The 57671-nt window shown below is 69.7% G+C and carries 41 protein-coding genes and 3 rRNA genes (2 of these 44 running past the window's edge); 27 read left to right on the top strand and 17 right to left on the bottom strand.

What is annotated here, in order from left to right; genetic code table 11:
* Positions 1 to 550, bottom strand: the start of a protein-coding gene (locus tag E5671_RS20455) for an LCP family protein (RefSeq protein WP_160505409.1). It extends 791 nt beyond the left edge of the window; 550 of the gene's 1341 nt are visible here — the first part of the coding sequence; its start codon is at positions 548 to 550; the stop codon falls past the left edge of the window.
* Between the two features lie 129 nt (positions 551 to 679).
* Between E5671_RS20455 and E5671_RS20450 the strand changes: the two genes are divergently transcribed.
* The gene (locus E5671_RS20450; RefSeq protein WP_160505408.1) at positions 680 to 1228 is read left to right on the top strand and encodes an acyl-CoA thioesterase; all 549 of its coding nucleotides are present in this window, start codon (positions 680 to 682) and stop codon (positions 1226 to 1228) included.
* 64 nt (positions 1229 to 1292) lie between these two features.
* On the opposite strand, the gene E5671_RS20445 is transcribed toward E5671_RS20450, so the two are convergent.
* Positions 1293 to 2789 carry an LCP family protein gene (locus E5671_RS20445; protein ID WP_443032662.1) on the bottom strand — a complete coding sequence of 499 codons (1497 nt, stop codon included), beginning with the start codon at positions 2787 to 2789 and terminating at the stop codon, positions 1293 to 1295.
* 164 nt (positions 2790 to 2953) lie between these two features.
* Here E5671_RS20445 and E5671_RS20440 point away from each other — a divergent pair, with 164 nt between their 5' ends.
* Entirely contained in the window at positions 2954 to 3994 is a 1041-nt protein-coding gene (locus E5671_RS20440) for a glycosyltransferase family 2 protein (protein WP_160505406.1), read from the top strand.
* Between the two features lie 40 nt (positions 3995 to 4034).
* On the opposite strand, the gene E5671_RS20435 is transcribed toward E5671_RS20440, so the two are convergent.
* The 4 genes from E5671_RS20435 to E5671_RS20420 form a co-directional block, all read right to left on the bottom strand.
* Complete coding sequence (locus E5671_RS20435) at positions 4035 to 5693, bottom strand: LCP family protein (RefSeq protein WP_160505405.1); 1659 nt, start codon at positions 5691 to 5693, stop codon at positions 4035 to 4037.
* A gap of 74 nt (positions 5694 to 5767) precedes the next feature.
* Complete coding sequence (locus E5671_RS20430; RefSeq protein ID WP_160505404.1) at positions 5768 to 7498, bottom strand: LCP family glycopolymer transferase; 1731 nt, start codon at positions 7496 to 7498, stop codon at positions 5768 to 5770.
* Positions 7499 to 7725: 227 nt separating this feature from the next.
* The gene (locus tag E5671_RS20425) at positions 7726 to 8958 is read right to left on the bottom strand and encodes an LCP family protein (RefSeq protein WP_336605799.1); all 1233 of its coding nucleotides are present in this window, start codon (positions 8956 to 8958) and stop codon (positions 7726 to 7728) included.
* Between the two features lie 116 nt (positions 8959 to 9074).
* On the bottom strand, positions 9075 to 9830 hold the full coding sequence (locus E5671_RS20420; protein ID WP_160505403.1) for a TIGR03089 family protein: 756 nt from the start codon (positions 9828 to 9830) through the stop codon (positions 9075 to 9077).
* A gap of 138 nt (positions 9831 to 9968) precedes the next feature.
* Here E5671_RS20420 and E5671_RS20415 point away from each other — a divergent pair, with 138 nt between their 5' ends.
* From E5671_RS20415 to E5671_RS20405, 3 genes are all read left to right on the top strand, one after another.
* Positions 9969 to 11354: a peptidoglycan recognition protein family protein gene (locus tag E5671_RS20415; protein WP_237330202.1), complete on the top strand. Its 1386-nt coding sequence runs from the start codon at positions 9969 to 9971 to the stop codon at positions 11352 to 11354.
* Positions 11355 to 11484: 130 nt separating this feature from the next.
* The gene (locus E5671_RS20410; RefSeq protein WP_160505401.1) at positions 11485 to 12567 is read left to right on the top strand and encodes a sugar phosphate nucleotidyltransferase; all 1083 of its coding nucleotides are present in this window, start codon (positions 11485 to 11487) and stop codon (positions 12565 to 12567) included.
* A 129-nt stretch (positions 12568 to 12696) separates the two neighbouring features.
* Positions 12697 to 13719: a DNA-3-methyladenine glycosylase family protein gene (locus tag E5671_RS20405; RefSeq protein WP_160505400.1), complete on the top strand. Its 1023-nt coding sequence runs from the start codon at positions 12697 to 12699 to the stop codon at positions 13717 to 13719.
* Between the two features lie 123 nt (positions 13720 to 13842).
* Here E5671_RS20405 and E5671_RS20400 read toward each other — a convergent pair whose 3' ends face one another.
* The 3 genes from E5671_RS20400 to E5671_RS20390 are packed head-to-tail and all read right to left on the bottom strand — an operon-like array spanning position 13843 to position 16671.
* Positions 13843 to 15168 carry a coenzyme F420-0:L-glutamate ligase gene (locus tag E5671_RS20400; RefSeq protein WP_160505399.1) on the bottom strand — a complete coding sequence of 442 codons (1326 nt, stop codon included), beginning with the start codon at positions 15166 to 15168 and terminating at the stop codon, positions 13843 to 13845.
* Positions 15165 to 16121 carry a 2-phospho-L-lactate transferase gene (cofD, locus tag E5671_RS20395; RefSeq protein ID WP_160505398.1) on the bottom strand — a complete coding sequence of 319 codons (957 nt, stop codon included), beginning with the start codon at positions 16119 to 16121 and terminating at the stop codon, positions 15165 to 15167. The genes E5671_RS20400 and cofD overlap by 4 nt, the downstream gene beginning before the upstream one ends.
* Before the next feature lie 34 nt (positions 16122 to 16155).
* Complete coding sequence (locus E5671_RS20390) at positions 16156 to 16671, bottom strand: cysteine dioxygenase (protein ID WP_160505397.1); 516 nt, start codon at positions 16669 to 16671, stop codon at positions 16156 to 16158.
* A gap of 662 nt (positions 16672 to 17333) precedes the next feature.
* Here E5671_RS20390 and E5671_RS20380 point away from each other — a divergent pair.
* From E5671_RS20380 to E5671_RS20370, 3 genes are all read left to right on the top strand, one after another.
* Entirely contained in the window at positions 17334 to 17597 is a 264-nt protein-coding gene (locus E5671_RS20380; RefSeq protein ID WP_016642094.1) for a WhiB family transcriptional regulator, read from the top strand.
* Between the two features lie 191 nt (positions 17598 to 17788).
* Complete coding sequence (locus E5671_RS20375) at positions 17789 to 21463, top strand: glycosyltransferase family 2 protein (RefSeq protein WP_160505395.1); 3675 nt, start codon at positions 17789 to 17791, stop codon at positions 21461 to 21463.
* The gene (locus tag E5671_RS20370) at positions 21460 to 22959 is read left to right on the top strand and encodes a DUF5719 family protein (protein ID WP_160505394.1); all 1500 of its coding nucleotides are present in this window, start codon (positions 21460 to 21462) and stop codon (positions 22957 to 22959) included. The genes E5671_RS20375 and E5671_RS20370 overlap by 4 nt, the downstream gene beginning before the upstream one ends.
* Positions 22960 to 22994: 35 nt before the next feature.
* On the opposite strand, the gene E5671_RS20365 is transcribed toward E5671_RS20370, so the two are convergent.
* Positions 22995 to 23459: a metallopeptidase family protein gene (locus tag E5671_RS20365; RefSeq protein ID WP_160510303.1), complete on the bottom strand. Its 465-nt coding sequence runs from the start codon at positions 23457 to 23459 to the stop codon at positions 22995 to 22997.
* A 354-nt stretch (positions 23460 to 23813) separates the two neighbouring features.
* On the opposite strand from E5671_RS20365, the gene E5671_RS20360 reads away from it, so the two are divergent.
* The 7 genes from E5671_RS20360 to E5671_RS20330 all read left to right on the top strand — a co-directional run bounded on the left by E5671_RS20360 (position 23814) and on the right by E5671_RS20330 (position 31642).
* Complete coding sequence (locus E5671_RS20360; RefSeq protein WP_336605798.1) at positions 23814 to 24188, top strand: DUF3499 domain-containing protein; 375 nt, start codon at positions 23814 to 23816, stop codon at positions 24186 to 24188.
* A 200-nt stretch (positions 24189 to 24388) separates the two neighbouring features.
* Positions 24389 to 26005: a lactate permease LctP family transporter gene (locus E5671_RS20355; protein WP_160505392.1), complete on the top strand. Its 1617-nt coding sequence runs from the start codon at positions 24389 to 24391 to the stop codon at positions 26003 to 26005.
* A 134-nt stretch (positions 26006 to 26139) separates the two neighbouring features.
* Positions 26140 to 27504 carry a phosphomannomutase/phosphoglucomutase gene (locus tag E5671_RS20350; protein ID WP_160505391.1) on the top strand — a complete coding sequence of 455 codons (1365 nt, stop codon included), beginning with the start codon at positions 26140 to 26142 and terminating at the stop codon, positions 27502 to 27504.
* Between the two features lie 282 nt (positions 27505 to 27786).
* Positions 27787 to 27963 carry a Trm112 family protein gene (locus tag E5671_RS20345; protein ID WP_160505390.1) on the top strand — a complete coding sequence of 59 codons (177 nt, stop codon included), beginning with the start codon at positions 27787 to 27789 and terminating at the stop codon, positions 27961 to 27963.
* A 188-nt stretch (positions 27964 to 28151) separates the two neighbouring features.
* Positions 28152 to 29348: an SIS domain-containing protein gene (locus tag E5671_RS20340; RefSeq protein WP_160505389.1), complete on the top strand. Its 1197-nt coding sequence runs from the start codon at positions 28152 to 28154 to the stop codon at positions 29346 to 29348.
* A gap of 66 nt (positions 29349 to 29414) precedes the next feature.
* Positions 29415 to 30569 (top strand): mannose-6-phosphate isomerase, class I, encoded by a 1155-nt coding sequence (gene manA / locus E5671_RS20335; RefSeq protein WP_160505388.1) that lies wholly within the window; start codon positions 29415 to 29417, stop codon positions 30567 to 30569.
* 113 nt (positions 30570 to 30682) lie between these two features.
* Positions 30683 to 31642, top strand: coding sequence for a cation diffusion facilitator family transporter (locus E5671_RS20330; RefSeq protein WP_160505387.1), 960 nt, complete (start codon positions 30683 to 30685; stop codon positions 31640 to 31642).
* 79 nt (positions 31643 to 31721) lie between these two features.
* Here E5671_RS20330 and E5671_RS20325 read toward each other — a convergent pair whose 3' ends face one another.
* Positions 31722 to 33785, bottom strand: coding sequence for a fructose-specific PTS transporter subunit EIIC (locus E5671_RS20325; RefSeq protein ID WP_160505386.1), 2064 nt, complete (start codon positions 33783 to 33785; stop codon positions 31722 to 31724).
* A 386-nt stretch (positions 33786 to 34171) separates the two neighbouring features.
* Between E5671_RS20325 and ahcY the strand changes: the two genes are divergently transcribed.
* Positions 34172 to 35629, top strand: coding sequence for an adenosylhomocysteinase (gene ahcY / locus E5671_RS20320; RefSeq protein WP_160505385.1), 1458 nt, complete (start codon positions 34172 to 34174; stop codon positions 35627 to 35629).
* 593 nt (positions 35630 to 36222) lie between these two features.
* Positions 36223 to 36837, top strand: coding sequence for a hypothetical protein (locus tag E5671_RS20315; protein WP_160505384.1), 615 nt, complete (start codon positions 36223 to 36225; stop codon positions 36835 to 36837).
* A 14-nt stretch (positions 36838 to 36851) separates the two neighbouring features.
* On the opposite strand, the gene E5671_RS20310 is transcribed toward E5671_RS20315, so the two are convergent.
* Entirely contained in the window at positions 36852 to 37772 is a 921-nt protein-coding gene (locus E5671_RS20310; protein ID WP_160505383.1) for an RDD family protein, read from the bottom strand.
* 89 nt (positions 37773 to 37861) lie between these two features.
* Here E5671_RS20310 and E5671_RS20305 point away from each other — a divergent pair, with 89 nt between their 5' ends.
* From E5671_RS20305 to rrf, 4 genes are all read left to right on the top strand, one after another.
* Positions 37862 to 38869, top strand: a complete 1008-nt coding sequence (locus tag E5671_RS20305; RefSeq protein ID WP_160505382.1) for a stage II sporulation protein M — start codon at positions 37862 to 37864, stop codon at positions 38867 to 38869.
* Between the two features lie 588 nt (positions 38870 to 39457).
* A 16S ribosomal RNA gene (locus tag E5671_RS20300) occupies positions 39458 to 40983 on the top strand.
* A gap of 308 nt (positions 40984 to 41291) precedes the next feature.
* Positions 41292 to 44415, top strand: a 23S ribosomal RNA gene (locus tag E5671_RS20295).
* Positions 44416 to 44506: 91 nt separating this feature from the next.
* A 5S ribosomal RNA gene (gene rrf, locus E5671_RS20290) occupies positions 44507 to 44623 on the top strand.
* The 16S, 23S and 5S rRNA genes sit together here, the layout of an rRNA operon.
* A gap of 90 nt (positions 44624 to 44713) precedes the next feature.
* Here rrf and E5671_RS20285 read toward each other — a convergent pair.
* The 5 genes from E5671_RS20285 to E5671_RS20265 form a co-directional block, all read right to left on the bottom strand.
* The gene (locus E5671_RS20285; protein WP_160505381.1) at positions 44714 to 46024 is read right to left on the bottom strand and encodes a DUF58 domain-containing protein; all 1311 of its coding nucleotides are present in this window, start codon (positions 46022 to 46024) and stop codon (positions 44714 to 44716) included.
* Positions 46024 to 47004, bottom strand: coding sequence for an AAA family ATPase (locus tag E5671_RS20280; protein WP_202121192.1), 981 nt, complete (start codon positions 47002 to 47004; stop codon positions 46024 to 46026). The genes E5671_RS20285 and E5671_RS20280 overlap by 1 nt, the downstream gene beginning before the upstream one ends.
* Entirely contained in the window at positions 47004 to 48284 is a 1281-nt protein-coding gene (locus E5671_RS20275) for a DUF4350 domain-containing protein (RefSeq protein ID WP_160510302.1), read from the bottom strand. The genes E5671_RS20280 and E5671_RS20275 overlap by 1 nt, the downstream gene beginning before the upstream one ends.
* Positions 48285 to 48388: 104 nt before the next feature.
* Positions 48389 to 49081, bottom strand: a complete 693-nt coding sequence (locus E5671_RS20270) for a DUF4129 domain-containing protein (RefSeq protein WP_160505379.1) — start codon at positions 49079 to 49081, stop codon at positions 48389 to 48391.
* A gap of 4 nt (positions 49082 to 49085) precedes the next feature.
* A complete protein-coding gene (locus E5671_RS20265; protein WP_160505378.1) occupies positions 49086 to 50387 on the bottom strand; it encodes a proline-rich domain-containing protein in 1302 nt (433 codons plus the stop codon).
* 140 nt (positions 50388 to 50527) lie between these two features.
* On the opposite strand from E5671_RS20265, the gene mtnA reads away from it, so the two are divergent.
* From mtnA to hpf, 6 genes are all read left to right on the top strand, one after another.
* Positions 50528 to 51730 (top strand): S-methyl-5-thioribose-1-phosphate isomerase, encoded by a 1203-nt coding sequence (gene mtnA, locus E5671_RS20260; protein WP_160505377.1) that lies wholly within the window; start codon positions 50528 to 50530, stop codon positions 51728 to 51730.
* A gap of 4 nt (positions 51731 to 51734) precedes the next feature.
* Positions 51735 to 52424, top strand: coding sequence for a two-component system response regulator MtrA (gene mtrA, locus E5671_RS20255; protein ID WP_202121190.1), 690 nt, complete (start codon positions 51735 to 51737; stop codon positions 52422 to 52424).
* A 1-nt stretch (position 52425) separates the two neighbouring features.
* A complete protein-coding gene (mtrB, locus tag E5671_RS20250) occupies positions 52426 to 54546 on the top strand; it encodes an MtrAB system histidine kinase MtrB (RefSeq protein ID WP_160505375.1) in 2121 nt (706 codons plus the stop codon).
* A complete protein-coding gene (locus E5671_RS20245; protein ID WP_443032661.1) occupies positions 54536 to 56389 on the top strand; it encodes an LpqB family beta-propeller domain-containing protein in 1854 nt (617 codons plus the stop codon). The genes mtrB and E5671_RS20245 overlap by 11 nt, the downstream gene beginning before the upstream one ends.
* Positions 56390 to 56510: 121 nt before the next feature.
* Positions 56511 to 57296, top strand: a complete 786-nt coding sequence (locus E5671_RS20240) for a ComF family protein (protein WP_160505374.1) — start codon at positions 56511 to 56513, stop codon at positions 57294 to 57296.
* A gap of 315 nt (positions 57297 to 57611) precedes the next feature.
* Positions 57612 to 57671, top strand: partial view of a ribosome hibernation-promoting factor, HPF/YfiA family gene (gene hpf / locus E5671_RS20235; protein ID WP_443032660.1) — the 5' portion only. Its footprint extends 633 nt past the window's final position; only the first 60 of its 693 coding nucleotides appear in the window; its start codon is at positions 57612 to 57614; the stop codon falls past the right edge of the window.

Here is a 57671-nt window from a genome sequence, read left to right as displayed (position 1 = left end):
CCTCGCGGCTGTCGGAGCCGACGATCAGGTAGTTCGTGCCCGCGCCGCCCTCGGGCCGCTCGATGACCTTGGAGAGGTCGACCTCGCGCTTGAGCTTGGAGTCGGCCCAGAAGTACGTGCCGATCGAGACGGCGAGCAGCACGACGACGAGGGTGATCGAGCCGATCTTGAGGCGCCGGCGCCAGTTCGGGGCGGGACGGGGAGCGCGGGTGCCGTACCCGTCGTCGCCTTCGCCGCCCTGGCGGTAGCCGCCGCCCTGACCGCCGGCGTTCGGGGAGCCGTAGACCTGACCGGTGTTGTAGCCGCTGTCGTAGCCGTCCCGACGGGGGCTGCGGGGCTCGAACATGTCGTCGCGCGCGTCGCCGTACGGCTGGCCGTACCCGTCGTCGTACGACGGCTGCTGCGGGACGCCTCCCTGCTGCTGGCCCGGTCGGCCGGAGGGGCCGCCGCGCTGGACATGCCGCATCACGCGGGCACCCTCAGGCTGGGTGTTCCCGCTGCCACGGCCGTACGCGCGGCCGTTGCCCTGGTCGTCAGGCCAATCGCTCATGTGGCCCAGTGTGCCGTCTCTGCCTAGGCGCCTTACAGGGCAGGCGTGATTTCGGTTCAGGGCTGTTGCAGAGCTGATGCAAAGCGGCCGCGCGCGGCCGGGACATTCGTCCGACTTAGGGTAGAGCCCATGACAGACCTGGCCCCTGGCGCGGAATCGGAGATTCCGGGCAAGCCGACTTCGGCGTCCCGCACGACTCTCAGCCACATCATGACCCACAACGACACCAACCTCCTCGGGACGGTGCACGGCGGTGTGATCATGAAACTGGTGGACGACGCCGCGGGGGCGGTCGCGGGACGGCACTCGGGCGGGCCCGCGGTCACCGCGTCCATGGACGAGATGGTCTTCCTGGAGCCGGTGAGGGTCGGCGACCTCGTCCATGTGAAAGCGCAGGTGAACTGGACGGGACGCAGCTCCATGGAGGTCGGCGTCCGGGTCCTCGCCGAGCGGTGGAACGAGTCGACGCCCGCGCAGCAGGTGGGATCGGCGTACCTCGTCTTCGCCGCCGTCGACGCGGACGGCAAGCCGCGGGGCGTGCCGCCGGTGCTCCCGGAGACCGAGCGGGACCGCCGCCGCTATCAGGAGGCGCAGATCCGGCGTACGCACCGTCTCGCGCGGCGCCGTGCCATCAAGGAGCTGCGGCAGGCGCGGGCCGCGGAGGGTCTCGACGACTGAATTCCGGGAGGACGACTGAATTCCGGCAGGACGGGCGCGCACCCCTCCTACTGGCGCATCCCTCCTACTGGCACATCACCTGGTCACCGGTGACCGCCCCGAACTCGCCCTGGTAGGCGTCCTCCGCCCGCACCGGCCTGACCTGCTTGAAGTCCTGGCCCGCGAGCACCTTCAGGGTCGCGCCCTGCCCCTTCACCGCCCGCATCTGGCAGCCGGGCAGCGCCGTCGCCAGGGACTTCGCCGAGCGGTCCCAGCGCGGGTCGTACGCGACGATCGTGCGCTTCAGCGGCATGCCGGGCACATTGGCCGGCACGTTTCCGGGGGTCCGGGTCGTCCGGAAGCCGGTGGCCCGCAGACCGCTGTCGACCCGCTTGCCGAGACCCGGCACACCCGTGGCGTTGTCGACCTGCACCCGGATCTGCTGCGGTGACACGTCGACGATGGCCTTGCGCCCGAGGTTGTGCGGGGCGAGGGGACGGTCGTCGCGCAGCGCCTGGAAGAGCTTCGCGGACCTGACCGGGTCCCACTTCAGCGTCGACCCGATGCCAGGCACCAACACGCCCTTGCTGCGCAGCGGCACGGTGGTGAACTCCGACGACTTCGGCGAGAAGCCGCGCATCGCCCGGCCCAGGGCGAGCATCTCGTTCGTACCGAAGCCCTTGTCGGCCCGGACCGAGCCGAGCAGCGTCCTGGACACGTCACGGAACTTGAGCGGGTTGAGGAGCACCCCGCTGCTGGTCGCCTTGGAGATCAGCGCCGCGAGGAACCGCTGCTGGCGCTGCATCCGCCCCAGGTCCGACGATCCGTCGACGTGCCGCGTACGGACGTACTGCAGCGCGGCGCCGCCGTTCAGCCTGTGCGTGCCGACGGGCAGGTTGAGCCCGGTGTAGGAGTCCTTCAGCGGGCGGGTCGTGCAGATGTCGACGCCGCCGAGCACGTCCACGGTCTTCATGAAGCTCGTGAAGTCGACCTCCAGATAGTGGTCGATCTTGACCTTCGTCATGTTCTCGACGGTCCGCACGGTGAGGTTGGGGCCGCCCTCCGCGTATGCCGCGTTCAGCTTGACCGGATGCGCCTTGTGCCTGTCGCCGGAGTTCCGGTCGATGTGCTCGGGCATCTCGGCGTAACTGTCCCGGGGCAGGCTCACGACGCTGGCGCGGTTCCGGTCCTCCGAGATGTGCACGATCATGATCGTGTCGGTGCAGTGGCAGGGCGCTCCGCCGAGGCGGTACTTGTGCTTCTCCGCCTTGGTGATCTTGTCCCGGCCGTCGGTGCCGACGAGCAGGACGTTCATGCCGTTGCCCCCCTTGGGCCGGTTCTTCATGTCCTTGAAGGCGTCGACCCGTGCGATCTCGGTGTCGAGACTGGTGACGACGCCGTGCCCGATCCCGGCCGCCGCGAGCACCGTCACCGAGAACCCGGTCGCCACCCGCATGGCCCACCGCGGCCGCCTGCGCTGCTTGACCGGCCGCCCCGCGGCCTGCTGCACGGGCTGCCTCGCACGAGGGGGGCGCGGGCCACGCGGGGGCGGGGTGGGGGAGCGGCGGGGCGGTGTGGGCACGTGGGGGGACACCTCCGCGGTGACGGGCGGGCCTGGCCGGACGGGCAGGGGGACTCGTGGGGGGCCGGGGAATGCGAGAACCGTAGGCCCATACGATCTGCGACCCGGGGCAGCAGGCCGGGCGGCGCGCGCCCGTGTCCCCCATTCGCGGTAACGTGGCGCCGATGAACGCGACGCCCGACGAGCAGCTTCCTGCCGTATCCGTGATCATGCCGGTGCTCAACGAGGAACGGCATCTGCGTGCTGCCGTCACCGCGATCCTTGAGCAGGAGTACGACGGTGAGATGGAGGTCGTCGTCGCGCTTGGTCCCTCCACGGACCGCACGAACGAGATCGCCGCCGAACTGGTCGCCGAGACCGCGGGCCACCGCGCGAGGGTGCAGACCGTCCCGAACCCCACGGGACGCACGCCTGCCGCCCTGAACGCCGCGATCAAGGCCTCCAGTCACCCGATCGTGGTGCGCGTGGACGGCCACGGCATCCTGTCGCCCGGCTACATCGCGACAGCCGTACGCCTCCTGGAGGAGACCGGCGCGCAGAACGTCGGCGGCATCATGCACGCCGAGGGCGAGAACGACTGGGAGCACGCGGTCGCCGCCGCCATGACGTCGAAGATCGGCGTGGGCAACGCGGCCTTCCACACCGGCGGCGCCGCCCAGCAGGCGGAGACCGTCTACCTCGGTGTCTTCCGCCGCGAGGCCCTCGAACAGCAGGGCGGGTACAACGAAGAGTTCATCCGCGCGCAGGACTGGGAGCTGAACTTCCGCATCCGCGAGGCGGGCGGCCTCATCTGGTTCTCGCCCGAGCTGAAGGTGCAGTACCGCCCGCGGCCGAGCGTGAAGGCGCTCGCCAAGCAGTACAAGGACTACGGCCGCTGGCGGCACGTCGTCGCCCGGTATCACGAAGGCTCCATCAACCTGCGTTACCTCGCTCCGCCGACCGCGGTCTGCGCGATCGCGGCGGGCGTCATCGTGGGCGCCCTGGTCACGCCCTGGGGCTTCGTCGTCCCCGCCGGCTACCTCGCGGCGATCGCGGCGGGCTCACTGCCGGCGGGCAAGGGCCTGCCGCTGAAGGCGCGCCTCCAGATCCCGGTGGCCCTCGCGACCATGCACATGTCGTGGGGCTGGGGCTTTCTGACCAGCCCGCGCTCCCTCGCCAAGAGGGTCATCGCCTCCCGGCGTCCGGCCGTGCTCAGCGAGGCCTGAGCACAGCCGACGGGCCCGCGGCGTGCCGCGGGCCCGGGACTCACTTCCAGGTGAAATCCGGGTCCACGTGCATGCACGCCTTCTTGTCCGAGCCGTTGAGCGCCTCGGCCGAGTCCGGCGTCTTGTCGTCCTGCTTCGACTTGGGAGGTGCGTTCCCCTCCCGCCAGTCGGCGCCGACGACCAGGGTGACCCCGGAGACGTCCGTCGACTTCTTCACTGAACTCAGCTTCATGCCAAGGGACTTGGCGACCCGCTGGGCATCGCCCTCCAGGTCGGCGCTGGGGAACCTGATGACCGTCTTCTCCTGGGCGAGAACCGTCGCCGTGTCGGCCGCCGCCCTGGTGAAGCCCTTGCCGGCGAGAATCTGCGTGACCGCGTTCGCGCGCCCGCTGACCGGCGGTTCGACATCCGTGCGTGTGCCGTTCTGCACCTGCACGGCGATCTCGTCGTCCGCGGCCGCCGGGTCGTCCGAGACCTTCTCCTTGGCGGGCTTCTTCTTGCCCTTGCCGTCCAGCGGGATGTCGTCGCGTACGAGGCGGAAGAGCTGCTCGGCGTCGCCCGGCTTGGGAATGACGCGCGCGCCCACGTACTCGTACGGCATGGTCGTCATCGTCGTCCGCTCCGGCGAGACCTTCTTGAGCTCGTTGCTGAGGTCGTAGAGCTTCTTGACGCTGCCGAGGCCGTCGTCGACCTTGAGCGCGCTGGTGGCCGTCTCGGCGAGCCTGCGCAGCTTGTTGGGGCTGCTCAGGTTGGCGTTGTTCCGCAACTCGCGCACCAGCGAATTCATGTACATGTGCTGGGCCTTGGCGCGGCTGATGTCGGTGCCGCCGTCGAAGCCGTAGCGGGTGCGCAGCCACTGCAGGGCCTGCTCGCCCTTGACGGCGGTGGTGCCCTTCTCGAGCTTCAGGCCGGAGCCGTGGCCCTGGCTGTCGCGCGAGTGGATGTTGGCGTCCACGCAGACCGGTACGCCGCCGATGGCGTCGGCCATGGAGACCACACCCGCGAAGTCCACCTCCATGAAGTGGTTGATGTGGATGTTGGTGAGCTTCTCCCAGGTGGCGACCGTGCAGCCGGGGCCACCGCGGCCGAGCGTCTGGTTCGTCATCGTCCGCTGCGCGGAGGCCTCGTAGACCTTGCCGTCGTCCGGGTCGGTGCACTTGGGAATGGAGAGGAGCGTGTCGCGCGGCATGCTGATGACCGACATGTTCGTACGGTCGGCCGACAGGTGAAGCAGCATCTGGACGTCGGCGAGCGGAGTGCCCCCGAAGGTCTCCTTGGCGCCGCCGAGCTTCTGGTTCTCCTTGGAGTCCCGCGCGTCAGAACCGATCAGCAGGATGTTCAGCGGCGTCTGGCCCGCCGCGTTCGGCGTGGGCTCGGGGGCCCGGTGCTCGCCGAGGTTCAGGTCGTCTGTTTCCAGGTTGCTGTTCAGGTGGCGGTACCAGAGATATCCGGCGCCGGCCGTGCCGAGTATCAGCACCGAAAGGATCGTTGCCGACCAGCGGAGTATCCGCCGTTTCGGACGCGGCGCCCGGCCGTCACCGCCACTGCCCGCGCCACCGCCCCCACGGCCACGCCTGCGGTGCCCGCCGCTCGCCGAGGGCTCCCCTCCCTCGTGCGACGGGCCTCCTTCCAGGCCATGATCACTGGCGTGCGGGACGCGTTGTCGCGCCCCCTCCCCACGCACGCTGCTTCTCCCCATCCCCTGCCCCTCCCCGCGCTACCCCGAAATACGGCCATCCTGCGCCCAGTTAGACGCAGAATGGCCGCCTCAGGTCACTTGGCGCACACAGTCTTGTCCGCTTCGACCTTCTGAATGCCCTCCGGCGCCTTCGACGGGGTACTGATGGGCACCCCGGCCCCCTTGAAGTCGCTGCCGAGCGTCAGCTTGATGGCGGGAAGCCCCTGCGAGTTCTTCTCGCTCTTGCCGGGCTTCATCGCGGAGCCGGAGAGCCCCATGACGTCGGCGAGCCGCCGGGCCTGGTCGGCCTGGTCGGGTGCGTACTCCAGCGTCGTCTTCTTGAGGTCGGACGGCGCGTTGCCGAGCTGACTTGCCTTGGACATGCCCTCAGTGTTCTGCAAGTACGTGAGAGTTGCCTGAGCGGCGCCGGTCTTCCCGCTGCCGTTGTAGATGTTGACCCGTACCTCGGAGGCGTCGGACTTGCTGCCCTTGAGGCGGGCGGCGACCGCCGCCTTCTCCTTCTTCTCCTTCTTCTTCACCGCGGTCAGCGACTCGTCGGCGCGCATCATGGAGAACAGCGGGTCGGCCTTGGCCTCGTTCACGACGACCGTCGTGTGGACCTTCTCGGCCGGGTTGTCGATCACGGGCACGGTCGCGAAGCTGAGGTTCTTCATGTCGAGCTTGCCGAGCTCCATGCCCAGGTCACGGAGTTTCATTATGTCCGCGATCGTGGAGTCGACCGTGAGCGCCTTGGTGCCCGCTTCGGCCAGCTTTATCATCTTCGACGGGCTGGTCAGCGTGTCGTTGGACTTGAGCTTGCGCATCAGCGAGCTGAGGAACTGCTGTTGCAGCTCGATGCGGCTCAAGTCGCCGCCGGTGCCCACGGAGTGGCGCGTGCGGACGAACGCCAGCGCGTCCTCGCCCTCGATGGTGTGCTTGCCCGCGGGCAGCTTCAGATGCGAGTCCGGGTCGTCGATGTCCTTGGCCAGACAGACGTCGACGCCGCCGACCGCGCTGGAGAGCGTCTTGACCGCGTTGAAGTCGGCCACCATGAAGTGGTCGGGGACGATCCCGGTGATCTTCGTGACCGTACGCATGGTGCAGCTCGGCGTGCGTTCGCTCTGCCCGAGGCTCTCGTTGAAGCGGGCGCCCTTCGTACCCGGGATGGTCTTCTTGCTGCCGTCCTCCATCGTGGTCGGGCAGTCCGGAATGTCCGTGATCATGTCGCGCGGGATGCTCAACGCGGTGGCGTTGGTGCGGTCCTTGGAGACGTGCAGCAGGATCGTCGTGTCGGCGTGACCGACGCTTCCCTTGTCTCCGTACTTCTCGTTGCCCTTGCCGCTGCGCTTGTCCGTGCCCATCACCAGGATGTTGATGGCGCGGTCCTTGCTGAAGCCGCCGGTGCTCGCGCCGTCGTCGGCGATCGAGTTGATGTTGTCGTTGAGGTGCTGGTAGTAGAGGTACCCACTGACACCCGCCGCGACCAGGACGAAGGCGAGCGTGCCGCCGGTCCACATCAGGGCCTTCTTGCCCTTGGTCTTCTTCGGCTTCTGCTTGCGCCGCCCGCCCGCGGCCTCCGGCTGCGGAGCCCGGCGTCTGCGCTGCGGCGGCACATCGCGCTGCTCGTCACGGTGCTCGTCGCGTCGGCCATCGCGGCCGCGCGTTCCCTTGCGTGGCGTGGACCGCGGTGATCTGCGAGGTCCAGGCACTGTCGACTGCCCTGCGGAAGGGCTCAGTCGCAGTTCGTAATCGCCTGTGTTCGGGTTGAGCACCCACTGGTCTGCGGGGTCGATGTTCTCCGCCCGCCCACGGCCTTGCGCGTCCACGGTTAGCTGCGTCCTCCGTCGGGGCCACGCGGCGCCTTTCCCCCCTCAAGTAAGGCGCTCGGTCAGTCGTCCAGCGGTGCGCGGCCACGAAGGGCCCGGCGCACCGGATCGCTCACACTATCCGGCCAGTTCAGCGCCGAACGACGCCGGTGACAAATTCCACTCCCCTACAACTGGGCAATCCGCCCTATTTCTTTGTGCAGGCGGTCTTGCGCTTGAGGATGGCTTTACTCGCAGGTCGTTCCGGCGGCCGTGTTGCCGCGGAAAGTGGGAGCGGGGCTCGGCGTATGAGAAGGGTCGTCCGGCTTCTCGCCCTGGGCGGCGCTCTCGGGCTCCTCGCGCGTCACTTGGAGGGGTGCGTCCGTACGGAGCCGCGTGAAAAGTTCGTCCGCCGCGGGCTCCACGAGTTCATCCCGATTGGCGTCGTAGACATACGACCGCCGGGGCACCGTGAGGAACTGCACCTGTTCTGTGGGGATGTTGCGCATGCCGCGCACCAGTTCGTACAAACCACGCAAACTCGCAAGTCCCGGGTCCGTGGTCAGCGAAGAAGTGGCCGCGTCGAGAACGGGATAGAGCTTCGCCGGATTCAGCAGGACGTCATTGCTCTGCACCTTGTTGACGAGCGCCGCGAGGAACTGCTGCTGGCGGTCCATCCGGTCGGTGTCACTGCCGTTGCCGATGCTCTTGCGGGCCCGCACGTAGCCGAGCGCCTGCTCGCCGTTGAGGGTGTGCCGGCCCGCGGGGAGCTTCAGACGCGCGGCCCTGTCGTTGATCGGGGCCTTGAGACAGACCTGTACGCCGTCGACCGCGTCGACCATGTCCTTGAACCCCGCGAAGTCCACGACCATGTGGTGGTCGACGCGGATCTTCGTCATCTTCTCGACCGTACGAATGGTGCAGGCCGTCCCGCCGAACTGGAACGCCCAGTTGAACTGCGCGAACCGGGCCCGCGTCCGCGATCCGTCGGCGGTGCGGCAGCTGGGGATGTCCACCATCACGTCCCGCGGGATCGACACCGCGGTCGCGCTCTCCCGGTCGGCGGCGAGGTGCAGCAGGATCGTCGTGTCCGAGCGCTGGGTGCCCGGGTCGCGGCCGTACTTCTTGTTGCCCCGGCCGGAGCGGGTGTCGGAGCCGATCAGGAGGATGTTCTGCGCGTCGTGCACCAGCGGCGTCGGGCGCTCCTTCTCGTAGCGCGCGAGCTCCGCCGCGGCGTCGGTGTCCTTGGTGATGTTGCCGTCGAGCTTGTTGTAGACCGCCCATCCGGCGCCACCAGCGGCCAGCACGAGCCCGGCGGCCCCGATGGCCGTCCAGCGCAGCCAGCGCCGCCTGCGCCGGGCGACGCCCGCACCCGTGGGGCTCGAACCCGCGCCGGGTGCGTACGTGGCCGGTGGCTCAGGCGGGGCGCCGTCGGGACCCGGGCGCTCCGGTCCGGCGGGCATGCCTGCGGTGTCGGACACGTGTACGGCCACCCCTCGTAGCGACGTCGGTGCATGGTGCGCTCCTACGACCATGGACCGACGTGACGCCGGGGGCCTGCGGGCCAGGGGCTCGGGTGGGCCGAACGGGGGAGGGGCTACTTGGCGGTGGCGGTGACCCGCTCGTCCTCGATCCGCTTCGCCAGACCCGCATCGGCGAGCTGGTCGAGGTGGCGGCAGAGCACCACGGAGCCGCCCGCCGCCAGCGGGGCGTACAGACCGGAGCTCAGACCTTCCCAGGTGTCGTACGAAAGCCCCGAAAGGAGCCGGGAGCCGGGCGTGAGCCCCAGCGCGGCGGCGTCGGCCCGGGCCCGCTCCACCAGCTCCGCACCCGTCAGTTCGCCTGCCCCGCCGACGGCGACGGCGGGCTCGTCCGGATCCACGGGCACGTACGGCGCGAAGCGGTCGCCCTGGCTCGGCACCTCGACCGCGTAGTCCACGAAGCCCTCGGGGGTCTGCGGGAAGCGCCCGCCGAGCGGCCGGAGCGCGAGCGCGACCCGCTCCCCGGAGCAGGCACGCGCCGCGTCCAGCGTGTCGGGCCCGCTGACGACGAGGTCGGCACGTGCCGGGTCGCCGCCCACGTCCGCGACGACGCCGACGGACGAACAGGCGAGCAGCCAGACCGCCGTCTGCCAGTGCGCCGGCAGCAGCAGCGCGAGCCGGTCGCCGGGCTGGGCGGCGAGATCGTCCTGGAGCAGATTGGCGGTCTTGGCCACCCAATTGGCGAAGGTGGCCACGGACAATTCGACGCGCTCGCCCGTGGCGTCGTCGTAGAAGGTGATCAGCGGGCGGCCCGGGTCCGCGGCGAGCGCGGATCGCAGCAGGTCGGCAGGGGTGCGGTCGGTGGCGTTCACGGGCGCAAGGGTACGCGCGTGCTCTGTTGCCCCGGGGTGCGGCGGGGGAGCGCGGGCCACCGGTTCGGCGGACACGAACCGACGGCCCGTCAATTCCCCAATGGACAGAATTGTCCACCTATGCCAACTATCAGACGTATGCGTGGATTTCTAGCTTCCTCGATCGGCGTCACGTGCGCGGCCGCCCTGGCCCTTCCCCTCACCCTGCCGTCGCCCGGCGCCCGCGCCGCGACCCCGGCCGCGGAGTCGCCCGTGGGGCGATCCGCGGAATCCGTCCCAGGCAGCACCCAGTCACTCCCGCTCACCCCACTCGGCTCCGACCGCTCGGCAGGCGGCGAGGCCACCGACCAGGGCCTGCTCCAGCGCGAGGTCAGGCCCTTCTCCCTGGTAGGCGTCATCTGGGACGACCCGGACGACGAACTGCACGGCAGCGTCCAGGTCCGCACCCGTGCGAGCGGCACCGGCAACTGGTCCGGCTGGCAGCCCGTGGAGACGCACAACCACGAGCACGCCGCCGACCCGGACGACCCGGAGCGAGCCTCGGGCAAGGTCCGCGGCTCCACGGCACCGCTGTGGGTCGGCGACTCGGACGGGGTCGAGATCCGTGTACGGGGCGAGGCGGCGCGGCATCGCGGAGAGCACCGCGGCGGCACACAGCCCTCCGCGGAGCATGCCCTCCCGGCCGGCCTGCGTCTCGAACTCGTCGACCCCGGAGCCGAGCCGCCCCCGCAGGGCCCCTCACCCGAAGGCCCCCGCTCCCCGGTCCTGACCGCCGAGACCGCCGCGTCCTCCGCGGTCAACGCGGACCTCGCCCCGCTCGGCGCCTCCGTCATCCCCGCGCTCAGCAAGAAGGAGACGGAGTCCGACCTCATCGCCGCGCGCGGCGGCCCGGAGGACGCCGCGGGGAAGGCCAGGCCCTACGTGGGACCCCGGCCGCGCATCATCACGCGCAAGGGCTGGGGTGCGAACGAGAAGCTGCGTGAGAGGCAGTTCGGGTACTCGAAGACCGTGAAGGCCGCCTTCGTGCACCACAGCGCGTCCGGCAACAACTACCGCTGCTCACAGGCGGGCTCCGTCCTGCGCAGCATCTACCGCTACCACGTCAAGAGCAGCGGCTGGCGTGACTTCGGCTACAACTTCGCGGTCGACAAGTGCGGAAACATCTACGAAGGACGTGCCGGAGGTGTGGCCAAGCCCGTCCTCGGGGCCCACACTCTCGGTTTCAACAGCAACAGCATGGGCATCGCCGTCCTCGGCAGCTTCGGGTCATCGAGCCCGCCTGCGGCCGCCGTGAACGCCGTCGCCCGGCTGACCGCCTGGAAGCTCGGCCTGTACGGCGCGAATCCGCGTGGAAAGACATACCTGAAGTCCGCGGGAGGGAATCTGTACAAGAAAGGCAGCAACGTCCGGCTCAATGTGATCTCCGGGCACCGCGACGGATTCGCCACGGAATGCCCCGGCATCCGCCTCTACAAGAAGCTGGGCAGCGCCCGGTCCGCGTCGGCCCGCTACCAGGGCCGCTGAGGCCGGACCCCTACCACGAAGCACACCGCACGACCCGCACAGCGCACTGCACGACCTGCAAAGCCATCTGCATACACTGGCCGGCCGCGACTCAAGTTCGGCCGGCCCCAGCAGGAAGCAGAGACGACAGGTGACAGAAGCGATCCTCCTGGTCGGCGGCAAGGGCACCCGGCTCCGTCCGCTCACGGTGCACACCCCCAAGCCGATGGTTCCGGCGGCGGGCGTCCCGTTCCTCACCCACCAGCTGGCGCGGGCCCGCGCGGCAGGCGTGGAGCACATCGTCCTGGCGACCTCCTACCTCGCCGAGGTCTTCGAGCCGTACTTCGGGGACGGCTCGGCGCTCGGCCTCCACATCGAGTACGTCACGGAGACCGAGCCCCTCGGCACGGGCGGCGCGATCCGCAACGTGGCATCGCGCCTGAGCTCAGGACCCGACGAGCCGGTCCTGATCTTCAACGGCGACATCCTCACGGGCCTGGACATCCGCGCCCTGGTCACGACGCACGAGGAGTCGGGAGCGGACGTCTCCCTGCACCTCACGAAGGTCGACGACCCCCGCGCGTACGGCCTCGTGCCGACCGACGCGACGGGCAGGGTGCAGGCCTTCCTGGAGAAGCCGCAGACCCCCGAGGAGATCGTCACCGACCAGATCAACGCGGGCGCGTACGTGTTCCGCCGCTCGGTCATCGACACGATCCCGACAGGCCGCCCGGTCTCGGTCGAACGCGAGACGTTCCCCGACCTCCTGGCCTCCGGAGCCCACCTCCAGGGCATGGTCGACTCGACGTACTGGCTGGACCTGGGCACGCCCCAGGCCTTCGTACGCGGCTCGGCGGACCTGGTCCTGGGCCGCGCCCCGTCCCCCGCTGTCCCCGGCCGCTGCGGCGACAGCCTGGTCCTGCGGACCGCCATGGTCGCCCCGGACGCGAAGCTCACCGGCGGCACGGTGGTCGGCGAGCACGCGGTGGTCGGCGAGGGCGCACGGGTGGACGGCAGCACGGTCCTCGCGGGCGCGGTCATCGAACCGAACGCGGTCATCACGGACTCGCTGATCGGCGCGGGCGCGAGGGTGGGCGCACGCACGATCCTCGCGGGCGCGGTGATCGGCGACGGCGCGGACGTCGGCGCCGACAACGAGCTCCGGGACGGGGTACGGGTGTGGTGCGGGGCGGGACTGCCGGCGGGGGCGGTGCGGTTCTCGTCGGACCAGTGATTGTCAGCCGGTCCGGCGTTTGAGGACGAACTCGGCGGAGCCGGTGATCGACGGCACGCAAGGCCCCCGCGCAGCGGGTTTTCGGGAAGGGGCGGGGTTGGGGAAATAAAAGCCCCTACCCTCATACAGATGTCATCCCGTTTCGCCCCCCGCTCCACCCCCACCCGCACCACAGTGCGCGGCGGCGAAACGGCGATCCCCCAGGCTGCGAGCCAGGGCATACCCCGCCAGGCCACGGCAGGCCAGACCCGCACCTGGACCCCGCCCTATCCCCTGAACCTGGGCCTGACGACAGGCCCCCTGCGCAGGGGCCCCGCGGACCCCACGTTCCGTACGACGCCGGCCGGCGAGGCCTGGCGGGCAAGCCGCACCCCGCAGGGCCCCGGCACGCTCAGGGTGGCCCTGCGCGGCGACACCGTGGAGGCCGAGGCGTGGGGCCAGGGCGCGACCTGGCTCCTGGATCAACTCCCGCAGCTGCTTGGCGAGTCGGACGCCCCGGAGGACTTCACCCCCCGCCACCGCCTCCTCGCGGCGACAGCGCACCGCAGACCCGGCCTCCGCCTGATCCGCACGGGACTGGTCCTGGAGTCCCTGATCCCGTCGATCCTGGAACAGAAGGTCACGACGGACGAGGCGTACCGCGCATGGCGCCTCCTGGTCCGCAAGTACGGCGAACCGGCCCCAGGGCCGGTCCCCGCCCAGCTCCGCATGCACGTCATGCCGGACCCGAGGACCTGGACCCTGATCCCGTCCTGGGAGTGGCACAAGGCAGGCGTGGACAACAAGCGCGCGTCGACGATCCTGCGAGCGGCACGCGTGGCAGCGCGCCTGGAGGAGGCGGCGGGGATGGAGCCCCTCAAGGCCCAGGCCCGCCTGGAACTGATCCCGGGCATCGGCCCGTGGACGTCGGCGGAGACGATCCAGCGCAGCAACGGCGCCCCGGACGCGGTCACGGTGGGCGACCTCCACCTGCCGGGCATCGTCGGCTACGCGCTGGCCGGCGACCGCACGGCGGACGACGAGGAGATGCTGCGGCTCCTGGAGCCCTACGCGGGCCAACGCCACAGGGCGGCCCGCCTGATCCTCCTGAGCGGCCACACACCGTCGCGCAGAAAGCCGGGCATGCCAAAGTTCGACATAGCCAAGATCTAAGGGGCTGCGGGGAACGGCGAGGGGCCCCGCAAGGGGCGCGGGGAACTGCGCGACAAGCCCCCGCAGCCCCGCAGTCGAAAACAGCCCGGCAGCCGCCCCGGCCCAACGCCAGGGCGAGCCACATCACAGGACCCGGACGAAGTCCCCCGCATCCCGCCCAGCCCGAGCCGCAGGCTCAACCGCCGCATGCCCCACAGCCACCGCCCCCATCGGATCCCACGACCCCGGAAGCCCGAGAACGCCCCGTACGACATCCCGGCAGAACATAGTCGAGGAGACCCACGCGGACCCAAGGCGCTCCCCGGCCAGCGCGACGAGGAAGTTCTGCACCCCGGCCCCGGCCGCGACCACGAACATCTCCCGCTCGGCCGCGTCCCGCCGGGCATCCCCATACGTATGGGAGCCGTCCATCACCAGACAAGGCACCACCAAGTAGGGCGCCCTGCGCAGCACATCCCCCCGACGGACCCGCTTGGCGATGGACTCCGAAGACTTCCCGTCCCGCTCAAGGTCCGCGACCCACGCGTCCCGCATCGCGTCGAGCAGCCGCACCCGCGCGTCCTCGGACTCGAGCAGGACGAACCGCCACGGCGTCGTGTGATGCGGCGCGGGCGCGGTCACCGCGGCCGCCACGGCCCGCCGCACCGCCCCGGGGTCCACCGGTTCGTCCGTGAACTCCCGCACGGTCCGCCGCTGCGTCACCGCTTCCCGCACGGCCTCGGACGTCCCGAGCCGGAACATGTCGTCACGGGAGTCGCGCACCATGACCCGGGCCCCTTCACCCGGCCCACCGCTCCCCCCGACGACGTGCGAAAGACCTCGGACCACCGCGACAGGCAGCCCTCCGGCCTTCCCCTTGACCAGATCGCCCGCGGCGGCCAGCTCGTCCGCGGTGGCGACGACCGTCGCGCTCAGCGGATTGCCGTACGCGTCGACGCCGCCCCGCAGATCGTCGAGGACCCGCACGCCCGCCGCCCCGATGGCGACGTCCGTCAGGCCGTTGCGCCAGGGCCGCCCGAAGGTGTCCGTGATCACGATGCCGACGTCCACGCCCAGCGCGTCCCGCAGCCCGTCCCGGATCGCACGCGCCGAGGCGTCGGCGTCCTCGGGCAGCAACAGCACGGTCCCGGCAGGCGTGTTGGATGCGTCGACACCGGCGGCGGCCATCACAAGGCCCTGCCGGTTCTCGACGATGCGGAGGGTCCCGCGCCGCGCCACGACCCGCACGCTCTCCGCGTCGATGGCCGCTTCGCGGTCGCTCGCCTCGACGATCCGCCCCTCGGCCTTGCTGACGATCTTCGAGGTGACGAGGAGTACGTCCCCGTCGGCGAGCCCCGGCTCCGCCGCCGCGATCAGCTTCGCGAGGTCGTCGCCCTGCCGCACCTCGGGCAGTCCGGGCACGGCCCAGACACGGAACGACGGCGAAGGACCTTCCCCGGAAGAGCTCACGCCCGCACCTCCTCCGCGAGAGCGAGCGCCGCACGCGCCATCTCGGCGGTCGCGTCGATGTCGCTCATCATCAGCGGAATCGCCCGGCACCGGATCCCCGCCGACTCGACCCCCTCCACGACCCCGGCGTCCACGGTGTCGACGAGCCATCCGTCGAGCAGCCCGCTTCCGTAGTGCTCGGCGACCGCGGCGGCCGTCGACTCCACGCCCACCGCGGCGAGCACCTTGTCGGCCATGCCCCGCACGGGCGCGTCCCCGACGATGGGGGAGAGCCCGACGACGGGCACGCCCGCGTCGGCGATGGCCTCGCGGATCCCCGGCACGGCGAGGATCGTCCCGACGCTCACCACGGGGTTGGACGGCGGGAAGAGCACGACGTCCGCATCAGCGATCGCCTCCAGGACGCCGGGCGCGGGCTTGGCCTGGTCCGCGCCGACCGGCACGACGGCGTGCGCGTCCACGGACGCCCGCAGCCGCACCCAGTACTCCTGGAAGTGCACGGCTTTCTGCTCACCGTCGACCGTGACGGCGACATGCGTCTCGACGCGGTCGTCCGACATCGGGATGAGCCGCACGCCCGGCTGCCAGCGCTCGCACAGCGCTTCCGTCACCGCGCTGAGCGGGAATCCGGCGGTCAGCATCTGCGTCCGCACGATGTGCGTGGCGAAGTCCCGGTCGCCGAGCCCGAACCACTCGGGCCCGACGCCGTACGCCGCGAGTTCTTCCTTGACCTTGAACGTCTCGTCCGTACGTCCCCAGCCCTGCTCTTCGTTGATGCCGCCGCCGAGTGTGTACATCACGGTGTCGAGGTCGGGGCAGACCTTGAGCCCGAACAGGTGGATGTCGTCACCGGTGTTGCCGATGACGGTGATGTCCGCGTCAGGCGCGGCTTTCTTGAGCCCGCGGAGGAAACGGGCGCCGCCGATACCGCCGGCCAGGACCACAATGCGCATGGGGCCAAGCATGTCAGGCAGGTACGACAACGCGTCAGGCGGTTACGACATCTCCGGCCGCCGGAACGGTGGCCCGCAGGCCGCACTGCGCCGCGTGCATCGGCATCTCGGTCAGGCCGGGGTAGTAGATGTGCAGGCTGACGGCCGGTTCCAGGGCGTCGTTGACGACGTCGTGGACGTACCCGGGCGCGAACACGCGCTGGGCCCCGGCGCCGAGCGCGCGCTCCCCGCGCTCCGTACGCTCCGTCAGTTCGCCCTCCAGGACGGTCAGTACGCCGGAGGAGCGGCCGTGGTCGTGCGTCCCGCTGCCCTGTCCGGGCACCCAGGAGAGCAGCCACACCTCGTATCCGGGCCCGGTGCGCAGGCGGTGGTACCACCGGCTCGTCGCGTCGTACTCGACGAGGTGGGCCCACTGCGCGCGGTCGGCCGCGATGGTGCGGGCCAGGCCGACGAACTCGGCCACGGTGGCCGGGTGCTCGCGGGCGGGCTGCAGGAGGTGCGTGACTTCGAGGATGTCGCCGGCGATCTGGAGGTCGCTGTCGCTGTTCATGGTGCGGTGGTTCCTCAACGTGAGTGCTGGGGTGTCGCGAGGGAGGGTGAAGCGGCTCGGGCGATGAAGTGCCGGAGCGGGCTCAACAGCTGGAAGCGGGTTCGCTCAACAGCTGGAGCAGGAACAGCGACAGCGCGCGTGGACAGCACCGAGGAGCCCGCTGGTGCGGGTCGTCGAGAGTGCCAAGTTTGCGAGCATGCCCACTAGAACAGCGGCTCACACCTTCCCTGTCAACTCTATGTCCGCTATGCGAGATATGTTTCACCTCATCCGGTTGTTCTCCGCGGTGAAAGGTTTGTGCACCGGGCGCACCGGACACATGGCGCATCAACCGGCGCGTAAACCCCGGCGTGCTCCCGTGACCCGAATGTGATCCCCTTCGCTTCGGTGGACCGGTCGCAACGGGATCGATCTCCGCGACGTCCTTCCCTGATGAGGGCGGCCGCGGGGCGCCTCGGGATGGGTCACTGGCGAGTGTCAGGGTTTATGCCGATTTGAACACTTTCCGCATTACCTTGGTTCCGCAGGGTGAATAAGGGACCCAATAGCAGATCTCGGCTTGACTGGCCCGGATCGGCACACTTGTAATTTCACTCGTGTCGTTCAGCCGAAATCGGTAACGGCAAGCACGACGGGGACGCACAGACAGACGAGGGGCGCACATGACCGAGCTGGTTCAGGAACTGCTGGTCGAGGACGCGGACGAGGAACTCGGCTGGCAGGAGCGCGCCCTGTGCGCCCAGACCGACCCCGAGTCCTTCTTCCCCGAGAAGGGCGGCTCCACGCGAGAGGCCAAGAAGGTCTGCCTCGCCTGTGAGGTTCGCTCGGAATGCCTTGAGTACGCACTGGCGAACGACGAGCGGTTCGGTATCTGGGGCGGTCTTTCGGAGCGGGAACGCCGCCGACTGAAGAAGGCCGCCGTCTGAACACCAGCTGGTTCGCCCGACCAAACGCCACACACCCCTACGTAAGGAACAGCCCGTCGCCCGTGGGTTATCCACAGGCGGCGGGCTGTTGTGATGCCAGCCGTTAGTGTGGGGCCCCGTCCGAGACGCCCCGGCGCCCCCATGAAGCGCAGGCGTCCACCGCAGTCCATCGAACCGGGGCCCGTACCTCGATGTCCGTGCACAGCCATTCGGCAGCCAGTCACCACGACGCCGCTGCCGCCCCTGAGTTCCCGCGGCACGTCGTCACCGCCGTGATCGTCTCCCACGACGGCGCCCGCTGGCTGCCCGACGCCCTCGCCGGCCTGCTCGGCCAGGAGCGCCCGGTGCAGAACGCCGTGGCCGCGGACACCGGCAGCGCGGACGACTCCGCCCGCCTGGTCACCGAGGCACTCGGCCCCGACCGCGTCCTGCACCTGGCCCGGCGCTCCGGCTTCGGCACCGCCGTGGACGAGGCGAACCGCACCGCCGGCGTGCTGACCCCGGAAGAGCTGCCGTATCTGAAACGCCCCAGCGGCTGGGACCCGGTCAGCAGGACCTGGCGCGACGACGCCTACGACCTCCCCGAACTGCCCCACGGCGAGCCCGAACAGTGGCTCTGGCTGCTGCACGACGACTGCGCGCCCGAGCCCGGCGCCCTCGCCGAACTGCTCCGCGTCGTGGAGAACGAACGCGAGGTCGGCAAGGACGTCGCGATCGTCGGCCCCAAGCTGCGCGGCTGGTACGACCGCCGCCAGCTCCTGGAGGTCGGCGTCTCCATCGCCAACAGCGGCCGCCGCTGGACCGGTATCGACCGTCGCGAACAGGACCAGGGCCAGTACGACCACGTACGGCCCGTCCTCTCGGTCTCCACCGCGGGCATGCTGATCCGGCGTGACGTCTTCGACGAACTCGGCGGGTTCGACCGGCGCCTTCCGCTCATGCGGGACGACGTCGACCTGTGCTGGCGCGCCCAGAACGCGGGCCACCGCGTCCTCATCGCCCCCGAAGCCGTCGTGCGGCACGCCGAGGCCTCCTCGCGCGAGCGCCGCACCGTCGACTGCGTCGGGCGTACGTCGACGTCGCCGCACCGCGTGGACAAGGCGGGCGCCGCCTACACCCTGCTCGTCAACGCCCGTACGGCCGTGCTGCCCTGGGTGCTCTTCCGCCTCGTCTTCGGCACCCTCCTGCGCACGGTCGCGTATCTGGTCGGCAAGGTCCCGGGCCAGGCGGTCGACGAGGTCGCCGGTCTCCTCGGCACGCTGCTGCGGCCCGGACGGATCGTCAGCGCCCGCAAGCAGCGCGGCAAGCCGGCGCTCGAAGCCGCCGAGATGCGGCCGCTCTTCCCGCCGCCGGGTGCCACCGTGCGCGCCACCGTCGAACAGGTCGCCGGCAGCGTCGTCGGCCGCTCCGACCCCGAGGCCGTCACCGGCGCGGGGCGGCACGGAGCCGTCGAGTCCGGCCCCGGCGGAGACGACGCGGACTTCCTCCAGGTCGAGCAGTTCGCACGGCTGAAGCGCCTGGCCCGCAAGCCGGGGCCGATGCTCTTCGTAGTGCTGCTCTTCGCCTCGCTCATCGCCTGCCGCGAACTCCTCGGCAGCGGTGCGCTCGCGGGCGGCGCGCTGCTGCCCGCCCCCGGCGACTCCTCTGGCCTCTGGGCGCGCTATCTCGACGCCTGGCACCCGATCGGTACCGGCGGCACGCAGTCGGCGCCGCCCTACCTCGCGCTCGTCGCGGGGCTCAGCAGCCTGCTGTTCGGGTCCACCGGCCTCGCGGTCACGGTGCTCCTCGTCGGTTCGGTGCCACTGGCCGGCTTCGCCGCCTACTTCGCCTCACGGCCACTGGTCGAGTCGCGCCTCCTGCGTGCCTGGGCCTCGGTCGCGTACGCCTTCCTGCCGGCCGCCACGGGCGCGCTCGCGGGCGGGCGCATCGGCACCGCCGTCCTCGCGATCCTGCTGCCGCTCATGGCACGCGCGGGCATCGCGGCGAGCGGCCTCACCCTGCCGGAGGGCACGCGCGGGAGCTGGCGCGCCAGCTGGGCGTTCGCCCTGCTCCTGACGATCACCACCGCCTTCACGCCGATCGTGTGGCCCATCGCCCTGGTGCTCGGCCTCGCGCTCCTCGTGGTGCGCAGGGGCGACATCATGGCGTACGGCCTTCGCTTCCTCGCCGCGCTCGGCACCCCGCTCCTGATCCTCGCGCCCTGGTCGCTCTCGCTGCTGCCCTTCGGCTTCTTCGGTGAGGCGGGCCTTGAGTTCGGCACCGGATCCGCGACCGGGCTCGACCTGCTCGGGGGCAGCCCCGGCGGCCCCGGGACCGTGGACGGGCTGCTGCTCAGCGGCATCGTGCTCGCCGCACTGGCCGCGCTGCTCCGCACCGAGCGGCAGCTCGCCGTCCGCACCGCCTGGATCGTCGCTCTCGTCTCGCTGGTCTTCGCCGCGCTCTCGAACGGCTCGGCATGGGCTGGCCCCGCCACCCTCGGCTACGGCATCGCGCTCCTGGCCGCCGCCGCGCTCGGTGCCGACGGGGCACGCACGCGTGTCGCCGAGCAGAGCTTCGGCTGGCGCCAGCCGGTCGCCGTCCTCATCGCCTTCGCGGCGGCCGCCGGGCCGCTGCTCGTCGCCGCCGGATGGATGATCCGCGGCGCCGACGGTCCCCTGGAGCGGCGTGACCCGGTGCAGGTGCCCGCGTTCGTCGCCGAGGAGAGCGGCACGCAGGACCAGGCACGCACGCTCGTCCTGGACAGCGAGTCGGCCGCTCAGGTGTCGTACACGCTCGTCCGCGGATCGGGCGCCCGGCTCGGTGACGCCGAGCTCGCCGACGCGGGCGGCTCGAACAAGAGCCTCGACAAGATCGTGGCCCGGCTCCTCGCGGGCTCCGGCGCCGACCAGGCCGACCAGCTCGGTGGCTTCGCCGTGCGCTACGTCCTCGTACGCGACGGCGCGCCCCGCCAGATGAGCCGCACCCTGGACTCCACCCCCGGCCTCACCCGGCTCAGCCAGGAGGACGGCAGCGCCCTGTGGCGCGTGGACCGGCAGGTCGCGCGCGCCGCGATCGTGCCCGAGTCCGGCGACCCCCTGCCGGTCGCCGCGGGCCCCGTGGAGCTGCACACGAACATCCCGGCGGGCGGCGAGGGCCGCACCCTGCGGCTCGCCGACGCCGCCGACGAGGGCTGGACGGCGACCCTGGACGGCCGCCCGCTGACCAGGACCACGCTGGACGGCTGGGCGCAGGGCTTCGACCTGCCCGCGTCGGGCGGCCGCCTGGACGTCACCTACGACGCGCCCGCGAGCCACACGGGATGGCTGTGGGCCCAGGGCGCGCTCGCCGTGGTCCTGGTGGTCATGGCCCTGCCCGGACGCCGCCGTGACGTGGACGACGACCTCCCCGACGAGCCCGTCATCCCCGCGCAGCCCGTCGAGGGCGAGGGCCGCAGGGCCCGCAGGCTGCGGGCCGCGCAGGCCGAGCAGGAGGCCGCGCAGGCAGGCGCCGGGCAGGACGACGCCGGCACTCCGCCTCCTCCTCCGGAGGAGGAAGGGGCGTACGTGGCGGTGCCCCAGCAGCAGTCGCAGTCGTACGGCGAGTGGGAAGCCCCCGCCCACCAGGGCGCCGAGTACGGCACCCATCAGGGCGAGCAGCAGTACCAGGACGCGCAGTACGGGGCGGGCTCCTACGACCAGACCGCGTATCAGGACCCCTACCAGGGCGGCCAGTACGACCCGTACGCCTACGGAGGAGCACAGGGCGGCGGCGAGCAGTACGGGCAGTCGTACGACGCCACGTACGGGCAGCAGCCCCCCATGCCGCCCCAGCCCCCGCAGCCGCCGCACAGCCCCGACAGTGAGCGCCCCGACGGGAGCCAGCAGTGAACCGCACGACCCAGTCCCTGATCGCCGCCGCGGCCGCGCTCGCCGCCGTCACCGGGTTCGCCGTGGCCAACACGCCCGACGGCAGCGGCGACGACGGCGCGAAGGCGGCCGCGCGGCTGCCCGTCGAGCGCACCAGCCTGCTCTGCCCGGTGCCCAGCGCCTCCGACCTCGCCGAGACCTCGTACACGGCATTCACGCCCAAGGGCGAGGCCTCAGGCGCGACGGGCAAGGCGGAACTGCTGCCTGCCACCAGGGCGTTGAAGGTCACACCGGAGGACGCCCCCAGGGAAAAGAAGAAGGACGACAAGCCCTTCCTGGCCTCGAAGACACCGGGCAAGCCCGTCACCGGCGAGGAGTCCGGAGGGGAGTCACCCGCGCTCCTCGGCACCGCCGACGGCAAGCTGGCCCCCGGCTGGACCGTCCAGCAGACCACCAAGTACGCCGTGGGCAGCGGGCGCGGCATCCAGGGCGCCAACTGCACCGCGCCCGACACGGACTTCTGGTTCCCGGGCGCGAGCACCGCCAAGGACCGCAGCGACTACGTCCACCTGACCAACCCGGACGACTCTGCGGCCGTCGTCGACGTCGAGCTGTACGGCAAGGACGGCGCACTCAAGACCGAGGTGGGGGAGGCGATCCAGGTCCAGCCGCACTCCAGCGTCCCGGTCCTGCTGTCCACGCTCTCGCCCAAGGAGCAGACCAACCTCACGATGCACGTGACCGCGCGCAGCGGCCGGGTCGCTGCCGCCGTGCAGTCATCGGACGACAAGCTCGGCGGCGACTGGCTGCCCGCGTCGGCCGACCCCGCGAGCCGCGTGGTCCTGCCCGGCATCCCCAAGGACGCCACGTCCGTACGCCTGGTCGCCTTCGCGCCCGGCGCAGACGACGCCGACCTGAAGGTCCAACTGGCCGCGCCCAGCGGCTCGATCAGCCCGGCCGGACACGCGAACCTGCACGTCAAGTCCGGCATGACGACCGCCGTCGACCTCGGCGACGTCACCAAGGGCGAGGCGGGCTCGCTGATCCTGACGCCGACCGAAGACGCGGCACCCGTGGTGGCGGCCCTGCGCGTCACCCGCGGCAAGGGCGCCGACCAGGAGACGGCGTTCATCCCCGCCACGAACACGATCGGCACGCGCGCGACGGTGGCCGACAACCGGGCCAAGGGCTCCACGCTGTCCCTGGTGGCCCCCGGCAAGACCGGGAAGGTGAAGGTCACGGCGTCGGAGGGCAGCGAGGGCGGCTCGTCGACGAGCAAGACGTACACCGTCAAGGGCGGCACGACCCTGGGCGTCAAGGCCCCCGTCCCGACCGGCCTCAAGGGCACGTACGCGCTCACGGTGGAACCGGTGTCGGGGGGCGAGGTCCATGCCTCGCGCATGCTGGAGGACCCGGAGGACGGCGTCCCGATGTTCACGATCCAGACCCTGCCGGACGACAGGGGCACGGTGTCGGTGCCGGAGGCGGAACAGGATCTGAAGGTGCTGCAGAAGTAGGCCTCAGAGGCCCGCAGGCCGGGGCGGGGGAGCCCTCAGGAGTCTTCCCCGTACCGCGGGTCCACCGACTCGGGCGACAGCCCGAGGAGCTCGGCGACCTGCTCGACCACCACCTCGTGGACGAGCGCGGCGCGCTCGTCCCGCCCCTTGGTCCGGATCTCCACCGGACGCCGGTAGATGACCACCCGGGCGGGACGGTCGTCGGAAGCCTCGATCGTGCCCCCCAGCGGCACGACGTCATCGCTCCAGTCGTCCTCGCCGGCGCCCCCGCCCCGCCCAAGGGCGGGCACCTCGAGGACCAGGAATTCGATCTCGCTCAGCTGCGGCCACCGCCGCTCGAGGCGCTCCACGGAGTCCTGCACCAGGTCGGTGAAGACCTCGGCGCGGCTGGCGGACAGCGGCACCTGGGGAGGCGCCACGGGGCCGCGCATGCCCCTGCCGTGGCGGTCGCGGCGGCGGGGCCTCGGGTCTGCGGTGCGGGGCTGTACGGGGTCGTCCATCACTGACGAAGAGTAGTCCTCGAGATCGCCGTTTCCGCACAGCTTCCGCCGGGCTTCCGTACTGCTTCTGTACGGCTTCCGTCCGGCGCGCGGCATGTCGCCCGATGACCATTCCGGCCAGGGTTGGGCCCGATTCCGTATCTCTCCAGGACCGTCGATCTCGCGATGAATGACGGGATTTGCGCCAAGTGGTGACCGGATTCAACACCACTGGTCACCCAGGCCCCTTGTGTCACCGCAGGTCAGCGAGGCGCGGTGGGAGCGCGCCGTGGCGGGGATCACAGGCCGACACGGTGGGGTGACCTCGCGGAGAGTCGTCGCGGCCCGCTCAAGAGTGCGGTACCGTCCAACATCGTGAGCCCTGTACGTCGCTGTTCGCGCACCGCTTGCGGCCGTCCCGCCGTCGCGACGCTGACGTACGTCTACGCCGACTCGACCGCGGTCCTCGGCCCCCTCGCCACGTACGCCGAACCCCACTGCTACGACCTGTGCGCCGAGCACTCCGAGCGCCTCACCGCGCCCCGCGGCTGGGAGGTCGTCCGCCTCGCCGACGCCTCCGGTCCCACCCGCCCCAGCGGTGACGACCTCGAAGCGCTCGCCAACGCGGTGCGTGAGGCGGCCCGCCCGCAGGAGCGCGCGGCGGAGGCGGGCGGTGGCGCCCGCAGGGCGGACCCGATGGAGGTCGCGCGCCGCGGCCATCTGCGAGTGCTGCGCTCACCGGATTCCTGAACCGCCGCTCGCGGTTCCTTGAACCGTCCCTCTCCGGATTCCTGAACCGCCCCTCTCCGGAGACCCCTGTCGTTCATCGCTGAACAAGTTCTCCCGCACGCCCCATTGACGTGCGCATGTCGGCGAGATGACCATTCCCCCACCCGTGAGAGATCACGTTCCGCATCGCGGAATACGCAAACGGAACCGGGGAGTCGCCCGTGTACGTCCAGCAGCTGGAGCCCGTGGCCGATTCGCTCGGCCTGTCCGCCCTGATCGCGACCCTGCCCCTCCTCACCGTTCTCGTCCTGCTCGGCGCCGTCCGCATGAAGGCACACCACGCGGGCCTCATCGGCCTCGCAGTCGCCGTCCTGGTCGCCTGGATCGCGTACGGGATGCCGCTCGGCCAGACAGCGTCCGGCGCAGCGCAAGGCGCCCTCTTCGGGCTCTTCCCCATCCTGTGGATCGTCGTCAACGCCCTGTGGGTGTACCGGATGACGGTCCGCACCCGGCACTTCGACATCCTGCGCCGCTCCTTCGGACGGCTCTCGGACGACCCGCGCATCCAGGCACTCGTCGTGGCCTTCTGCTTCGGCGCGCTCCTCGAGGCGCTCGCCGGCTTCGGGGCGCCCGTCGCGATCTCCGCGGTGATGCTGGTGGCGCTCGGCTTCGACCCCGTCAAAGCCGCGATCGTCGCCCTCGTCGCCAACACAGCGCCCGTCGCCTTCGGCGCCATGGGCACCCCCGTGGTGACGCTCGCGCAGGTCACCGGGCTTCCGCTCGACACCGTCGCCACGGTCGTCGGCCGCCAGACGCCGCTGCTCGCCCTGGTGGTGCCGCTGCTCCTGGTCTTCCTGGTGGACGGGCGGCGCGGTCTGCGCGAGACCTGGGTGCCCGCCCTGGTGTGCGGATTCGCCTTCGCCGCCGCACAGTTCGCCGCGTCCAACTACGTCTCCGCCCAGCTCGCCGACATCGGGGCGGCGCTGGCCGGCGCGGGCGCGCTGATGGCGGTGCCCAGCGCGCGCAAACCCGCCGCTGAGCCCGTACGCGTCGCCGTCCTCACCGGCGTACGCAGCGAAGACCTGGACCAGGACGACCCGCGCCCCGAGATCCTGCGCGCCTACGCCCCGTACGCCCTGATCGTCGCCATCTTCTCGGTCGCCCAAATCCCGCCGGTCAAGGACCTGTTGGCCAAGGCGACGCAGACCTTCGACTGGCCCTTCCTGAACGTCGCCGCTCCCGACGGTGAGCCGGTGGGCGGCAACCTCTTCTCGCTGCCGCTCGTGGCGACGGGCGGGACGCTCGTGCTGCTCGCCGGGGTCGGAACGGCCGCCGTCATCGGGGTGCACGCGCGCGTGGCGGTCAAGGAATGGCTGGCGACCGTGCACGAACTGCGGTTCGCGATCCTCACCGTGACCTCCGTGCTCGCCCTCGCGTACGTGATGAACCTGTCCGGGCAGGCCGCCACCATCGGCCACTTCGTGGCGGCGGCGGGCGCGGGGCTCGCCTTCCTTTCGCCGGTGCTCGGCTGGTTCGGCGTCGCGGTCTCCGGCTCGGACACCTCGGCCAACGCGCTCTTCGGCGCCCTCCAGGTGACGGCGGCTCAACAATCCGGGCTCTCGCCCGAACTGCTCGCGGCCGCCAACAGTTCGGGCGGCGTGCTCGGCAAGATGATCTCCCCGCAGAATCTGACGATCGCGTGCGCGGCGGTCGGACTCGCGGGCAAGGAGGGCGATCTGCTGCGCAAGGTGCTGCCCTGGAGCCTCGGCCTGCTGCTGGTGATGTGCCTGATCGTGGTCGGGCAGAGCACGGTGGTGCTGGGCTGGATGCTGCCGTGACGAGAGCCTGAGGTGCCTACTCGAGGCTCACAGCTGGTTGTCATTCGTTGCGGGTAGTTTGGGGTGACCGACGAGCACTCGCCGAGTGTTCCTGGAAACCGCTGAACTCGCAGAACCTGCAGAGAGGGTTGGCCGTGACTGCTGATCTGTCCCAGATCGTGAAGGCGTACGACGTGCGCGGGGTGGTCCCGGACCAGTGGGACGAGACGCTGGCGGAGCTGTTCGGCGCGGCCTTCGCGAAGGTGACGGGCGCGGAGGCGATCGTGACCGGGCACGACATGCGGCCGTCGTCGCCCGGCCTCTCCCGCGCCTTCGCGCGCGGGGCGGCGGCGCTCGGCGTCGACGTCACGGAGATCGGCCTCTGCTCGACGGACCAGCTCTACTACGCGTCGGGTGCGCTGAACCTGCCGGGCGCGATGTTCACGGCCTCGCACAACCCCGCGCAGTACAACGGCATCAAGATGTGCCGCGCGGGCGCCGCTCCGGTCGGCCAGGACACCGGCCTCGCCGAGATCCGCTCTCTCGTGGAGGGCTGGTCGCGGACCGGCGCCCCGGAGCCGGCGGCCACGCCCGGCACGCTCACCGAGCGCGACACCCTCAAGGACTACGCGGCTCACCTGCGCGGCCTGGTGGACCTGACCTCCATCCGCCCCCTGAAGGTCGTCGTCGACGCGGGCAACGGCATGGGCGGGCACACCGTCCCGACGGTCTTCGACGGCCTGCCGCTCACGCTCGTACCGATGTACTTCGAGCTGGACGGCACGTTCCCGAACCACGAGGCCAACCCCCTCGACCCGAAGAACATCGTGGACCTGCAGAAGCGGGTGCGCGAGGAGGGCGCCGACCTCGGCATCGCCTTCGACGGCGACGCGGACCGCTGCTTCGTCGTCGACCAGAACGGCGACCCGGTCTCCCCCTCGGGGATCACCGCCCTGGTCGCCGCGCGCGAGCTCGCCCGGAACGGCGGCAAGGGCACGGTCATCCACAACCTCATCACCTCCTGGTCGGTCCCCGAGGTCGTCCGGGAGAACGGCGGCACGCCGGTCCGCACCCGCGTGGGCCACTCCTTCATCAAGGAGGAGATGGCCAAGACGGGGGCGATCTTCGGCGGCGAGCACTCGGCGCACTACTACTTCCGCGACTTCTGGAACGCGGACACGGGCATGCTGGCCGCGCTCCACGTCCTCGCGGCACTCGGCGGCCAGGACGGCCCGCTGTCGGCCCTCGTCGCGCAGTACGACCGCTATGCGGGCTCCGGCGAGATCAACTCCACGGTCGACGACCAGACGGCCCGCCTCGCGGCGATCAAGACGCGGTACGCCGACCAGGAGGGCGTCACCCTCGACGAACTGGACGGCCTCACGGTGACGTCCACGGACTGGTGGTTCAACGTCCGAGCCTCCAACACGGAACCGCTCCTGCGCCTGAACGTGGAGGCAAGGGACGAGGCCACGATGAAGAGGACGAGGGACGAGGCCCTGGCCATCATCAGGGGCTGACACAAGGCCCCTGGCTCGCGTTTGTGGGCAGGCGTTCCGCAGGGCGGAACGGGTGGGCACAAACGCCCACCGGGCCGCAGATACCCAACGGCCGGCACCCCACCCGGGGATCCGGGGCGAAGCCCCGGTCTGTCCAGCCTCCGGGTGGGGACGAAGCCCCGGCCCGCCCCACCCAGAGGCCCTGGGGCGAAGCCCCGGCCGTACATCCGCCCAAGGCCCAGGGGCCAGCGGTAGGCTGACCAGGCCACATCCCGCACCCACCCGCTCGAAGGGACCCACCCCATGCCGCTCGAAGCCGGCCTCCTGGAGATCCTCGCCTGCCCGGCCTGCCACGCCCCCCTCAAGGAGGCGGACACGGAGCTGGTCTGCACGGCAGCCGCGAAGGACTGCGGCCTCGCCTACCCCGTCCGCGACGGCATCCCCGTACTCCTCGTCGACGAGGCCCGCCGCCCCGCGTAAGGCCGCCGCAAGAGGAGGCCCGCCGCCCCGCGTAAGGCCGCCCGCAAGGCCCCGCAGGCCAGGCGTAAAGCCTGCCCAGGCCGCCCAGGCCGCCCAGGCCGGCGCAGCGCCAGCGCCCCGCGAAACGACAAGAAGTGTGACCGGCGGCGCCCCGCCCCGCCGCCCGGCGAATCGGAGGCCCGACCCCAATGCTGGACGAATCGCTCCTTGACGCCCCCGAGGCCCTCGCCGTGGCCGACCGCCGCGGCCTCCTCCGCGGCGCAGCGGAGGCAGGCGCCCGCGTCCGCACAGCGGTGCGGCACGCCACGGAGGCCGGGCTCACGCAGCTCAAGCCTGACGGCCGCCCCCGGGCCATCCTGATCGCGGGCCCCGGCACGGCCGCCACCTGCGTGGCGGATCTGCTCGGCACCCTCGCGGGGGGAGGCTGCCCCGTGATCCGCCTCGCCCCCACCGGCGTGGCCCCCGCGGCAGGCGCCCTGCGCTGGGCGCTCCCCGGCTGGGCGGGCCCCCTGGACCTGCTGCTCATCGCCACCCCGGACGGCACGGAACCGGGCCTCGAACTCCTCGCGGAACAGGCCTACCGCCGCGGCTGCACGGTCGTGGCCGTCGCCCCCGCCCGCTCCCCGCTGGCCGAGGGCGTCGAAGGCTCGCACGGCCTCACGGTCGCGATGGCCACATCGCCGTACGGGGAGTACGAAGCCCCGCACGACGGAGAGCGCGCCTCCGAGTCGTACGAGGCGCGCCGCCTGGACGACGAGGCCGCCGCGTCCGCCCCCGCCACCCTCTGGGCCCTGCTCACCCCGCTCCTCATCCTCCTGGACCGCACCGGCCTGATCACCGCACCGGCCGAGACCCTGGAGAAGATCGCCGACCGCCTCGACCACGTCGCGGAACGCTGCGGGCCCGTCGTCGCGACGTACAGCAACCCCGCCAAGACGCTCGCCGCCGAACTCGCCGAGGCCCTCCCGGTGATCTGGACCGAGGGCCGGTTCGCGGGCCCCGCGGGCCGCCGTTTCGCCGCCACGCTCGCCGAGCTCGCAGGCCACCCCGCGGTCGCGGGCGAGCTGCCCGAGTCACTGCCCGCGCACGGCGCCCTGCTCGCGGGCAACCTCGCCCCGAGCGAGGACGACGACGACTTCTTCCGTGACCGCGTCGAGGACGCACAGCACCTGCGCGCCCGCGTCGTCCTGCTCCGCGACCGCCCGGTGGACGCCGGAGGCCTCAGCGCCGCGCCCGCGGCCCGCGAGCTCGCCCACGGCCACGACATCGCGATCAGCGAGCTCGAGCCTGAGGACGGCGACGACCTGGAGACCCTCGCGGAGCTGATCGCCATCACGGATTTCGCCGCCGTTTACCTGGCGCTCGCCCCGAGGGACCGATCATGACCACTGCCCGGTCATGACAAGAGACCCCGCAGCGCATCGCGTACGTACGTAAGGGAGAACCCCTCCGTGGACCGCCTCACCAACACCATCCGCCCCTACGCCTGGGGTTCCACCACCGCCATCGCGGAGCTCATCGGCGTCGAGCCGACCGGTGAACCGCAGGCCGAGATGTGGATGGGCGCCCACCCCGGCGCGCCATCGCGCACCGAGCGCGGCCCGCTCGACGAGGTGATCGACGAGGACCCGGGGCACGAGCTCGGCAGGGCGGCCGTCGCCAAGTTCGGCCCGCGCCTGCCCTTCCTCCTCAAGATCCTCGCCGCGGGCGCCCCGCTCTCCCTCCAGGTGCACCCCGACCTGGAGCAGGCGAGGGAGGGCTACGAGGACGAGGAGAGCCGGGGCGTCCCGATCGACGCCCCGAACCGCAACTACAAGGACGCCAACCACAAGCCCGAACTGATCTGCGCGCTCACGGAGTTCGACGGCCTCTGCGGCTTCCGCGACCCCGTCGAGACCGCGGACCTGCTGGCCGGGCTCGGCGTCGACTCCTTGAAGCCGTACGTCGATCTGCTGCACGCCAAGCCCGAAGAGGGCGCCCTGCGCGAGGTCCTGACGGCCGTACTGACCGCGGACCCCGAGGAGATGGCGGCGACCGTCACCGAAGTCACCGACGCCGCCGAGCGACTTGGCGGCGCCTACACCCCGTACGCGGGCATCGCGCACCACTACCCCGGCGACCCCGGCGTCATCGCGGCGATGCTCCTCAACCACGTCCGACTGCAGCCCGGCGAGGCGCTGTTCCTCGGCGCCGGAGTCCCGCACGCCTACCTCGACGGCCTCGGCGTGGAGATCATGGCGAACTCGGACAACGTCCTGCGCTGCGGCCTGACCCCCAAGCACGTCGACGTACCCGAACTCCTGCGCATCGTCCGCTTCGAGGCCACCGACCCCGGTGTCCTGCGCCCGGAGGCCACTTCTGACGGCGAAGAGGTCTACGACACCCCGATCGACGAGTTCCGCCTCTCCCGCTTCGTCCTGGCCGATGGCGCGGCCCCGCACGACCTCACCGCCGCCACCCCGCAGATCCTGCTCTGCACGGCGGGCTCCGTCCGCGTGGGCGACGCCGGGCAACTCACGCCCGGCCAGTCCGTGTTCGTCCCCGCGGACGAAAAGACCGAAGTATCCGGAGTCGGCACTCTCTTCCGTGCCACTGTGGTGGCCTGACTCACCACCAGCGCCTCGTGCTGCAACAATGACCCACCGCAAAGGGCGGGCAAAGCGCCGTCCGGCAAGCGGTGGACGATGAACGTACGCAGTCGAAGGGACAACGGGCACACATGAGCGCGTCAGGCGGAACAAAGGCGATTGTCGCGGCACTCGTCGCGAACCTCGCGATCGCGGTGGCGAAGTTCGTCGCGTTCCTCTTCAGTGGCTCCTCGTCGATGCTCGCCGAGAGCGTGCACTCGCTCGCGGACTCGGGCAACCAGGGGCTGCTGCTCCTCGGCGGCAAGAAGGCGCAGCGCGAGGCGACCCCGCAACACCCGTTCGGGTACGGGCGCGAGCGCTACATCTACGCCTTCCTGGTCTCCATCGTGCTCTTCTCGGTCGGCGGCATGTTCGCGATCTACGAGGGCTACGAAAAGATCAAGCACCCGCACGAGATCGAGGCCTGGTACTGGCCGGTCGGAGTCCTGGTCTTCGCGATCATCGCCGAGACCTTCTCCTTCCGTACGGCCATCAAGGAGTCGAACCTCACGCGCGGCAAGCTCACGTGGACGCAGTTCGTCCGCCGCGCGAAGGCTCCCGAGCTGCCGGTCGTGCTCCTGGAGGACCTGGGCGCGCTCGTCGGTCTGATCCTGGCCCTGGCCGGCGTCAGCCTCGCGCTCGCGACGGGCGACGGCGTCTGGGACGGCATCGGCACGCTCTGCATCGGCATCCTGCTGATCCTCATCGCGATCATCCTGGCCGCGGAGACCAAGTCCCTGCTCCTGGGTGAGGCCGCGGGCACGGACGAGGTCGAGAAGATCGAGAAGGCCCTGGTCGACGGCGACACGGTCACCCGCGTCATCCACATGCGCACGCTGCACCTCGGCCCCGAGGAGCTCCTCGTCGCCGCCAAGATCGCCGTCCACCAGAACGAAACCGCCGCCCAGGTGGCCGCCGCCATAAACGCCGCCGAGGAGCGCATCCGAGCCGCGGTCCCGATCGCCCGCGTGATCTACCTGGAGCCGGACATCTACGACGAGACGGCGGCTGCCGAGGGCACGAACCCGGCGAAGTCGCCGGGCAGCAACTGACCTTCGGATCTTCCGAGTACGTCGATGGGGCCCCGCACCGTGCAGGTGCGGGGCCCCATCGACGTACAGGCAGCTGCCGCTACTGAACCTCGCGCAGTACTTCGAGGACCGCCCGCTCGTCGGGCGCCGCCTCGAGCCGCTCCCGGAAGCCGGTGTCCATGAGCTTGCGCGACAGGAGCGCGAGAATCCGCAGGTGCTCGTCGCCCGCGGCCGCCTCCGGTACGGAGATCATGAAGATGAGCTTGGCCTTCGTACCGTCGAGCGCACCCCACTCGATGCCCTCGGCGGACCGCGCGAACCCGACGACCGGCGAGGTCACCGCATCGGTCTTGGCGTGCGGGATGGCGATCTCCTCGCCGAGCCCCGTGGTGCCCTGGGCCTCGCGGCGCAGCGCGGTCCGCACGAGCTCCTCGACGTCGTCGACCTTGCCGGTGGACGCAAGGAGGTTCGCCATCTCGCGGATCGCGGAGTCCTTGTCGGCGGAGTCCAGCTGGACCTTCACGGTCTGTTCGGTGAGATAGCCGGAGAGGACCTCGTCCTCCTCGGGGGCGGCCGGCGCCGCGGGGGCGGGCGCGGGGGCCTTCTGCGGGGTGCTTGTACCGCCTGCGGCGACGGCTCCGGCGCCCACACCGGCGAGCACCGGCTCGGGACCGCCCGGGACATCGACGACCGGCTGCCCGCGCCGCTTGCGCTCGCTGATGTCGACCAGGGTGACCGTGGTGATGGCCGTGACCACGGTGCCGATGGCGATGGCGAGGAAGAACATCGGTACGCCCCCGACGGCGCCGAGAACCGCCACGATCGGTCCGCCGTGCGGCACCGCGTCCTTCACGCTCGCGAGACCCGCGATCGCACCGGCGACGGCGCCGCCGAGCATGTTCGCCGGGATGACCTGCGCCGGCCGTGCGGCCGCGAAGGGGATCGCACCCTCCGAGATGCCGAACAAGCCCATGAACAGTGCGGCCATGCCGGTCTCGCGCTCCTGCTCGGAGTAAAGACGGCGCCTGATCAGCGTGGCCAGACCCTGACCGAGCGGCATGACCGGGATCGCCGCGGCGCACATGCCCATGACGGTCTGGTTGCCGGTCGCGATGAGGCCCGTACCGAACAGGAAGGCGGTCTTGTTGACCGGGCCGCCCATGTCGAACGCGATCATCAGCCCGAGAATCGCGCCGAGCAGGATCGCGCTGGTCCCGGTCATCCCGCTGAGCCAGTCGGTCAGATGCTCGAAGATCCACGAGATCGGCTTGCCGATGACGTAGATGAAGAAGAGGCCGAGTGCCGTCGTCGCGACGATGGGGATCACGATGATCGGCATGATCGGCTGGGCGAACTTCGGGACCTTGACCTTCTTGATCCACAGCACCAGATAACCGGCGAGGAAGCCGGTCACGATGGCCCCGATGAAGCCGGCGCCCGCCTTGGAGTCGTACAGCTCGCCGGTGTTGGCGATCCAGCCGCCGATCATGCCGGGCACGAGCGCGGGCCGGTCGCCGATCGCATAGGCGATGTAGCCGGAGAGGATCGGCACCATCAGCGTGAAGCCGATGACTCCGATGGCGTTGACGTGCGCCCAGAAGGTGCCCTCGGGGATCACATAGCCCTTGGCGGTCGCGTCGCCGCCGAGCGCGAGCGAGATCGCGATCAGCAGACCACCGACCACGACGAACGGAATCATGTACGAGACGCCGTTCATCAGCGCCTTGTACGCGAGACTCCGCTCCTTGCCGCCTCCGCCTCCGGATGCGGCCGCTTCGGCGGACCCGCCGCCACCGCCTCCGCCGTGCACGGGCGCGCTCTGCACCTGCTCGATCAGCTGTTCAGGGCGGCTGATGCCCTCGGACACCCCGACGGACAGCACGCGCTTGCCCACGAAACGGCCGCGGTCGACGTCCTTGTCGGCCGCGATGATGATGCCGTCGGCGTCCCTGACATCGTTGTCAGTCAAGACGTTCTCGGCCCCGATGGAGCCCTGCGTCTCCACCTTCATGTCGATGCCGAGGCTCTCCGCCGCCTGCGAGAGCTTCTCCGCCGCCATGTACGTGTGGGCGATACCGGTCGGACAGGCGGTCACGGCGAGCAGCTTGAGCTTCTTCTGCTCGCCGCTGCTCCCGCCTATGGGGGGATCGGCCGGATGGGTCACGTGGATCTCCTAACACCTTCGTCAAACAAGATCGCGCAAATGTTCCCGATCTCAAGGCATCCTGCAACACGCGAGCGCAGGTTCAAAAGCGCAAAGGTCCCGAATGACCGGGCCTGTCGCCCCGTCCACGGCCCTGCAAGCGACTGCCCGCCCGCCCCGGCCCCCGGGGAGGCGGGCTGGGGCTCGCTGGGCCAATCGGTGTAGCTTTGTGACCGAGCCAGACGTCGCTGCTGATGGCGGTCGGGCGGTGCCTGTACGGGCGCCGGCCGAGGGAGAGAGGGCCTCCGACGGACTGCGCTGCTGCGCGCCGGCGCTCTTCTGTGCCGTTGTCGCAGGTCAGCCATGTCCACCCACCCTCGATCAACCCCACGAGGAGCAGCTCACCAATGTCGACTCTCATCAACGGCAAGGACTTCAAGGTCGCCGATCTCTCCCTGGCCGAGTTCGGCCGCAAGGAGATCACCCTCGCCGAGCACGAGATGCCCGGCCTGATGTCGATCCGCAAGGAATTCGCCGCCTCCCAGCCGCTGGCCGGCGCCCGCATCATGGGCTCGCTGCACATGACCGTGCAGACCGCCGTCCTCATCGAGACCCTGGTCGCCCTGGGCGCCGAGGTCCGCTGGGTCTCCTGCAACATCTTCTCGACCCAGGACCACGCGGCCGCGGCCATCGCCGTCGGCCCGAACGGCACCCCTGACAACCCCCAGGGCATCCCGGTCTTCGCCTGGAAGGGCGAGACCCTGGAGGAGTACTGGTGGTGCACGGAGCAGGCGCTGACCTGGCCGAACACCCCCACCGGCGGCCCGAACATGATCCTGGACGACGGCGGCGACGCCACCATGCTCGTCCACAAGGGCGTCGAGTACGAGAAGGCCGGCAAGGTCCCGTCCGAGGACACCGCCGAGTCGGACGAGCACCGCGTCGTCCTGCAGGTCCTCAACCGCACCATCACCGAGGGCTCGCAGAAGTGGACCCAGCTCGCTTCTGAGATCCGTGGTGTGACGGAGGAGACCACGACGGGTGTCCACCGTCTGTACGAGATGCACCGCGACGGCACGCTGCTGTTCCCGGCGATCAACGTGAACGACGCGGTGACGAAGTCGAAGTTCGACAACAAGTACGGCTGCCGCCACTCGCTGATCGACGGCATCAACCGTGCCACGGACGTCCTGATCGGCGGCAAGACCGCCCTCGTCTGCGGCTACGGCGACGTCGGCAAGGGCTGCGCCGAGTCCCTGCGCGGCCAGGGCGCGCGGGTGATCATCACCGAGGTCGACCCGATCTGCGCCCTTCAGGCGGCGATGGACGGCTACCAGGTCGCGACGCTCGACGACGTCGTAGACCAGGTCGACATCTTCGTGACGACGACCGGCAACAAGGACATCATCATGGCCTCGGACATGGCCAAGATGAAGCACCAGGCGATCGTGGGGAACATCGGTCACTTCGACAACGAGATCGACATGGCCGGTCTGGCGAAGATCCCCGGGATCGTCAAGGACGAGGTCAAGCCGCAGGTCCACACCTGGACGTTCCCCGACGGCAAGGTCCTGATCGTCCTGTCCGAGGGCCGCCTGCTGAACCTGGGCAACGCGACCGGCCACCCCTCCTTCGTGATGTCCAACTCCTTCGCGGACCAGACGCTGGCCCAGATCGAGCTGTTCACCAAGCAGGAGGAGTACCCCACCGACGTCTACGTCCTCCCGAAGCACCTGGACGAGAAGGTCGCCCGGCTCCACCTGGACGCGCTCGGCGTCAAGCTCACCACGCTGCGCCCGGAGCAGGCCTCGTACATCGGCGTAGAGGTAGAGGGCCCGTACAAGCCCGACCACTACCGCTACTGAGCCACCCGGGCCGCAGCCACTTCACCGCCCGGCCCACGCTCACCGCAGGCCCTCGCCCACCCGGGCGGGGGCCTGCGCCCGTGCGTACGGCTCTGCTCTGCACCAACGGCCTCGCTTTGCTGGGGGCGCGGCGAGGCTCTGCCCGGCACCAACGGCCTCGCTTTGCCGCAGGGACGGGCTGGCGGAACTGGCCCCAGCTACCCGCCGGGCACTGCTGATCCGGCAGCGAGCGGCGCAGTCTGCGCAGGCTCGCGCCCGTGGGTTCCGGGGCCCGAGGCGCCACATGCGCGGCCGCGGGCTCTGGTCCGAGGGCGCGCGCCGAAGTCTCGCCTTGCCGGGGGCTCCGGGGGCCCGAGCTCGGTCGGCCGGACCCGGCCCCGGCTCCCCACCCGGCGCCGCTGGCTTGGCCGGGACGCAGCAGGCTCGCACCCGTAGGACCCCGGCCCCGAAGCGTCACAGCATCACGGCTGGCCTACCTTGGGCTCCGGGACGGACCGAGCAGCCCCTCCCTACAGCGGGCCCCGGCCCACCTACGACCGGCAGCCTGCCCCGGCCCCCGGACGAGAATCCGCCCCCTACAAGGACCGAGCCCCATGCCCCGCGGCCACTATTCGCTTCACGATCCGCACGACCACACCCCCCTCGGTGAAGAGCACTTCCACTGCGCCCCCGGACCCTCCGGCTGGCGCTACGTCTCGCAGCGGACCGCGCCCTCAGGCGAGCCCACCGGCTCCGTCGACCTCGCCCTCGACGAACTCGGCCGCCCCATCCGCCTCGAACTCCACGCGGGGGACTGGCAGATCCGCGCCGCGGCGATCAAAGGCGTCACGTGGGTTCGCACCGACCCCACCGGCACCCACGCCACCGAAGACAACGCTCCCGCCCACGCCTTCACCGGCACATCCCCCGCTTTCCTCGTCGCGACCACACGCCTCCTCCGCCTTGCTCCCGCTTCCCCCGCGACCCGCGTCCGCCTCGTCGCCTTCACCGACCCGGTCCTCGCCCCCCGTACTCTCGACCAGTCTTGGGCCCTGCTGAAAAGCGAAGCACACGCCACTGACAACGGCCCGCTGATCGTGGACGAATACCAGGTCACAGCCCTGGACACCGGCGAGCAGCACACCATCCACATCGCCGGCGACGTCGTACTCTCCGCCCCCGGCATGGAGCTCGAGAACCTCGAATCCCCACCCTCGACGTTCGCCTGAGCGGGACCCCAGCCCTACGCGGGCGGCACGAACCCGGTGCCGGGAGACGCGGCTTCCGCATCGTCCCGCCGCACGGCCGACGGCACATCACGCGGCTCCCGCACGGGGGCTGGGGGAGGCGGCGCCGCGTACGCAGCCCCGGCGACAGGAACCGAACCGCCACCGCCACTCCCACCACCGCCACTCCCACTACCGAACGCCCGCCGAGCGTCCCGCGCCTGCCGCTCCTGCACGACCGCGGCCAGGTACGCCGCCGGCGGAACCCCCTCCGGAGCCGGAGCCCCCGTACGTTCCGCGAGATCCCCGGCAAGCCGCTCCGCCATCGTCCAGCCCACCTGCGGATCCAACTGCCCCATCCGCGTCAGGTACTGCCTGATCGCGAGCCACAGCCCGTCAGGCACCCCGGAAAGATCGAGCCCGGAGAACCGCCCCGCCAGCCAAGGCGGCGGCGGAGGAATGAAAGCCGTATGCGCGGCGGGCACCCGTTCCCGCACGACAAGCGTCCCCGCGAACACATCCCCGAGCCTCCGCCCCCGAGCCGACACCAGCGAAGCAATGCACGCGACGACCCCGAACGTCAGCAGAATCTCGACGACCCCCACGGCACCCCGCACCAACGCGTGCCGGAAACGAATCGGCCCCCCGTCGTCCCGCACCACCCGCAGCCCGCACGCCATCTTGCCCAGCGACCGCCCATGGCTGAGCGTCTCCACCGCGATCGGCCCACCGACCAGGACCAGCACAAAGCTGGCGACGGCGACCGCCGCAACCGCCGCGTCGTCCAACGAAGACGTAGAGGCCACGATCGCCACGGTCACCCCCAGGTAGACCGCCCAGGCCACCACCAAGTCGATCAGTACGGCGAGCCCACGACTCGGCAGCTTCGCCGGGCGCAGCTCGAGCGCCACCGCCTCGCCCGTCACAAGCTCACTCACGCCAGCCGCCCTTCCCTGCCCTGCCCTCGGAACGGCCAGTCTGCCAAGCTGAGGCAGCATCGCGCCGCAGTACGAGGAGCAGCCACCTGATGGACCTCGACGTCTTCGTGTCCGCCCACCGAGCAGAGTGGGACCGACTCGACGCCCTGCTGCGCCGCCAGCGCCGCCTCGACGGAGCCGAGGCCGACGAACTCGTCGCGCTCTACCAACGCACTGCCACCCACCTCTCGCTCATCCAGTCCAGCGCCCCGGACCCGCAGCTCACCGGCCGCCTCACCCACCTCGTGGCACGCGCGCGTAGTGCCGTGACAGGCACCCGCCGAGCTTCCTGGCGCGACGCCACACACTTCCTGAGCCACGGTTTCCCAGCAGCGGTCTACCGCTCACGCCACTGGTGGGTCCCAACCGCCCTCCTCTCGACGGTCCTCGCGGCCATCATCGGCTGGTGGATCGCCACGCACCCCGAGGTCCAGTCCTCCATCGCGGCCCCCAGCGAACTGCGCGAGCTCACCCGCCCAGGCGGCGAGTACGAGACGTACTACTCCAGCCACCCAGCAGCATCGTTCGCCGCCCAGGTCTGGACGAACAACGCCCAGGCAGCGGCCATGTGCCTGGTCCTGGGCGCCTTCCTCTGCTTCCCCGTCATCTGGATCCTCTTCCAGAACATGCTGAACCTGGGCGTAGGCATCGGCCTGATGTCCGACGCAGGCCGCCTCGACACCTTCCTCGGCCTGGTCCTCCCACACGGCCTCCTGGAACTCACCGCGGTCTTCGTAGCCGCAGGCACAGGCCTGCGGCTCGGCTGGACCGTCATCGACCCCGGCCCACGCTCACGCCGCACCGCCCTCGCCGAAGAAGGCAGAGCCGCCCTCGGCATGGCGGTAGGCCTGGCCCTGGTCCTGTTCATCTCCGGCGCCATCGAAGGCTTCGTCACCCCCTCCGGCCTGCCGACCTGGGCCCGCATCGGCATCGGAATCGCCGCTGAACTGGCCTTCCTCGTGTACGTCTACGTCCTGGGCGGCAGAGCGGCACGAGCCGGAGCCACAGGCGACGTCGACCCCGCGGAACGCAGCGCCACGGTTCCCACCGCAGCGTGATGTGCGTACGCCCCTGCTGACCTGCTAGTGTCCTCGACGCCCCAGAAAAACCGTTGACACGGAAGGACTGGGGAGGTAGATTCGAACAGTTGCCTAGAGCTGGACAAGTCCAGCGGCGACAGTTAACATCTGCCTGCTTCTTGAATCTCATAAGCCAAGAAGCCGCACCCGATAAATCGGAACCTCTAGGCCGGTAAGACCAGCCGAAAACTTCTGATAAAGTCGGAGCCGCCGGAAAGGGAAACGCGAAAGCCGAAAGGCCGGAGCGGGAACCGGAAAGGCACCGAGGAAATCGGACACGAAAGAGTCTGATAGAGTCGGAAACGCAAGAACGAAGAATAAAAAGAAACACCGAAGGGAAGCGCCCGGAGGAAAGCCCGAGAGGGTGAGTACAAAGGAAGCGTCCGTTCCTTGAGAACTCAACAGCGTGCCAAAAGTCAACGCCAGATATGTTGATACCCCGTCTCCGGCCGTCATGGTCGGGACGAGGTTCCTTTGAAGAACATCAGCGAGGACGCTGTGAACCGGAAGATTATTCCTCTTCCTGGTTCCGCTCAACGCGGATGCGATCCCGATTACGGGAAAACATTCACGGAGAGTTTGATCCTGGCTCAGGACGAACGCTGGCGGCGTGCTTAACACATGCAAGTCGAACGATGAAGCCCTTCGGGGTGGATTAGTGGCGAACGGGTGAGTAACACGTGGGCAATCTGCCCTGCACTCTGGGACAAGCCCTGGAAACGGGGTCTAATACCGGATGATATCCCCTCTCGCATGGGAGGGGGTTGAAAGCTCCGGCGGTGCAGGATGAGCCCGCGGCCTATCAGCTAGTTGGTGAGGTAGAAGCTCACCAAGGCGACGACGGGTAGCCGGCCTGAGAGGGCGACCGGCCACACTGGGACTGAGACACGGCCCAGACTCCTACGGGAGGCAGCAGTGGGGAATATTGCACAATGGGCGAAAGCCTGATGCAGCGACGCCGCGTGAGGGATGACGGCCTTCGGGTTGTAAACCTCTTTCAGCAGGGAAGAAGCGAAAGTGACGGTACCTGCAGAAGAAGCGCCGGCTAACTACGTGCCAGCAGCCGCGGTAATACGTAGGGCGCAAGCGTTGTCCGGAATTATTGGGCGTAAAGAGCTCGTAGGCGGCTTGTCACGTCGGTTGTGAAAGCCCGGGGCTTAACCCCGGGTCTGCAGTCGATACGGGCAGGCTAGAGTGTGGTAGGGGAGATCGGAATTCCTGGTGTAGCGGTGAAATGCGCAGATATCAGGAGGAACACCGGTGGCGAAGGCGGATCTCTGGGCCATTACTGACGCTGAGGAGCGAAAGCGTGGGGAGCGAACAGGATTAGATACCCTGGTAGTCCACGCCGTAAACGGTGGGAACTAGGTGTTGGCGACATTCCACGTCGTCGGTGCCGCAGCTAACGCATTAAGTTCCCCGCCTGGGGAGTACGGCCGCAAGGCTAAAACTCAAAGGAATTGACGGGGGCCCGCACAAGCAGCGGAGCATGTGGCTTAATTCGACGCAACGCGAAGAACCTTACCAAGGCTTGACATCGCCCGGAAAGCCGTAGAGATACGGCCCCCCTTGTGGTCGGGTGACAGGTGGTGCATGGCTGTCGTCAGCTCGTGTCGTGAGATGTTGGGTTAAGTCCCGCAACGAGCGCAACCCTTGTTCTGTGTTGCCAGCATGCCCTTCGGGGTGATGGGGACTCACAGGAGACTGCCGGGGTCAACTCGGAGGAAGGTGGGGACGACGTCAAGTCATCATGCCCCTTATGTCTTGGGCTGCACACGTGCTACAATGGCAGGTACAATGAGCTGCGAAGCCGCGAGGCGGAGCGAATCTCAAAAAGCCTGTCTCAGTTCGGATTGGGGTCTGCAACTCGACCCCATGAAGTCGGAGTTGCTAGTAATCGCAGATCAGCATTGCTGCGGTGAATACGTTCCCGGGCCTTGTACACACCGCCCGTCACGTCACGAAAGTCGGTAACACCCGAAGCCGGTGGCCCAACCCCTTGTGGGAGGGAGCTGTCGAAGGTGGGACTGGCGATTGGGACGAAGTCGTAACAAGGTAGCCGTACCGGAAGGTGCGGCTGGATCACCTCCTTTCTAAGGAGCACTTCTTACCAACTCCGGTTGGTCAGAGGCCAGTTCATCAGCGAACGTCTGATGCTGGTTGCTCATGGGTGGAACGTTGACTATTCGGCACAGTTGGCCTTCTCGGGCCGCAAGTACTGTCCTTCGGGGCGTGGAACGCGGAATGGGTGGGATGACTGGGCCGGGCACGCTGTTGGGTATCTGAGGGTACGGACTTGTTCCCGACCTCAATGCCGACCCCGGTGTACTCACTGGTTTCCAGTGGGGTGGCGGGTGGTTGGTCGTTGTTTGAGAACTGCACAGTGGACGCGAGCATCTGTGGCCAAGTTTTTAAGGGCGCACGGTGGATGCCTTGGCACCAGGAACCGATGAAGGACGTGGGAGGCCACGATAGTCCCCGGGGAGTCGTCAACCAGGCTTTGATCCGGGGGTTTCCGAATGGGGAAACCCGGCAGTCGTCATGGGCTGTCACCCGCTGCTGAACACATAGGCAGTGTGGAGGGAACGCGGGGAAGTGAAACATCTCAGTACCCGCAGGAAGAGAAAACAACCGTGATTCCGGGAGTAGTGGCGAGCGAAACCGGATGAGGCCAAACCGTATACGTGTGAGACCCGGCAGGGGTTGCGTGTGCGGGGTTGTGGGATCTCTCTTTCACAGTCTGCCGGCTGTGAGACGAGTCAGAAACCGTTGATGTAGGCGAAGGACATGCGAAAGGTCCGGCGTAGAGGGTAAGACCCCCGTAGTCGAAACATCAACGGCTCGTTTGAGAGACACCCAAGTAGCACGGGGCCCGAGAAATCCCGTGTGAATCTGGCGGGACCACCCGTTAAGCCTAAATATTCCCTGGTGACCGATAGCGGATAGTACCGTGAGGGAATGGTGAAAAGTACCGCGGGAGCGGAGTGAAATAGTACCTGAAACCGTGTGCCTACAAGCCGTGGGAGCGTCGCTGTATGTGCTTGCACATACAGTCGTGACTGCGTGCCTTTTGAAGAATGAGCCTGCGAGTTTGCGGTGCGTTGCGAGGTTAACCCGTGTGGGGAAGCCGTAGCGAAAGCGAGTCCGAATAGGGCGATTCAGTAGCGCGCTCAAGACCCGAAGCGGAGTGATCTAGCCATGGGCAGGTTGAAGCGGCTGTAAGAGGTCGTGGAGGACCGAACCCACCAGGGTTGAAAACCTGGGGGATGACCTGTGGTTAGGGGTGAAAGGCCAATCAAACTCCGTGATAGCTGGTTCTCCCCGAAATGCATTTAGGTGCAGCGTCGTGTGTTTCTTGCCGGAGGTAGAGCACTGGATAGGCGATGGGCCCTACCGGGTTACTGACCTTAGCCAAACTCCGAATGCCGGTAAGTGAGAGCACGGCAGTGAGACTGTGGGGGATAAGCTCCATGGTCGAGAGGGAAACAGCCCAGAGCATCGACTAAGGCCCCTAAGCGTACGCTAAGTGGGAAAGGATGTGGAGTCGCAGAGACAACCAGGAGGTTGGCTTAGAAGCAGCCACCCTTGAAAGAGTGCGTAATAGCTCACTGGTCAAGTGATTCCGCGCCGACAATGTAGCGGGGCTCAAGCGTACCGCCGAAGTCGTGTCATTCCAGCATATAGGGCCAACGCCTGCTGGGATGGGTAGGGGAGCGTCGTGTGCCGGGTGAAGCTGCCGCGGAAGCGAGTGGTGGACGGTTCACGAGTGAGAATGCAGGCATGAGTAGCGATACATACGTGAGAAACGTGTGCGCCGATTGACTAAGGGTTCCTGGGTCAAGCTGATCTGCCCAGGGTAAGTCGGGACCTAAGGCGAGGCCGACAGGCGTAGTCGATGGATAACCGGTTGATATTCCGGTACCCGCTGTGAAGCGTCAAACATCGAGCCCATTGATGCTAAGGCCGTGAAGCCGTCCTGGAGCCTTCGGGCAAAGGGAAGTGGTGGAGCCGCCGACCCAAGATGGTAGTAGGTGAGTGATGGGGTGACGCAGGAAGGTAGTCCAGCCCGGGCGGTGGTTGTCCCGGGGTAAGGGTGTAGCCCGTCATCTAGGTAAATCCGGATGACATGTGGGTGAGACCTGATGCCGAGCCGATTGTGGTGAAGTGGATGATCCTATGCTGTCGAGAAAAGCCTCTAGCGAGTTTCATGGCGGCCCGTACCCTAAACCGACTCAGGTGGTCAGGTAGAGAATACCGAGGCGTTCGGGTGAACTATGGTTAAGGAACTCGGCAAAATGCCCCCGTAACTTCGGGAGAAGGGGGGCCATCACCGGTGATCGGATTTACTCCGTGAGCTGGGGGTGGCCGCAGAGACCAGCGAGAAGCGACTGTTTACTAAAAACACAGGTCCGTGCGAAGCCGTAAGGCGATGTATACGGACTGACGCCTGCCCGGTGCTGGAACGTTAAGGGGACCGGTTAGTGCGCTTTCGGGCGTGCGAAGCTGAGAACTTAAGCGCCAGTAAACGGCGGTGGTAACTATAACCATCCTAAGGTAGCGAAATTCCTTGTCGGGTAAGTTCCGACCTGCACGAATGGCGTAACGACTTCTCGACTGTCTCAACCATAGGCCCGGTGAAATTGCACTACGAGTAAAGATGCTCGTTTCGCGCAGCAGGACGGAAAGACCCCGGGACCTTTACTACAGTTTGATATTGGTGTTCGGTTCGGCTTGTGTAGGATAGGTGGGAGACTTTGAAGCGGGCACGCCAGTGTTCGTGGAGTCAACGTTGAAATACCACTCTGGTCGTGCTGGATGTCTAACCTGGGTCCGTGATCCGGATCAGGGACAGTGTCTGATGGGTAGTTTAACTGGGGCGGTTGCCTCCCAAAGAGTAACGGAGGCGCCCAAAGGTTCCCTCAGCCTGGTTGGTAATCAGGTGTTGAGTGTAAGTGCACAAGGGAGCTTGACTGTGAGACCGACGGGTCGAGCAGGGACGAAAGTCGGGACTAGTGATCCGGCGGTGGCTTGTGGAAGCGCCGTCGCTCAACGGATAAAAGGTACCCCGGGGATAACAGGCTGATCTTCCCCAAGAGTCCATATCGACGGGATGGTTTGGCACCTCGATGTCGGCTCGTCGCATCCTGGGGCTGGAGTCGGTCCCAAGGGTTGGGCTGTTCGCCCATTAAAGCGGTACGCGAGCTGGGTTTAGAACGTCGTGAGACAGTTCGGTCCCTATCCGCTGTGCGCGTAGGAATATTGAGAAGGGCTGTCCCTAGTACGAGAGGACCGGGACGGACGAACCTCTGGTGTGCCAGTTGTCCTGCCAAGGGCATGGCTGGTTGGCTACGTTCGGAAAGGATAACCGCTGAAAGCATCTAAGCGGGAAGCCTGCTTCGAGATGAGTATTCCCACCCCCTTTGAGGGGTTAAGGCTCCCAGTAGACGACTGGGTTGATAGGCCAGATCTGGAAGCCCGGTAACGGGTGGAGGTGACTGGTACTAATAGGCCGAGGGCTTGTCCTCAGTTGCTCGCGTCCACTGTGTTGGTTCTGAAACCACGAACAACCCCGTATGTCGGGCCACGACTACGGTGCGGTTGACAGTTTCATAGTGTTTCGGTGGTCATAGCGTGAGGGAAACGCCCGGTTACATTCCGAACCCGGAAGCTAAGCCTCACAGCGCCGATGGTACTGCAGGGGGGACCCTGTGGGAGAGTAGGACGCCGCCGAACTATCATTAACGGGAAACCCCCGCACCCTCTGGGTGCGGGGGTTTTCTGCGTTCACCGTATTTAGAGGCCCTTCAAGGGCCTTTTCCTATTTCAGAGGCGGCCGGCTGCCTTCAGGGACAGGTACGCGTCTGCCAAGGCGGGGGCCAGGTCGGAAGGGGTCGCGTCTACCACTGTGACGCCATGGCGGATGAGTTTTTCTGCTGTGCGGTGGCGTTCCGTGTGGGCCTGGGCGGCGGCCGCTGCGTCGTACACGGCTTCTGTTGTTCCGCGGGCCTTGGACATCTGCTCTATGTGAGGGTCGGCCACTGATGCCAGGAGGACTGTGTGGCGTTGGGTGAGGCGGGAGAGCACGGGGAGCAGGCCCTCCTCGATGGGGGCTGCGTCCAGGCTGGTCAGCAGCACTATCAGTGAGCTGCGGGTCGCGGTGCGGAGAGCTGTTGAGGTCAGGCCTCTGGCATCCGTTTCGACCAGTTCCGGTTCGAGCGTGGCCAGGGCGTTGACGACTGAGGGGAGTACATCGCCTGCCGCCTTGCCCTGGACCAGGGCGCGTACACGGCGGTCGTACGCGAGCAGGTCCACTCGGTCGCCCGCTCGGGAGGCCAGGGCTGCGAGGAGCAGGGCCGCGTCCATCGAGGCATCGAGGCGTGGGGCGTCGCCGACTCGGCCGGCCGAGGTGCGGCCGGTGTCGAGGACCAGCAGGATGTGGCGGTCGCGTTCGGGGCGCCAGGTCCGGATGGCGACGGTGGACTGGCGGGCTGTGGCGCGCCAGTCGATTGAGCGGGTGTCGTCGCCGGGGACGTAGTCGCGGAGGCTGTCGAACTCCGTGCCCTGGCCGCGGGTCAGCACGCTGGTGCGTCCGTCAAGTTCGCGGAGGCGGGCCAGTTTGGACGGGAGGTGCTTCCGGCTGGTGAAGGGTGGCAGGACCCGGAGTGTCCACGGGACCTTGTGGCTGCCCTGGCGGGTCAGGAGGCCGAGGGGGCCGTACGAGCGGATCGTGACGCGGTCCGACTGGTGGTCGCCTCGGCGGGTGGGGCGCAGGCGGGTGGTGAGGCGGCGGCGCTCGCCCGGTGGGACCGTCAGTTGGTGGCGGGAAGCTTCGACTTCGGTGCCGGGGTGCCAGCTGCTGGGGGGCCAGGCGTCGCGGAGTTGGGCGCGCAGGGGCCGGCCGGAGGGGTTGGTGACGGTCAGCTCGATGTCGGCGGATTCTCCGAGCCGTACGGAGGTGTCGCCTGCGCGGGTCAGGCCGAGGCGGCGTACGGGGGCGGCCAGGGCGAAGTCGCAGGCGCAGGCCAGGGCCAGCGGGGTGTTGACGGCGAGGATGCCTGTCCAGCTGGGGTCCCAGATGCCCACCGGGAGGCTGCCGAGGGCCGCCAGGAGCGCTGTGCGGCCGGTGAGGGCCATCAGCGGGGGACCGGGACGTGGGCGAGGATCGCGTTGATCACGGAGTCGGCTGTCACGCCCTCCATCTCGGCCTCCGGGCGGAGTTGGACGCGGTGGCGGAGGGTGGGGAGGGCGAGGGCCTTCACGTCGTCGGGGATGACGTAGTCGCGGCCCGTCAGCCAGGCCCAGGCGCGGGCCGTCGACAGGAGCGCGGTCGCGCCTCGGGGGGAGGCGCCCAGGGTGAGGGACGGGGATTCGCGGGTGGCGCGGCAGATGTCCACCACGTAGGCGGTGATCTCGGGGGAGACGGTCGTCTTGGCGACCGCCGCGCGGGCCGCTTCCAGGTCGGCCGGGCCTGCCACGGGGCGGATGCCGGCGGCGGCGAGGTCGCGGGGGTTGAAGCCTTCCGCGTGGCGGGTGAGGACGTTGATCTCGTCCTGGCGGGAGGGGAGGGGGACGGTGAGCTTGAGGAGGAAACGGTCCAGCTGGGCTTCGGGGAGGGGGTACGTGCCTTCGTACTCGATCGGGTTCTGGGTGGCCGCGACGAGGAAGGGCTCGGGGAGCGGGCGCGGGGTGCCGTCGACCGTGACCTGGCGTTCCTCCATCGCTTCGAGGAGGGAGGACTGGGTCTTGGGAGGGGTGCGGTTGATCTCGTCGGCCAGGAGGAGGTTGGTGAAGACCGGGCCCGGCTGGAAGGAGAACTCGGTGGTGCGGGCGTCGTAGATGAGGGAGCCGGTGACGTCGCTCGGCATCAGGTCCGGGGTGAACTGGACGCGCTTGGTGTCGAGTTCGAGGGATGCGGCGAGGGCGCGGACGAGCAGGGTCTTCGCCACTCCGGGGACGCCTTCGAGGAGGACGTGGCCGCGGCAGAGAAGGGCCACTACGAGGCCCGTCACCGCGGGGTCCTGGCCGACCACGGCCTTGGAGATCTCGGTGCGCAGGGACTCCAGGGAGGAGCGGGCGCTGCCGGAGCTCCCGGCGTTGTCAGTGGTCGGGTCCATCATGAAGTACGTACCTCTCTTTCGAGGGCGTCGAGTTGGTCGGCGAGGGTGATGAGGGCTGCGTCGTTGGCGGGGGGTGGGCCGAAGAGGAGGGGGTGCAGGTCCTGGCCGGGGGTGCGGAGCCTGGTGGACAGGGCGGGCAGCAGGGTCTCGGGCGTGTGCGCCTGGGCGGGGGAGACACCGAGGAGGGGGGCGATGCGGGTGCGGGTGGCCGAGCGGAGGGCGGTGGCTGCGCGGTCGCGGGCGTTCGCCTTGCGGTAGAGGCGGGCTCGGCCTTCGACGGTTTCGGAGGCGCGGATGGCGACGGGGAGGCGTTCGGGGACCAGCGGGCCGAGGCGACGGGCGCGCCAGAGGGCGGCGAGTGCGGCGGCGATGGTGAGTTGCAGGGTGCCCCAGAGCCAGCCGTCGGGGATGAGGTCGAAGAAGTCGCGGTCGGCGGTGTCGCCGGTCGACGCGTCGTCGAGTGAGGGGAGGTACCAGACCAAGTGGGGGCGGGAGCCGAGGAGTTGCAGGGCCAGTGAGGCGTTGCCCTGCTCGTCGAGGCGGTCGTTGAAGAGGATGTCGGGGGCGCCGAGTACGACGGTGTCGCCGGGCCCCTCGGCGGCCGGGAGCTGGAGCAGGCTGGGGAGGCCGTCGCTGAGGTAGCAGGCTTCGGCGTCCGGGGCGAGGGTGTCGTAGCGGCGGCCGCCCACGTCGGCGGAGCCTGCGCGCTCGGCGGCGGGCAGGGAGCAGCGGGGGGAGAGTGTCGAGTCGAGGCTGGGGGTGGCGTCCACGGTGACCCCCGGCGCGAGAGTGCTGACCGAGGGGGTGCCGGGGGCGAGGAGCACCGTGCGGCCTCGGGAGTCCTCGGTGGCCGCGCGGAGGCGCGACTGCTGGCGCTCGGTGAGCCGGTCGGGGGAGGCCACCAGGAGCGTGGTGTCCTCGCCTGCCGCGGCTCTGGCCTCTTCGGAGGTGGTGACCACACGGGTGGATACGCCGCGGTCGGCGAGGAGTTCGGCGACGGCGCGGCTGCCGTACGGGTCGGCGGAGCGCGGGTCGAGGCGCCCGTGCTGGGCGCCGGAGCGGACGGCCGCGATGGCGATGGCGGCTGCCAGGAGGACGACCAGGGCGAGGAGGATGCCGCGGGTTTTGGTCCAGAGTTGGCGGGGGGTGGGGGTGGAGGAGGTGGGTGCGGCGGTCCCGGGGGCGGGCTCGGGCGCTGTTGCGGCAGTGGGTGTCGGCGCGGTGGGCGTGGCGGGCGTCGGTGTGGCGCCGGGTGCCGTGGTTGCGGTGGCTCCGATGCTGGTGCCGTTTGCGCTCTTGCTCCGGTTCGAGCTCCCGCGGGTGTCTTTGGCGCCGTCGGTCGCGGGGGAGGGGTTGTGGTTGCCGGGGTCCTGGGGGGCCGTCAATTGGGGGGTCCCTGGGGGGTGTTGGTCAGGGTGGGGCGCGTTTGGGTGAGGGCCTTGTCCAGGGTGGTCAGGCGGTTGTACGTCGGCTCTGTGGCTGTGCGCGCGCCGTAGGTGACGGCGTCGAACGACTGGGCTGCCGCTTGGAGTTCCGTGGCGTGGGTCGGGAGGGTTTGTGAGGCCTCCGCTGCTGCTTCGTCCGCTGTGCGGCCGGGGCGGGGGTCCAGGAGGGCGCGTTCCTCAAGGGAGCGGACCATGGCCCGCATGCGCTCCTGGACCGCTTGGTTCCAGTGGCCCTGGGCGGCGTGTGCCTCGGCGGCGGCGCGGTGTTCCGCCGCGGTGCGCGGGCGGTCGTCGAAGAGGGCGGGGGACGAGGAAGGGGCGCGGTGTGGGGTGCCGAGGCGCCACCACAGGGCCGCTATGAGGGCCAGTACGGCGATGATGATGACGAAGAGGCCGAGGCCGCCGCCCGGGGTTGCCCCCGAGGCGGCGGTGAACAGGTCGTCGACCCACTCCCAGAAGCGGTTCAGGGCGCGTTGCAGGAGGCTGGGGGCGTTCTCCTGGTAGGCGGGGTCGGACAGTTCGCGTTCGGCCGCCTCCCGCGCGGGGGCGCGCGGGATCGTCACCGGCGGGTCGTCGTCGCCCGTGCGGAGGACGACCGCCGTCAGTCCGTGCAGCACTGCCCCCGTCACCGCATCAGCTCCCGGGGGTGCCGGGGGCGTTGGAGCCGGTGTCGCCCTGGAGGCCAGCCGCGCGCGCCAGTTCGAGGTCGAGGGCCTCTCGGCGGATGCGCTGGTCGACGTAGAGGAGGACCGTGACGCCCGCGGTGATCGGGAACGTGAGCATCGAGCCGATGACCGAGCCGACGCCGCTGACGATCAGGAAGGTCCAGCCGAGATCGCCGGTGCCGCTGTCGAGGAAGCCGGTGACGCCGTCGCCGCTCACTGCGCCCGCGATGAGGGCGAAGGGGATGACGATGATCGACGCCACTACGTTGGCGATGATCGCGGCGAGCAGCTGGATGCCGAAGACGCGCCACCAGGAGCCGCGGACAAGCTTCACCGAGCGGGTCATCGACTTCTTCACGCCCTGCTTCTCCAGCATCAAGGCGGGTGAGGCGAGCGAGAAGCGGACGAGGAGCCAGATCGCGACGATCAGGGCGGCGAATCCGCCGAGGACGGCGAGGCTGATGCCCGCGTCGGACGACCCCGCCACCGCGATCAGTACGCCGGGCAGGGAACCCGCGGCGACGACCGCCATGCCGATGAGCGGGAGCAGCAGTGTCAGGCCGATCAGCCTCGGCAGCTGCGGCTTGGCGTCCTGCCAGGCCTCGGCCGTGGTGACCGGCTTACCGAGCACCGCGCGGCTGGTGACCATCGTGAGCAGGGCGGTGGCGATGATCGTGCCGAGCAGGGTGATCAGCAGGATCACGCCGGAGCTCAGCAGGGTGTCGCCCAGGGCGCGGGTCAGTTCGCCGACGGTCGCGCTCGGGTCGTCCAGGGCCTCCGTGGAGGCGCTGTCGTTGAGGACGAGCCCCTGCAGCAGGATGACGACGATCTCCGTGAACACGGCCACGGCGAGGGAGATGCCGAGCACCGTGCGCCAGTACGTACGCATCGTGGAGACCGCGCCGTCCAGGATCTCGCCGACGCCGAGGGGCCGCAGGGGGATCACGCCGGGCTTGGCGGCGGGCGGCGGGCCCTGCCAGGCGCCCCAGCCGGGGTAGCCGCCCGGACCGCCGGGGCCGGGGCCGCCGGGGCGTCCGCCGCCCCAGCCGCCGCCGGGCGGCGGCGGTGGAGGAGGCGGGGTCTGGCCGGCGGCCGGCGGGCTGGGGGCGGACCACTGGGCGGGCGGCGGCTGCTCCTTGGACCACTTCGAGGCCGGACCGTCGGGCTGGTCCGCGGGCTCGGCCGGTTGGTGCTTGCCGGAGTCCTGTCCGTCGTCGGAGGGGTCGGAGGGGGCAGATCCGGGCGAAGCCCAGCCCGGAGTGTCGTTCATCGTCGCTCCTTCACGGTGCCCGTCCGCGGTCGCGGCGGCAGGTTGCCAGCCATCGTGCCACGGCACACCCGTGCGGTGACCGGGCAGCGTATGGGCTGCACACCTTCAATTGTCCGACAGGTACGGGGCAGACTGGGCGGATGGCTGATCAGTACGCGCAATCAGGCGAGGACACACGGCCGACCGAGACCCCGACGAACTCAGCGAACGCAGACAAGGCGGCGCCCCGGGCGAGCCAGGCGATCCCCGTGATCCGCTGGGCCGAGCCGCCCGAGGGCCCCGTACTGGTCCTCCTCGACCAGACCAGGCTGCCCGGCGAGGAGACCGAGCTGGTGTGCACGGACGCGCCTGCCCTGGTGCAGGCGATCCGCACGCTGGCGGTGCGCGGGGCGCCGCTGCTCGGCATCGCGGGTGCCTACGGCGTCGCGCTGGCCGCCGTACGCGGCTTCGACGTGGCCGAGGCGGCGGGCGCGCTCGCGGGGGCCCGGCCCACCGCGGTGAACCTCGAGCACGGCGTACGCAGGGCCCTGACGGCATACCGCTCGGCGCTCGCGGGCGGAGCCGATCAGGAGCTTGCGGGCGCCGCGGCCCTCGAGGCCGCGCGGGCGCTGCACCGCGAGGACGCCGAGGCCAGCGCGAGGATGGCGGTGCACGGTCTGGCGCTGCTCGACGAGATGCTGCCCGGTGGCGGTCACCGGATCCTCACCCACTGCAATACGGGGGCGCTGGTCTCCGGCGGTGAGGGCACGGCGTTCGCGGTGGCCCTTGCCGCGCACCGGAAGGGGCACCTGCGCAGGCTGTGGGTGGACGAGACGCGCCCCTTGCTGCAGGGTTCGAGGCTGACCGCGTATGAGGCGGCGCGGGCCGGAATGGCGTACACCTTGCTTACGGACAACGCGGCGGGGTCGCTGTTCGCGGCGGGCGAGGTGGATGCCGTACTGATCGGCGCCGACCGCATCGCGGCGGACGGTTCGGTGGCCAACAAGGTGGGGAGCTATCCGCTCGCCGTGCTTGCCCGCTACCACCACGTTCCGTTCATCGTGGTGGCGCCGGTCACGACCGTGGACCCGGATACCCCGGACGGCGCTTCCATCGAGGTGGAGCAGCGGGCGAGTCATGAAGTGACGGAGGTCACGGCACCCTATGTGCCGATGGCCGGGCTGGAAACGGGAGGCGGGATCGCGGTGGCACCTCTGGGGACCCAGGCGTACAACCCCGCGTTCGATGTGACACCACCGGAGTTGGTGACGGCGATCGTCACCGAGGAAGGCGTCGTGTCGCCCGTGACAGCTGGGGGCCTTGGCGAGCTGTGTGCCAGGTCACGCCAGGTAACGATTAGCTAATGGGATGATGTCAGGCATGAAGGGACGAGTCCTTGTCGTCGACGACGACACCGCACTGGCCGAGATGCTCGGGATTGTGCTGCGTGGTGAAGGTTTTGAGCCGTCGTTCGTAGCTGATGGCGACAAGGCGCTGGCCGCTTTCAGGGAGGCAAAGCCGGATCTTGTACTGCTGGATTTGATGTTGCCGGGCCGTGATGGCATCGAGGTGTGCCGCCTGATCAGGGCGGAGTCCGGGGTGCCGATCGTCATGCTCACGGCGAAGAGTGACACCGTGGACGTCGTGGTCGGCCTTGAGTCCGGCGCCGACGACTACATCGTGAAGCCCTTCAAGCCGAAGGAGCTCGTGGCCCGCATCAGGGCGCGGCTGCGGAGGTCCGAGGAGCCCGCGCCGGAGCAGCTCACCATCGGTGACCTGGTCATCGACGTGGCGGGGCACTCCGTGAAGCGGGAGGGGCAGTCGATAGCGCTGACCCCGCTGGAGTTCGACCTGCTGGTCGCGCTGGCCCGCAAGCCGTGGCAGGTGTTCACGCGTGAGGTGCTCCTGGAGCAGGTCTGGGGCTACCGCCACGCGGCCGACACCCGTCTGGTGAACGTGCACGTCCAGCGGCTGCGCTCGAAGGTCGAGAGGGACCCCGAGCGCCCGGAGATCGTGGTGACCGTCCGTGGTGTCGGTTACAAGGCCGGACCGAGCTGACATGTCCCGGGACAGTTCCCCCGCACCGCCCGGGGCTCCGGCTCCGGGCGGCCGTCCGGGGCGGACTGGGGGACGGCGTGCCTCGACGTTCGGGCGGCTCCTCGACGGCGGTCTGCTGTTGCAGGACGGGGTGCAGGGCAGCCCCGTCCTGAGGCTCTTCGTGCGCTGGGTGCGGCGTCCGCTGCTGCCCGCCGTGCGGCTGTGGCGGCGCAACATCCAGCTGAAGGTCGTCGTCACGACCCTGCTGATGTCGCTCGGTGTCGTGCTCATGCTCGGTTTTGCCGTCATGAGCTCCGTGAACAACGGCCTGCTCAAGGCCAAGGTGAAGGCCTCGCAGAGCCAGGCCGACGGTGGATTCAGGGCGGCGCAGGAGGAGGCGAACTCCGCTCGGCCGCGCTCCGGCCAGGACAGCGGCACGCCCGACGGAGGGGCCACGCCACCCACCGCCGTGTGGATGTCCGACCTGGTGGAGCAGCTCTCCAGCGGCGGTCAGAACGCGTTCAACGTAGTGACGCTGAGCCCGACCTCCACGGCCGGTGGCGGCAGCGTGCGCGGGCCGCGAGCCTCCGGGGGCGTGGACCCGATCCAGAGCGTGCCCGAGGCCCTGCGCAGCAGCGTCGACAAGGGCACCAGGGCCTATCAGAGCAATACGCGGATCGTCTTCAACGACGGCCGTGACGCACAGCCCGGCCTGGTCATCGGCAAGCGTCTGAACGACCTGAACGGCGATCCCTACCAGCTGTACTACCTCTTCCCGCTGACGCAGGAGGAGGAGTCCCTCGGCGTCGTCAGGACGACGCTCGCCACCGCAGGACTGTTCGTCGTGGTGCTGCTCGGCGCCATCGCCTGGCTGGTGGTGCGCCAGGTCGTCACGCCCGTACGGATGGCCGCGGGCATCGCCGAGCGGCTGTCCGCCGGACGCCTTCAGGAACGTATGAAGGTCACCGGAGAGGACGACATCGCCCGGCTCGGCGAGGCCTTCAACAAGATGGCGCAGAACCTCCAGCTGAAGATCCAGCAGCTGGAGGAGCTCTCGCGGATGCAGCGGCGGTTCGTCTCGGACGTCTCGCACGAGCTGCGTACGCCGCTGACGACCGTACGGATGGCGGCCGATGTCATCCACGACGCGCGCGTGGACTTCGATCCCGTGACCGCGCGGTCGGCCGAGCTGCTCGCCGATCAGCTCGACCGGTTCGAGACGCTGCTCGCCGACCTCCTTGAGATCAGCCGGTTCGACGCGGGCGCGGCGGCCCTGGAGGCCGAGCCGATAGACCTGCGTGAGGTCGTACGACGGGTCGTGGGCGGCGCGGAGCCGCTGGCGGAGCGCAAGGGGACGCACATACGGATCGTCGGGGACCAGCAGCCCGTGGTCGCCGAGGCCGACGCACGCCGCGTGGAGCGTGTCCTTCGCAACCTCGTGGTCAACGCCGTGGAGCACGGCGAGGGCCAGGACGTCGTGGTGCGGCTCGCGGTGGCGGGCGGCGCCGTCGCGGTGGCGGTGCGGGACTACGGAGTGGGACTCAAGCCCGGCGAGGCGACCAGGGTGTTCAGCCGCTTCTGGCGGGCCGACCCGGCACGCGCGCGTACCACCGGTGGTACGGGTCTCGGGCTCTCCATCGCACTCGAAGACGCGCGGCTGCACGGCGGCTGGCTGCAGGCGTGGGGCGAGCCGGGCGGCGGTTCGCAGTTCCGTCTGACGCTGCCGCGCACGGCGGACGAGGCGCTGCGGGGCTCGCCGATACCGCTGGAGCCCGACGATTCGCGGCGTCACCGCGGACTGAACGACGCGGGCCTCCCGCTCGGCGGCGCGAACAAGCTCGCCACGGTGCCTGCGCAGCCTTCGGTGTCGGAGCGGGTGCCGCCGCCCGTCCCGGCGAGGGCGCCGATCGCGCCGCGGCTCGCCCAGGCGGCCACGACGGCGGACCCCACCGCGTTGCCGGGCAGCGGTGCGCGCGTCGTGCCCCGGCGGCCGCTGGACGACGCGGACCAGGGCTCCGGCTCCGGTGAACCGGCGACGGACGGCACGACGGACGCCGGGGCGGATGCCGAGAGCGGCGCCGATCGCGTGAGCGAGACGGAAACGGATCCCGCAAGGGAAGGGGAGGCCTCTCGTGGGCGCTGACCACGATCGCCGCGCCCGCCGGCGTCCACTGCGGGCCGGTGTGCTGTTCGGCTCCTGCGGGGTGCTGCTCGCCGGGTGCGCCTCGATGCCCGACAGCGGGAACCTGAAGGCGGTCGACGCCTCCCAGCGGCCGGACTCGCAGTCGCAGGTCCGCGTGTACGCCATGCCGCCCGGCGAGGACGCGGGTCCCGTGGAGATCGTCCAGGGCTTCCTTGAGGCGCTGACCAGCGACGACCCTGAGTTCGCGATGGCGCGCAAGTATCTGACCAAGGAAGCGTCCAAGGGCTGGAACCCCGATGTGCAGACCACGGTCCTCGAGAACGGGCCGAGCACGGGGTCGGGCAGCGTCGGGGACGACGGTGACACCGGCCGTTCGTTCCCGCTGACCGGCCGCAAGGTCGCCACCGTGGACGAGGAGCACGCCTACCAGCTGGACAACCGCGCGTACAACCAGGTCGTGCACCTCACCCAGCAGGACGGGCCGAGCGGCAAGGAGTGGCGGATCGACCGGGTGCCGCCGGGCGTCGTGCTCGGGCAGTCCGACTTCCAGCGCATCTACTGGTCCGTCAACAAGTACTACTTCGCGACGCGTTCGTCCGGTGCGCCCGGTGGCGGTCAGGAAGGGCTCGTCGCCGACCCCGTCTACATACGCCAGCGAATAGACCCCGTGACGGAGACCGTCAAGGCGCTGCTCGACGGGCCGACCACCTGGCTCAAGCAGGTCGTGGGCACGCGGTTCCCGACGGGTACGCGGCTCAAGGCGGACACCAAGACGCTGGCGCCGGACGACCAGGGCAAGCTGACGGTGCCGCTGAACGCGAAGGCCGATCCCATAGGCCAGGAGCGGTGCACGGAGATGGCAGCGCAACTGCTCTTCACGCTCCAGGACTTGACGTCGTCCGGCGTCGAGGAGGTGGAGCTCCAGCGCCGCAACGGCTCGCAGCTGTGCGTCCTGAGCAAGGAGCGGGCCGAGTCCGTCGCCTCGCGCCGCACCGCGGAACACCCCGACTTCCAGTACCTCATCGACGACAAGCGGCGCCTTGTGCGGATGCCGGCCGGTGCCGGCGGCAAGGCCGATCCCCAGCCCGTGCAGGGGCAGTTGGGCAATGGGGAGCAGCCGCTGCGTTCGGCCGCCGTGTCGCGGGACGAGGAGCGGGCGGCCGGGGTCTCGCTCGACGGGCGCTCGCTGTACATGGGGTCGCTGGTCTCCGAGGGCCCGCTCGGCAAGCCGGAGGTGCGCAGCAAGGCCAAGTCGGAGGAGGACGGTCTCTCGACGCCGAGTTGGGACGGCCGTGGCGACCTCTGGGTGGCCGACCGCGACCCGAAGCGGCCGCGGCTGCTCTGGCTGGAGCAGGGGGCGGGAGAGCCGCTGCCGGTCAAGATCTCGAACCTCGACGGGCGGATCGAGGCGGTGCGGGTGTCGGCCGACGGCGTACGGATCGCGCTGCTCGTGAAGAAGGACGGCAAGACGTCCCTGCGGATCGGCCGTGTCGAGCGGACCGGCGCCAAGGGTGAGCAGCCGGTGATCTCCGTGGTCGAACTGCGCCAGGCGGCACCGCAGATGGAGGAGGTCACCGCCATGTCGTGGGCGGGCGGCAGCCGCCTCGTGGTGGTCGGGCGCGAGTCCGGTGGCGTGCAGCAGATGCGGTACGTGCAGAGCGACGGCTCGGTGCCCGCGGGTGCGCCGCTGCCCGGCCTCACCGGCGTGAAGGAGATCGCCGCGTCCGAGGACGAGCGGCAGCCGCTGGTGGCGCACTCGGACGACGGGATAGTGCGGCTGCCGACGGGCGCGCAGTGGCAGACGGTGGTCAAGGAAGGGACGGCGCCGGTCTATCCGGGGTGACGCCGTCGGTCTATCCGGGGTGACGCCGCCGGAACAACGCGTCGTCCGCGCGGTGGAGTTGTCCACAGGCCGTTGTCCACAGGGGTGGCAGGGCCGCTCGCGTCTTGGCACAGTGGTGGGCATGCCGGGGTGGTGGCAGGACCTCACCGATCTGGTGCTGCCGGCCGAGTGCGGAGGCTGTGGCAGGCCTCGCGCGGCGCTCTGCGCGCGGTGCCGCGAGGCCCTGTGCGGGGCCGCGCCGTGCCGGGTGAGTCCTCGCCCCCGGCCGCAGGGGCTGCCGGTGGTGCACGCGGCGGCGCCCTACGGGGGCGCGGTGCGGGCGGTGCTGCTCGCGCACAAGGAGCGCGGTGCTCTGGGGCTCGCGGTGCCGCTGGGCGCGGGGCTCGCCGGGGCGGTGCGTGCGGGGCTGTGGGAGGACGCCGGCTTACGGGAGGGGACCGCTGCGGACGGTGGTGACGCTCCGGTACTGCTCGTGCCGGTGCCCTCGGCTCGCGGGGCCGTGCGCAGGCGTGGGCACGATCCCGTACGGCGGATCGCGCTGGCCGCCGCGGGTGAGCTGCGGCGGGGCGGGACGCGGGCCCGGGTGGTCGGCGTGCTGCGCCAGCGGCGTGCCGTGGCCGACCAGGCGGGGCTCAACTTCCGTCAGCGGCAGGCGAATCTGCGGGGCGCCCTGGAGGTGACCGCGGGTGGCGGGCGGCTGCTGGCCGGCGGGCGGGTCGTGATCGTGGACGACCTGATGACCACGGGCGCGTCTTTGGCGGAGGCCGCGCGCGCAATACGTGACGTACACACGGAAAGTAAAGGGCAAGGCGCGTTGGTAACAGCCCGTGAAATTACCTGCGAGAACACGATCACCGCGGCTGTTGTTGCCTCGTCACCGGATTCCTTCGGAATAAACCGGAACTGACTGGGAAGTTGCATCGTTGCAGGTAGTGAGAGGGTCAATACACCTGAATGGAGGTATGCGGCGGTAGAGGGTGACGACATCCGTCCGGGCGAGATATGTTCGGTTGTGAGGAATGGCGGACGCCGTCCCTCGCATATCGGAATGCCGGTCACCGGGTTTTTCGCAAACAACCGGGCCGGTCGGGGTGGAGATCTTGTTCGTGGGGGAGGAGGAGGTGGAAGTCACCGAGTCCGAGGCTCCGGGTGTCACCGGGGCCTGGTGCAAAAGGGAGATGCTCCGCCGCCGAAGCGGGGCGATCCGGGAACGGAGTTCTGCGTGGACATCGTCGTCAAGGGCCGCAAGACCGAGGTGCCAGAGCGGTTCCGCAAGCACGTG

This window comes from Streptomyces sp. BA2 (assembly GCF_009769735.1).
GTDB lineage: Bacteria > Actinomycetota > Actinomycetes > Streptomycetales > Streptomycetaceae > Streptomyces.
The sequence above is the reverse complement of the archived record's forward strand: the minus strand, read 5'-3'. Positions and strand labels throughout refer to the sequence as shown.

Coding starts and splice junctions, on each gene's coding strand:
- E5671_RS20415 (WP_237330202.1), top strand. CDS start 9,969: ATGCGTGGATTTCTAGCTTCCTCGATCGGCGTCACGTGCGCGGCCGCC.
- E5671_RS20285 (WP_160505381.1), bottom strand. CDS start 46,024: ATGGCCCTCACCGGCCGCACAGCGCTCCTGGCGGCCCTCGGCAGCCTC.
- E5671_RS20345 (WP_160505390.1), top strand. CDS start 27,787: ATGCCGCTCGAAGCCGGCCTCCTGGAGATCCTCGCCTGCCCGGCCTGC.
- E5671_RS20240 (WP_160505374.1), top strand. CDS start 56,511: ATGCCGGGGTGGTGGCAGGACCTCACCGATCTGGTGCTGCCGGCCGAG.
- E5671_RS20405 (WP_160505400.1), top strand. CDS start 12,697: ATGTCATCCCGTTTCGCCCCCCGCTCCACCCCCACCCGCACCACAGTG.
- ahcY (WP_160505385.1), top strand. CDS start 34,172: ATGTCGACTCTCATCAACGGCAAGGACTTCAAGGTCGCCGATCTCTCC.
- E5671_RS20340 (WP_160505389.1), top strand. CDS start 28,152: ATGCTGGACGAATCGCTCCTTGACGCCCCCGAGGCCCTCGCCGTGGCC.
- E5671_RS20365 (WP_160510303.1), bottom strand. CDS start 23,459: ATGGACGACCCCGTACAGCCCCGCACCGCAGACCCGAGGCCCCGCCGC.
- E5671_RS20330 (WP_160505387.1), top strand. CDS start 30,683: ATGAGCGCGTCAGGCGGAACAAAGGCGATTGTCGCGGCACTCGTCGCG.
- E5671_RS20280 (WP_202121192.1), bottom strand. CDS start 47,004: ATGGACCCGACCACTGACAACGCCGGGAGCTCCGGCAGCGCCCGCTCC.
- cofD (WP_160505398.1), bottom strand. CDS start 16,121: ATGCGCATTGTGGTCCTGGCCGGCGGTATCGGCGGCGCCCGTTTCCTC.
- E5671_RS20435 (WP_160505405.1), bottom strand. CDS start 5,693: ATGGGGAGAAGCAGCGTGCGTGGGGAGGGGGCGCGACAACGCGTCCCG.
- E5671_RS20265 (WP_160505378.1), bottom strand. CDS start 50,387: ATGAACGACACTCCGGGCTGGGCTTCGCCCGGATCTGCCCCCTCCGAC.
- E5671_RS20390 (WP_160505397.1), bottom strand. CDS start 16,671: ATGAACAGCGACAGCGACCTCCAGATCGCCGGCGACATCCTCGAAGTC.
- mtnA (WP_160505377.1), top strand. CDS start 50,528: ATGGCTGATCAGTACGCGCAATCAGGCGAGGACACACGGCCGACCGAG.
- E5671_RS20305 (WP_160505382.1), top strand. CDS start 37,862: ATGGACCTCGACGTCTTCGTGTCCGCCCACCGAGCAGAGTGGGACCGA.
- E5671_RS20315 (WP_160505384.1), top strand. CDS start 36,223: ATGCCCCGCGGCCACTATTCGCTTCACGATCCGCACGACCACACCCCC.
- E5671_RS20450 (WP_160505408.1), top strand. CDS start 680: ATGACAGACCTGGCCCCTGGCGCGGAATCGGAGATTCCGGGCAAGCCG.
- mtrA (WP_202121190.1), top strand. CDS start 51,735: ATGATGTCAGGCATGAAGGGACGAGTCCTTGTCGTCGACGACGACACC.
- E5671_RS20440 (WP_160505406.1), top strand. CDS start 2,954: ATGAACGCGACGCCCGACGAGCAGCTTCCTGCCGTATCCGTGATCATG.
- mtrB (WP_160505375.1), top strand. CDS start 52,426: ATGTCCCGGGACAGTTCCCCCGCACCGCCCGGGGCTCCGGCTCCGGGC.
- E5671_RS20380 (WP_016642094.1), top strand. CDS start 17,334: ATGACCGAGCTGGTTCAGGAACTGCTGGTCGAGGACGCGGACGAGGAA.
- E5671_RS20375 (WP_160505395.1), top strand. CDS start 17,789: ATGTCCGTGCACAGCCATTCGGCAGCCAGTCACCACGACGCCGCTGCC.